This is a genomic window from Pseudarthrobacter kochi (genome assembly GCF_055412805.1).
The window spans coordinates 1-56,941 of the sequence record NZ_JBVAYV010000021.1 but is presented as its reverse complement, the minus strand read 5'-3'; the positions used below and the strand labels follow the sequence as shown (position 1 = coordinate 56,941).

Below are 56,941 nucleotides of genomic sequence, written 5' to 3'. Positions count from 1 at the left end.
TGCAGCATCGGCTTGCTCGCCACCTGGGCGTAGGTGACCGCGACGCCGATGAACCCGCGGCCGTGCTGGCCGTCGGCGTTCTTGAAGTTCGGGTCGATGGCGATGCCCACCCTTGCGGCGGCGTCGGCCCACTGCCGTTTCAGGTGGTCTGTGGGCGCCACGATGGTGACGCGGTTGACGACGTTGGCCTCGATCAGCATCGATGCCACCCGCAGCGCGAAGGTGGTCTTGCCGGCCCCGGGCGTTGCAACCGCAAGGAAGTCCTTGGGATGGGTGGCGAAGTAGCTGTCGAGGGCCTCTTGCTGCCAGGCACGGAGCCTCGGCGCGGTGCCCCAGGCCGCCCGCTCGGGATACGCGGGGGGCAGCACGGGTCCGCCAAAGAGTGTCTCTGTCACTTAGGTGCCCTCCATTCCGCGCACTGCTGCCGCTGCCGGAGAAACCCAATTAAGCACAAAAACACCAATCTTTTCGGATGAACCGTAAGCAATCACCGGCCTGCATGGACCGGGCATCATTCCCCGGGAGGACAGGGCGCCCCGGCGCACGGCGGCGCGCCTTGGCGCGGGACACGCGCAGTTGCTGCGCCCCCGCAGTGCGTAGCCGCGCTACTTGTCGCCGGAACCCTTGCCGCCGTCGCCGCCAGGACGGAGGCCTTCGTAGACCTCTTTGCATTCGGGGCAGACGGGGAACTTCTTCGGATCGCGGCCCGGTGTCCAGACCTTGCCGCACAGCGCGATGACGGGTTCGCCGGAGAGCGCGGATTCCATGATCTTTTCCTTGCGCACATAGTGCGAGAAGCGTTCCCGGTCACCGGGTTCCACTTCCTGGCGCAGTTCCTCGCGCTCGATCGTGGCCGTCGACGTCCCGGCTCCGGAGAGCTCGCGCATCGGGTCGTTTTCGAGAGGATCGGTCATGCTGTTCATGAGACCCATCTTAGCCGCTGGATCAGCCACTATTGCGACGGGACGGGGACGGGACGGCGGCGGCATGGTGCCGGGACGGCGGGAACGGGCCGCTACAGACCCTGCCACGACGGCTTGTTCTCATAGCTGTGGCGGTAGTAGTCGGCAAGCCGCAGTGACGACGCCGCCGCCTCGTCGACCAGGATCGTGGCGTGCGGATGCAGCTGCAGGACGGACGCCGCACAGATGGCTGCGACAGGCCCTTCCACGAGGTCGCGGACCGCCTGGGCCTTCTGCGCGCCGGTGGCAATGAGAATCACATGACGGGCCTCCAGGATGGTGCCGAGTCCCTGGGTGACGACGTGGTGTGGAACCTGGGACAGGCTCCCGAAGAACCGCGCATTGTCCCGGCGTGTCTGCTCGATCAGGGTTTTGATCCGGGTCCGCGACGCCAGGGATGAACCTGGCTCGTTGAACGCAATATGGCCGTCCGTGCCGACGCCGAGCAGCTGCAGGTCCACTCCCCCGGCCGCCCGCATGGCGTCCTCGAAGGCCCGGCAGGCGGCGGGGATATCCGCCGCCGCGCCGTCAGGGCCGTGGACGTTCGAAGGGGCGATGTTCACCCGCTCGGTGAATTCACGCCTGATCACCTCACGGTAGGACTGCGGATGGCCGGGCGTGAGCCCCACGTACTCGTCGAGGGCGAAGGCGTGCGCCAGGCTGAAGTCCAGGCCGTCCCGTTCGTGCCGCAGGGCGAGTTCGTCGTAGACGGGCAGCGGTGAGGAACCGGTTGCCAGGCCCAGCACGGCGTCAGGCTTGCGCCGGAGCAGCGCCTCGATCGCATCCGCCGCGAGGGCCGCGATCGGCTTGCTGCCGGACAGAATGACGACTTCCATGGCCTGCCTTTGCGGTTGCCTGGGCGGGTGCCTTGATTTTGCCGCACCCGCTGTCGGTTGTGCCTAGTCGCAGGGTATCGCAGTCCCGGCCGCGGCGCGCGCGTCAGCGGTTGACGGCCAGCTGTGCCAACAGTTCCGGACCCCGGGCGTCGAGCCATTTCCCACCCAGCCGGACCCCCGCGGCGAACAGAGCCAGCCCCAGGACCGGGCCCAGGAGCAGGTTGATCCAGCCGAAGATGGACGAGCCGGTGACGGATTGTGCCACCATAAGGGCTGCTTCGGGGAGCATAAGCAGGAGGAGCACCCCCATGCCACCGAACTGCACCGCCATCGTCTGCGCGACATTGCCCGGCGGCTTCTTGAACGGGCTGTCCCCGGGGAGCGGCACCGCGACGGTGTAGCGTGCCGACACCACGGAGGAGAGCCCCATCCCGCTGAACAGGACACCGAGTGAGAGTCCGAGCACGCCGGGCAGGAGCGTCCAGTCCGCTCCGAACAGGAACGGCAGGACGCTGAGCGCCAGCACCAGCGGCAGGGCGAAGACCAGGCACGCCACGGCACGGCCGAGCCGGTCGTGGACCCCCCGCACTCCCGTCGAGAGGTGAAGTGCGAAGGCGGTGTTGTCATAGGAGACATCGGTTGAGATCGACCAGGCGAGCAGGAACGCGGTCAGCGGGCCGACAAAGAGGAGCACTCCGTAGGAGCCCGTCTGGGTGGCCTGGAACAGCATCAGCACCGGAACCAGCGGGACGACGACGAGGGCGCCGGCATACCGCGGGTCCCGGAGCCAGTAGCTCAGTGACCGCGCAGCCACCGCGCCGGTGGGGGTTGCCGGGAACAGCGCGAAGAAGCCGAGTCCTCCGGCGCGTTTTTTGGAGGTGCCGGCGTACGGCGGCGTCACGAGCGCACGCTGCAGCAGGAGCTTCCAGCACAGCGCGAGCCCGGCGAGCGTGGCAAGCGCGATCAGGAACTTGAGCGCCGCGGCGCCGTAGCTCCCTGCGGCCAGTTCGCCGCCGAGGGACCACGCGGCCCCGGCCGGGGTCCATGACAGCGTTCCGGCAAGTCCGGTCAGGAAGTTCCCGGAGCCCGCAATCCCCTCAGCGACACTGGCCACGATCGGGCCCATCAGCACGAGCGGAATCAGGAAGACAACCGCGCTGGCATCCTTGAAACGGCGGGAACTCGCCAGGCCTGCCGTGGCGGTGGTGACCACTTTTGACAGCACGATGCAGCTCAGCACACCGAGGACCGCACCGATGAGGGCACCTGCCGCGCCGGGGACGCTCCGGGACCAGGTCCCGACCGTGCCAAGGGCCACCAGCGCGGTCGCCGTGCCCGGGATGCCGATCAGCCCGCCGAGGGCCAGCCCGGCCAGCAGCTGCGGCATCGGCACGGCGAAGGTGGTGAACCGTGCCGGGTCGAGGGTCATGTCGGCGGCTGAAGCGGCGACCGGGATGACGGCCCACCCCAGCAGCGCCGCGGCACCGCCCAGCACCACGACGGTTTGTGCCAGGCCGGCGTCCGCCCCGCGGAGGAACAGCAGTCCCGTGATGCCAAGCGCCACGAGTCCGAGCGCATAGAGGGTGCCGATGCCAAGGCCCACCAGCTGCCAGGGGCTGCGCCGGACGCTGTTGCGCAGCAGGGTCAGCTTGAGCCTTAGAAGGTGCGCAACCATTCCAGCCCCTCCGTGTGGTTACGGCCGCCGACCAGCTGGACGAAGCGGTCTTCGAGGGACTCGCCCGCGCGGACCGCGTCCACCGTCCCGGCCGCGAGGACACGACCGGCGGCGACGACGGCGACGTGGTCGCACATCCGCTGGACCAGGTCCATCACGTGGCTGGAGACAATGACGGTGCCGCCGGACGCCACGTACCGGTCCAGGATGTCGCGGATGTTGGCAGCGGAGACGGGGTCCACGGACTCAAACGGCTCATCGAGGACCAGCAGGCGGGGTGCGTGGATCAGCGCGGAAGCGAGGGCTATCTTCTTGGTCATGCCGGCGGAGTAGTCCACCACGAGCGTTCCGGCGTCGGGGGTCAGGTCAAGGACGGCGAGCAGTTCCCTGACGCGTTCAGCCACGATGTCCTTCTCCATACCGCGCAGCAGCCCGGCGTAGCTGACCAGCTGCTCTCCGGTCAGCCGGTCAAAGAGCCGGACACCGTCCGGGAGGATGCCCATCAGCTTCTTGGCCTCCAGCGGGTGCTTCCAGACATCCACTCCGTGCACCAGCGCGGTGCCGAACTCGGGCCGCAGCAGTCCTGTGGCCATCGAGAGGGTGGTGGTCTTGCCGGCGCCGTTGGGTCCGACGATCCCGTAGAAGGAACCGGCCGGGACGTCCAGGCTGATACCGTCGACGGCGATCTTGTCGCCGAAGCGCTTGGCGAGACCGCGCAGCGACAACGCGGGAACAGGCGCCCCCGGCTGGCTTTCAGGGGCATGCGGGTGCGGTTGCTGAAAAGTCATGTCGTTAGACTAACCGCCCGGGGCGCGGAAGGGATCGTCCGCAAGGCGTAACCTCCGCAGGCAGGGAACCTCCCGTTAGAAGGAGTGGCGGGGAATGGCCCGTTCGTACTGCGGCGGCCATGCCAGTTCCTCGCCAAGTTCGAACGCTGCCCGCAGCCACCAGTGCGGATCGCGCAGGGCGGCACGGGCGATGAAGACACCGTCAGCCTGGCCGGTCGCAACAGCGTGCTCGGCCTGGCCGGCGGAGGTCAGCAGCCCCACGGTGCCGGTCCTGACCCCGGTTTCCCGGCGGATCCGCGCGGCAAAGCCGGTCTGGTAGCCCGGTCCCACGGGGATCTGCTGGTAGTCGACGGCGCCGCCGCTGGAAACGTCCACGAGGTCCACGCCGCGTTCCGAGGCTGCCCTGGCCATCCGTACCGACGCTTCGACGTCGATGCCGCCCTCGGCCCAGTCAGAGGCGGAGATCCGGAGCAGCAGCGGCATGGAGTCGGGAATGACGTTTCGCACGGCGTCGACCACGGCGAGGGTCAGCCGGTTCCGCCCGGCCTCGTCGCCGCCCCAGCCGTCCGTGCGGTCGTTGACCAGCGGGCTCTGGAACTGGTGCAGGAGGTAGCCGTGGGCGCCATGGATCTCGATCGTGTCGAAGCCGGCTCGGACGGCCCGGACCGCAGCGCCGGCGAAATCGGCGATCACGCCGTCGATCTCCTGCTCCGTCATTACCGAGGGGGCCTCGTAGCCGTCAAAGGCTTCGGTGCCGGGACCAACGGTGGGCCAGCCGCCGTCGTCGGCAGCCACGGTGCCCTTCTTGCCGGAGAACGGCCAGTAGGAGGATGCCTTCCGGCCGGCGTGCGCGAGCTGGGTGCCGATCTTGGTGTCGGCGGTGCCGTGCCGGTGCACGAAGGAGGTGATCCGTTCCCACGCTGCCGCCTGGTCGTCGTTGTAGAGTCCGGCGTCGCGGGGGCTGATCCGTCCGGCGGCGTTCACGGCGGCCGCCTCGGTGAGGATCAGGGCCGCCCCGCCGGTGGCGAAGGAGCCCAGATGCATCAGGTGCCAGTCGTTGGGGACGCCTTCCCCGGTTTCCGGCCCGCAGCTGTACTGGCACATGGGCGACACCCAGCCGCGGTGCCGCAGGTGCAGGGAGCGCAGTTCCAGCGGCGTGAAGAGGGCGGAACCCATCAGAAGAGCACCCGTGCAAGGTTCTGCCGCGCTTTTGCGACGCGGTCATCGCCGGTGCCCACGACGTCGAACAGTTCCAGCAGCCTGACCCGTGCCGTTTCCCGCTCCGGGCCGAAGTTCCTGCCGATGAACGCGACGATCCGCCCGAGGCCGTCCTCGACGTGTCCGCCGGCGACGTCCACGTCGGCCACGCCGAGCTGGGCCGCAAGGTTGTCCGGCTCGGTGGCGGCTTTCTGGCGCAGCGCTTCCGTGTCCGCGGCGGAGAGCGGCTGGAGCCGGTCCATCAGTTCCACCTGCGCGAGCCCGGCCTTGGCTTCGGCGTCAGCGGGCATCTCCAGGAGGGCCTCTCGGTAGGCGTCCGCGGCGGCGGCGTAGTCTCCGGCCTCGATCGCGTCATACGCCTTCTGGTGCAGGGGCGGCAGCGGCGGGGCCTCGGGCCCGGCGGCGCCGGGTCCGCCCGCGCCGATCCGTCCGGTCACGCCATTGGCGGCGGCGACTTTGAGAAGTTCATCCAGCAGGCTGCGGACCTGCGGTTCCTCGGCACCGCCCTGGAAGAGGGGCACCGGCTGGCCCTTGACGAGCGCCACCGCGGTGGGCACGGCCTGGACCTGGAACGCCTGGGCCAGCTGTGGGAACACTTCAACGTCCGCGGCACCGAGAACCAGTTGGCCTGCATAACTGTCAACGATCCGCTCGAGCACGTCCACCAGTTCGGCGGAGCCGGGCGAATAGGCCGCCCAGAGCGCAACGACGACCGGGACCTGGGCCGACAGTTCCACGAGTTCCTGGAAATTGGCTTCGGTGATGTCCACACGTAGCGGACGGCCGGCCGGCTCTGCATCGCCGTTGCCCGCGGCAGGCGCCCCGGGCACAACGGGTGCGCCGGCGGCGGCAGGCGGCGCAGGACGCTGTTTCAGGGAGGACAGGTCGACGGCGCCCCGCAGGTTGAGCGGGTTGGCGGCAGCTGGCGGGACCGGGCGGGAAGCTGGCGAAGTCATGGTTCCACTCTAGCCACATCAGCCCGGGCCGGTGCCACTTGAAGGGGCCGTGCGACAGAACAGACCCGGCCTTGCGGCCAGGTCTCTTCTGTCGGTACTGATTCTCTGCACCGTCTCTGTCAGTGCTTAGTGCGCCGGGCCTATTTGAAGCTGGCTCCCACAAGGCCGCGGGTGGCGGCCACGAGTTTCATCGGGTCCTGGGACCCTGCCGGCGGGATGTAGACGGCCACGGACTCGGCGAAGTTCAGCACCATGCCGGTGCTGGTCTCCTTGCCGCCGGCGAGGGCGGCTGCGTCATCGCCGATCGTCAGCTTGTCGCCGGACGCCTTCGGGGTGCCATCGAAGCCGAAGTTCAGGCGGCCCAGTGCCAGCGCCCCGCCGTCGGCGGTCCGGAACACGACAACGCTTTCCGGGACCAGCTTGTGGGTGAAGGAGAAGGTGCCGTTGACGCCGGAGTTCACCACATCGGCCTGGTAGGCCAGCGTGTCCGCAATGTACGGGGAGGATGCGCCCTCGGCGAGCTTGTCCTTGAACGCGGAATCTGCGGAGTTCAGCCGGTCGCCCAGCCCGCCCAGCGCTTCCTCGCCGCTGTAGAGCAGCCCCGACTTGTCAGCGGGTGCCAGCGTCCCGGTGCCGCCGCGCGCGATCCCCGGGAAGGTGGTTCCCGGCTGGAGCGGCGTGGTGAGGACCAGCTTGTAGTTCTCCCGCGGGGAGGCCTGGGTCAGGGTGAGCAGTTGCGGAACAACGTTTCCCTCGCCCTGGGTGACGGCCATGACGGTGCGCGGCCAGTTGCGCTTGTCGGTGACGACGGTGGTGAGGAGCTTGGTGGCACGGACCGGCATCCGGGCCTCGTACGAGCCGACCTGGGAACGGATCTTGTAGTTCTGCGTGCGGACCTCGAGTTCGGGCCCTGCCACGCGCGGCTCCAGCTTGCTGGCGTCCTTGGCGGCGTCGCCGGCGTCGACCGCGCTGGCAACCTGCTCGAGGATGCGGCGGAACTGGGCGTCGACCATGACCGGAGAATCCGGAGCCGGCGCCGCGGCCGCAGATGATGTTCCCGGCGACGGGGCCGGCGTCTGGCTGGCCTGGGCCGCCACGCCGCTGCCGGCGACGGCGGTGGCGGTCAGCACGGCCACGACCACGCCGGAGCGCCGGAGCCGCTGCGTCACGGTCGCCGGTGTGGCGGTGAGCTGCCCGGGGGTGCCCTTCGGGTCAGCGGCCTTGGGGTCAGCAACCTTCGAACCTGTGCCCTTCGGGTCACCCGCGGGCGAACCAACCACCGGAACAGCTTCCGTGGATCCGGTGGAGTTCCGGGCTTCGCTGCGTGCCGCAGCCTTGGCCTGCGCACGGCGGGCGAACATGCTGCCGCCACTGCCGGAACCGCCGCTGCCCGAACCGCTCGTACCCGAACCGCCGCGGGTGGCCGCTTGGGGCTTGAGCACCAGAAGCGCGGCGCCGGCCAGGATCATCAGGCCGCCGAGAACCATCAAGGGAATGGCCCACGGAGTGGACGTGTCGTTCGGGAAGGTCATGGTGATCGAGCCCGGGGCGGGCTTGGTGCCGTCCGCTGCAAGCAGCAGGGACCAGTCGCCGTCCGCCGGCGGGGTCCAGTTGTACTTCAGCTCGCCGCTGGCGTTCTCCGTGCTTACCCACAGGTCCGAGCCGGCCGGCGAGGGCGCGGTGGCTTCCCCGTCGGCATGCGTCAACTGCAGGGCCTTGCCGTCCCCGGAGACACCGGAGACGGTGTTGTGCGCGGTATTGCCGACCCAGGCCTCGACGTCGTCCGGGCGGCCGGCGGCCAGCATGAAGCTGCCTTCGCCCTTGACGTTGATCGTCACCGTGCCGTTGTGCAGCGTGCGGAGCTTCGCGTCAAAAACGGTCAGCGGCGCGGCAGTGCCGGCAGGTGCGGTGGCGGTCACGGTCTCGGCCGGAGCCCAGAATGTCTTCTGGCCGATGCCGGCCAGCAGTGTCAGGAGGCCCAGCAGCACTAATGCAACTGCAGTCTTGAAACGCAAAATATTACCTATCATCAGCGGACACTTAGCTTCAATAGTAACCGTTTTGTTACCACGGAGTCAGATCGGACTGTTTTTCAACCGCTCCGCCGGCACCCGCGGCAGCCGCCTGGGCGCGCTAAAACAAGCCTGCTGATAGTGTTTGGCGTGATCATCACATGGGGGCCGCCACCGCGACTCCGCCGGGGTAATACAGAGGATAAAGGGCTTTCAACGCAGTGACTGGACACACGGACTCGTCCCCCTCAGGACCGGAAGAAAAGCAGGAATCCGGCAGCACGGTGGGAAGTCCGCAAGAGCACGCTTCCCCGCGCCGCGTAGCCCTTGCCGGGGTACTGAACTCGATGGCGCACCGCCTGCGCCAGCCCCTCCCGGGGGCCCAGCCGCGGCTCCGCTTCGAGATGCCTCCGGAGCAGGAAGAGGACGGGACGGCGCCCGGGACCGAGGAGGGCACCCGGTTCGGCAATCCCGGCCCGCGGATGTCCTCCCAGCACCCGCTCTACGTGGGATTCATGGGGACCGTCGGCGTCGGTGTGGCACTGCTCGTGTACTGGATCGGCTCCAACACGACGCAACTTCTGCTCTGGATCGTGGCGGCGCTCTTCATTGCCCTGGGCCTGGACCCGGTGGTGCGCTGGCTCGAGGCGAAAAGGGTCCCCCGCGCCGCGGGAATTGTGATCGCCGTTGCCACCCTGGGCCTGGCCATTGCCGCCTTCTTCGCCACGCTGATCCCGACAATCGTCCAGCAGGTCACCCAGATCGTCGAGGAGGCGCCCCGCTGGGTCGCGGACTTCATCAATTCCGATTTCTTCCGCAGCATTGACAACCAGTACGGGGTGCGCGAACGCATCACCCAGGAGCTGGAGAAGTTCGTCAACAACCCGGAGGCGATGGGCGGGATCTTCGGCGGCGTCGTCGGGTTCGGCTCCACTGTGGCGAACGGCTTGTTCGGCGCGCTCATCGTGCTGGTGCTGAGCCTCTACTTCCTGGCCGCCCTGCCGGCCATGAAGAAGTGGGGCTACCGGCTTGCTCCGCGGTCCCGCCGGGCCAGGGTCGAGGCCCTGTCCGAGGAAATTACCGGTTCGGTGGGCAACTACGTGATCGGCCAGGCCGTCGTCGCCCTGGTGAACGCCACCTTTGCGTTCATTGTGATGTCGATCGTGGGCGTCCCGTTCGCCGTCCTGCTGGCGTTCGTGGTGGCCCTGCTGGCCTTCATTCCCCTGGTCGGCGGGCTGATTGCCGGGGTCATCGTCACGCTGATTGCCCTCACGGCGGGCTGGCAGACTGCCGTGGTCTACGCCATCTGCTACTTCGCCTACCTGCAGTTCGAGGCCTACTTCATCTCCCCGCGCATCATGCAGAAGGCCGTCGCTGTGCCCGGCGCCGTCGCGGTCATCTCGGTGATCGCCGGCGGCAGCCTGCTCGGCGTCCTCGGCGCACTGATCGCCATCCCCACCGCCGCGGCCATCATGCTCCTGGTCAAGGAGATCTTCATCGTCCGCCAGGATAAGCACTAAACAGGAACCGGCGCGCTCTCAGGCGTATGCCGTGGCCACCGGACCGGCCCACTCCTGGGGCAGTTCAGAACGCCCTGCGCCGGATCTGCCCGGCAGGCCGCCGGGCAGGACCTCGTCAACAATCTCGTTGAGCACCCGGCCGGCGTACTTCTCCCCCACCCACAGGTGCTTGGCTCCGTCCACGCCCACAACGCGGGCCTGAGGCACCACCGCAAAGCGCTCCGCGGCCTCGGCCGGCTGGAGGTAATCGTCAAGATCGGGAACGAGGACCTTGAGCGGTTTGCCGGACGCCGCCCATTCCTTGAGGTCCACCCCGGTGGCCCGGTGCAGCGGCGGCGAGAGCAGGATGGCGCCCTCCACCTCGGAAGCCACCGGTTCCGACGCGCCGTACATCAGCGCGAGCTCGGTGCCGAAGGACCAGCCCACGAGCCAGCGGTTCGGCAGGCCACGGTCCACGGCGAACTTAACGGCAGCCTCAACGTCCAGGCGTTCGCCGATTCCCTCCTCGAAGGCTCCCTCGCTGGTTCCGCGCGGCGAGCCGGTGCCCCTGGTGTTGAACCGGAGCACCGCGATTCCGGCCAGTGCGGGCAGCCGGTAGGAGGCTTTCCGGTAGACGTGCGAGTCCATGAACCCGCCGTGGGTCGGCAGGGGATGGAGGGTGATCAGGGTCGCCTTGATCCCGCCGGACTCCGGGAGCGCCAGCTCGCCGACGAGCCGGTGTCCGTCACTCGTGCGGAGCTCCACGTTCTCCCGGCGTGCCGGGAGAACGGTGGAGGCGCGGATCGCGGTCGGGGCGGAAGGCTGGCTGAAGACGTACGACGCCGGGTCAAAACTCATGCGTCCAGCTTAGCGAAGGCAGCCGGCGGAGCGGTCAGCGATACCGGTAGCTGCGTGAGGTCCAGCAGTTGCTGTGCCAGTGCCGCCGCTCCGCGAGCCCTGCGGCCGCCCCGAAGAGGTGGTCCTCGGACCACACCACGAGGTGCGCCACGCCAGGCACCACCGCCGTCGAGCAGCCCGGACAGATGTAGGTCTTCTCCGCGCGGCTGGCGGTGACGGGCCGGACGGTCCACTCTCCGTCCGGCGCACTCTCCCGTCGCGCATAGCCGGAGCGCGCGCGCTCCAGGTCCAGTTCGGGCACGGCACCGCCCTTTGCTCCCGGCTTGGCTGCCTTGCCTGAGGCTGCCCGTCCTGAGGTGGCTCGGCGGGGGCGGTTGGAACGCGGCATGGTTCCATTCTGCCCCAGTCCGGGTGTCCCCTGTCCCAGCAGGCGGTAGTGTTGACCGGGTGCGTTTAGTCATAGCCCGTTGCTCCGTTGATTATGTCGGCCGGCTCAAAGCCCATCTCCCGCTCGCCACCCGGCTCCTGCTGGTCAAGGCCGACGGTTCCGTTTTGGTCCATTCGGACGGCGGATCCTACAAGCCGTTGAACTGGATGAGCCCGCCGGCGTCCCTGCGGGTTTCGACCCCGGACGAGGTCGATGTCGAAATCGGCGTGGTCGAGCAGTGGACCGTCCAGTCCGCCAAGACCGATGACCGGCTGATCATTAACATCCATGAGCAACTGCACGATACCTCCCACGAGCTCGGCCAGGACCCCGGACTGATCAAGGACGGTGTGGAGGCTGACCTGCAGCGGCTGCTGGCCGACCAGATCGATCTCCTGGGCGCCGGGTTTTCCCTCATCCGCCGCGAGTACTTCACGGCCATCGGCCCGGTGGACATTCTGGCCAGGGACGCCAAGGGCGGCACCGTGGCCATCGAGCTCAAGCGCCGCGGTGACATCGACGGCGTGGAGCAGCTAACCCGCTACCTCGAGCTGCTCAACCGCGACCCGCTGCTGGCTCCGGTCCGGGGGATCTTCGCCGCCCAGCAGATCAAGCCGCAGGCCAGGGTCCTGGCCAAAGACCGTGGCATCGACTGCGTCACCCTCGACTACGACGCCATGCGGGGCGTCGACGACGTCGAATCCCGGCTCTTCTAAGCCGCCCCGCTCCCGCCGTGGTGCCTCCGCGGACTGCCGGGAATGAGCCCCTGCCCGCGTTCATCGATTCTTTGTACAAAATTTATGCCAATTGTGCGCCGGGCCCGTTGACCTGACGCAACTGGCATGAAATTCTTATAAAAGTCTTTGTGTAGGTGTTTTTTCATGCTCGCAAGACATGTTGCGAGCGTGAAGCGCCTGCCGCCGAAGCCCGGTAATTCCGGTCCCACAGCCAAGGTTCTTCTCGCGGAGTGACCAAGTCCGGCACGAAGTGTGCCGGACTTAACCAATATCCATAATGAGGAGATATACATGGCACAGGGAACCGTCAAGTGGTTCAACGCTGAAAAGGGCTTCGGCTTCATCACCCCGGATGACTCCGATGGCGATGTCTTCGTTCACTACTCGGAGATCCAGACCGGTGGCTTCAAGACCCTCGACGAGAACGCTCGCGTTCAGTTCGAAATCGGCCAGGGCGCCAAGGGCCCCCAGGCTACCGGCGTGACGCTGGTCTAGTCCCCCGCAGCGGAACTGCCTGCGGCAGTCTCCGCGCAGAAATGATCCCCGGCTTCCGAGCCGGGGATCATTTTTTTGAATTGTTGGCCGGTAGGCCTGTTGGCCGGGCCGCCCGGCATGGGCGGCGCGCCGCCGAGCGGCCGCTGTCCCTGCACAGCGGGAGTCCCGGGCATTCCTTCCGGTTCATCTGACCTGAACTCCGGACGGCGCCGTTGGCCGTCCGGGGCGCCTTTGAACACGTTTTCCGGCACTGAGGCCCGGTGTTTGCGGCGTGTCCGTGTCGAAGTGCCCCCGGACCGCCTACGACGGGCGAAACCCGGGGGCGCGCCCGGCACTCCGGGGATTTTCACACGTTTTGTCCTCTGACCCGGCGTCACCGCACGAGGCTCCTGAGCAGCCGCGCACTTTGCCGCACGGACAAGCCGGGCAGGTAGGCCTGGCTAAGCGCCCGGCCCATGGCGGGCAGCTGCAGGGGATCCTGGTAATAGAGGTAGAGGGTCCGGTAGTCCGGCTTGAAGCGGGATTTGAAGGTAGCCAGCGAACGGAAGCCATACACGGGCTCGAGCGCTTTCCCGACGACGTCGAGGATCCTTGCCAGCGACTCGGATCCGGCCTCGTCGCCGGCCACATCCGCCACCGTCGCCGTGTCCTTCGCCAGCGGCGATCCGGACAGGGAGATGACCTCCACCGAGCTGCGGAGCTCCTGCACCGCGGAAGCGATCAGGAATTCCATGACGCCGGGGAAGGCGTCCCCGCGCCTGCGCATGAAGTCCAGCGTCCAGCTCACCAGGCGCCCGTCCGTGTAGACAGGCAGCCAGCTGGTGACGCCCTGGACCTTCCCCTCGGCGTCCACGGCGAGGCAACAAAGCACCTCCTCGTCATCAAGCTCATCGATGCCCCCGAGGGTGAAGCCCATCTCCGGAATGGACTTCTGGGCGGCCCACTCCTCCGAGACCTCGCTCAGCTGGGCCCGCACGGCCGGCGCGAAGTCGCCGTAGCGGCCCCACACCGCGTGCACCCCTGATTTCGCGGCCCGGTTCAGGGCGGTACGGACGTTCTGCCAGTCCTTGCCCTTGAACTCGAGAGAACGCACGGCCAACCGGGTTTCCTGTGCCACCGCCACCCGCCGGAAACCTCGGTCCTTCAGCAGCGGCCACAGCTCGTCCGTGCAGGAATAGAAGCCGGGAATGAGGGCATGCTCGGCGCAGTAACGGATGAAGCCCGCTGCGGTCTCCTCGTGGAAAGCCGCGGGGCCGAAGGGGCCGGCCATCGTCAGCGCGACATTGCCGTGCTGCTGGTAGGCCACGCCCCCGCGGCCCTCCGGCGCGAACCAGTGCCTGTTGGGCTCCCACAGCGCCATCCAGGACAGGGAGTCCCCGCCCTGGCGGATCAGGCTGCGGGCGACGTCTCGGTCCCCCGCCCCGGCGTCGGTGCGGTGCAACCGGCGCTGCAGGACGAGCCAGACGGCGGCCAGCGCGACCGCCCAGAAGACAATCCCGGAGGTGGCGAAGAGGAAGGCTTCCACGGGGTCGCGGCCCTGGAAGATGCGGCTGTAGATTCCGGGGATGGGAAGCGGCAGGTACTGGCGGGAGAGTTCGGCGGCCAGGCCCAGCAGGCCGCCGTCGCGGTCCATGCCGCCGGCGGCCAGCCAGACTCCGGTGTAGCAGGAAGCCAGCACGAGCCAGGTGCCGCCGACAACCACCGCGAGGGCCCCGCGTGCCCGGGGACTCGTTTCGACGCGGAACTGGCGGCGGTTTGCCGCGAGCAGGACGACGAGCACGAGCGGAACAACCACGAGGGGCAGTACGTGGACAAATCCCGACCCCATCACACCGGTGCGCGGCCGGCCCGTGTACTGCGGAATCCGGGCGAACAGGGACAGATAGACGGCCGCCATGGCCGTCACGCCGAGCTGGAGGATGATCGCGATCCGCAGGGCCAGCCGGCGGCCGTGGCGCATGCCGTCGGCGCAGATGAGCAGCAGTACTACAGGTACCACCGCCAGTGCGAGGCCCAGCGGCCCCGCAAAGCCGGGCCGGCCTGCCTCGAGGCAGGTGACGTCGATGGTGCCGCCGCAGTATTGTTCCAGCTGGTTCAGCGTGGGCAAGGGATTCAGGACGACGTCGCGCAGCAGCGCCAGCGGCCCGGTGGGGGTCCGGACGGTGGCAGTCAGGATGGGTCCCACCGCGAAGATCGCCACGGTGAGGGCGAGCAGGTTGCGGGTTTCGTGTCCGGTGGAGCGGTGGCGGTGCAGGGTTCCCTTCTCGCCCTGGATCCACCAGCCCGCCGCCAGTCCCGCCAGTGCACCGGAGAACCCGACGACGGTCTCCGCATGCCCCACGTACAGCACAAGCATGAGGGAAATGGAGACCACGGCGGTCCGCAGCCGCCGTTGCCACAGCGTGGGCAGCAACGCGCTGGACGCCAGTGAGACTGCCAGGACGGCCGCGTACGGGCCCATGAGCCGGGCATTCACCATCCGGCCGAGCCATCCGTCGTCGGCATAGCGGGCGAGTTGCGTCAGCAGCAGGAACAGCGTTACCGCGGCGAACTGGGCGGCGAAATAGAACACCGCCGTGCGTCTGGTACCCAGCTGCCGCTCGGCGAGGCCCAGCAGGAACAGGATCATCAGTGCGGCGGAGGCGTACGCCAGCAGGTTGGTGGCGAAGAACATCGAGCTGAACATCGACCACCAGTGGCCGGCCCGCAGCCCCGGGGCACTGACGGAGGCCACATCCAGCAGCGCTTCAGGCGGCCCGGCGAGGAAGCTTCCGGTGGCCGCGCCGGTGATGAGGAAGGCTGCGAGGACGGTGAGGGTGAAGGGTATGGCCCGCAGGTGGCCCAGCGACTGCCGCAGGCCCTGGCGGCCGAGGTCCAGGAGGGATGCGACGCCGGACCCCCGCCGCTGTGCCGTTTCCGCCTGGCTCACTGGGTGATCCCCCAGCGGGACGCCAGGAAGTCGAGGCCGCCGGGAAGCCCTTTCGACCCGGTCTCCCAGGAGTGCCCGGCGCCCGGGATCCGGCGGGTCTCCACGGTGAACCCGGCGGTGCGCGCGGCCCCGGACAGGAGGTCCATGTAGCCGATGAATTCGGGGTCCCGCTCGCCGGCACCAAAGTAGATGGCGTGCCCGTCAAAGCGGTGGTCCTGCATGAGCCGCAGCGGAGTCTGGCGGTCAAAGGCTTCGGTGTCACCGCCAAAGGAGGCGGCAATGGTCTTGTCCCGCTCCTTGGCGAGGGCGGGTTCCTTCTCGCTCGAGAAGGCCAGGGCAGAGCTGTAGACGTCCGGATGACGGGTCACCATCTGCATCGCACAGGTAGCACCGAAGGAGAATCCGCCGGCCGCCCGCTGCCTGGGGTCGGGGTCCACGTCCAGTGTCTGGTTGATCCAGGCCGGCACGTCCACGGCCAGGAATGTGTCGGCCCGGGCGATCCTGCTGTCCATGCAGAGGGTGTTGCCCGCGGCAGAACCGTTGGGGTCCACAACGACCACCACCGGAGCCACGCCGTGGTGCGCTGCCGCGTACCGGTCCATCCGGCTGCGCAGTGCACCCCCGGTGAGCCAGTCCGCGGGGGCGCCTGGCTGGCCGGCGAAGAGGACCAGGACCGGCAGGGCCGGCCGGGGCGTGGCCCGGTACGCCGGCGGCAGATAGATGTAGGCCTCGCGGCTCTGGAAGCCCGAGGCGGTGCCGGGGATTCCGGCGCGCCGCAGCACGCCGCCGTCGGGCATTTCCGCGGGCGGGTTCCACTCGGACAGGCGGAGGCCTGCTGCAGCCCCAGGGACCCGCTTCAGCCCGTCTTCCAGCGGCTTGATCCGCGCCACGGCGGTTCCGGTCAGGTCGCTCACCGTGTGGTTGAGGCCAAAGTAGCCGTTGATCTGGACGGCGGAGAGCAGGACGACACCGAGGAGGGCGGCCGTGGACGCAGCCGTCATGCGCACGGGGTGCCGGCCGCCCTCCTGCCCGGCGGGCAGGGATCCAGGCGTGCGGTGGGCGGCGGGCCGCCAGGCCCTCCACAGAAGCAGGATCCACAGCAGCAGCGCCGTGACCGCGGGCAGGGACCATGCCAGGATCTCGGCCGGAAGTTCACCGGGGAAGACCGAGAAAACGTAAATCATCAGCCAGTGGACAACGGCAAGCAGCGCGGCGGCACCCAGGAGGCAGGCGGCGAAGGGAAGCAGGACGGCCAGCCAGCGTGGGGCGGTGGTGCGGCGGGCGCGGTGCCATCCGCCCTGCCAGAGGAAGTAGGCCACACCGGCAGCGCCGGCAGCCCAGGAAAACCAGAGCACCGGCCCATCGACAAGCCGGAGGTCTTCGACGAAGTCCACCGGGGCTAGCGCCAGGTGCCGACGCCGATGACCGGCCCGGCCTCCAGCCAGGAGGAAAGTCCGGTATAGGCGTCGAACCTCATAGCGAGCAGGACGTCCTGCCCCTCGTACCGGAGCTCGACGATCACGGCCTCGGGCTGGACTTTGACGAGCTCGGATTCAGTGGGTTTGCGCCGGCCGATCAGCTCAAGCGAACTGCGGCGGAAGGTGTGCTTCGGCCGCATGCTCAGCGAGGCAAGGCGGAACCACTCGAGGTCGTTGTCCTGATAACGACAAACCCCCATCTGCCAGCTGTTTCCAGCCGTGCAAATGGAGGCGTCCACCGTGCCCAGGGCGCGCCGCAGATTGAAGCGGCGCACCCCGGAAAGGCACAGTGCAAATACCAGCAACGCAAAGACCGTTGCCAGGACGATGAACGGAAAAACTGTATCGTTCATCAAGGTCGTGCTAGCGGATCCCCGCAGTAGCCGCGTCGCCCATTTGGGCGTTGTCAGCAACAATGACGACCCGGTTGTTGTCGACGGAGAAGAACCCGCCGTCGACGACTACTGCAATACGGTCCCCGGAGACCGGCTGGATGGCCAGCTCACCTTCGGCCAGAATCGCCAGCAGGGGCGAGTGGCCGGGCAGGATTCCGATTTCACCATCGCTGGTGCGGGCCTTGACCATCGTGGCCGCTCCGGACCACACGAAGTGGTCCGCTGCGACAATCTCAACCTCAAGCTCAGCCATATTACTTGGTCTGTTCCTGGATCTTGGCCCACTGGCGCTCGACGTCATCCAGGCCGCCGACGTTGAAGAACGCCTGCTCTGCAATGTGGTCCAGCTCGCCGTCGCAGATCGCGGTGAAGCCTTCAATGGTGTCCTTGATGGAGACCGTTGAGCCTTCGACGCCGGTGAACTGCTTGGCGGTGTAGGTGTTCTGCGAGAGGAACTGCTGGATACGGCGTGCACGCGACACGACGATCTTGTCCTCTTCAGAGAGCTCGTCAACGCCAAGGATGGCGATGATGTCCTGGAGTTCCTTGTTCTTCTGCAGGATCTGCTTGACGCGGACGGCCGTGTTGTAGTGGGCCAGACCGATGTACTGCGGATCCAGGATGCGGGACGTCGACGTCAGCGGGTCAACGGCCGGGTACAGACCACGGGAAGCGATTTCACGGGAAAGTTCCGTGGTCGCGTCGAGGTGTGCGAAGGTCGTGGCCGGGGCCGGGTCGGTGTAGTCATCTGCGGGAACGTAGATGGCCTGCATCGAGGTGATCGAGTGGCCCTTGGTGGACGTGATGCGCTCCTGGAGGAGGCCCATCTCGTCTGCCAGGTTGGGCTGGTAGCCCACGGCCGACGGCATGCGGCCGAGGAGGGTGGAAACCTCGGAGCCTGCCTGGGTGAAGCGGAAGATGTTGTCGATGAAGAGCAGCACGTCCTGGTTCTGCACATCGCGGAAGTACTCCGCCATTGTGAGCGCAGACAGGGCGACCCTCAACCGCGTTCCCGGCGGCTCATCCATCTGGCCGAAGACAAGGGCGGTGTCCTTGAGGACGCCGGCCTCTTCCATTTCAACCCAGAGGTCGTTGCCTTCACGGGTACGCTCGCCGACACCGGCGAACACCGAGGTGCCACCGAAGTTGCGGGCAACACGGGTGATCATTTCCTGGATCAGCACGGTCTTGCCGACGCCGGCACCACCGAACAGGCCGATCTTGCCACCCTTGATGTACGGGGTGAGAAGGTCGATGACCTTGATGCCGGTTTCCATCATCTCGGTGGAACCCTCAAGCGTCGCGAAGGCGGGAGCCTTGCGGTGGATGGGCCAGCGCTCGGTGATCTCGAGTTCCGACTCAGCCACGTCCAGCGGCTGTCCGAGGACGTTGAAGATGTGTCCCTTGACGACGTCGCCGACAGGAACGGAGATGGGGGCACCCGAGTCCACCACAGCGGTACCGCGGACAAGTCCGTCGGTCGCCTGCAGGGAGATGGCGCGAATGACGTTGTCGCCGAGGTGCAGGGCAACCTCGAACGTGATCGTCTTGGTCTCACCGTTGAGAGTAATCTCGGTGGTGAGTGCGTTGTAAATCGAGGGGATTGCGTCAGCCGGGAATTCGACGTCGACAACCGGGCCAATAACACGTGCAATACGGCCGGTAGCACCGGTCGTCGCGGCTACGTGTTCGGTAGCAGTGGCAGTCATCTCTCTCACTTCACTCAGTAGATGGCGTTGGGGTTAAGTTTACTTTGGTGCAGGTACAGCTGGATCCAAGCCCGGGAGGCTAGGACGCGTTCAACGCGTCGGCACCGGCCACGATTTCGGAAAGCTCCTGCGTAATTTCAGCCTGGCGGGCAGTGTTGCGCAGACGCGTGAACTTCTTGATGAGATCCGTGGCATTGTCGCCGGCGGACTTCATTGCCCGCTGGCGGGCAGCAAGCTCCGAAGCTGCTGCCTGCAGCATCGCGGCGAAGATACGTGATTCGATGTAGCGCGGCAGCAGAGCGTCGAGAACCTGCTCCGTTTCCGGCTCGAATTCGTAGAGCGGCAGGAGGTCCGATTCGGACGCCGCCTGCTCTTCGACAACCTCAAGCGGGAGAAGACGGACAACCGTCGGCTCCTGCGTGACCATGGACTTGAAGCGGGTGTAGACGACGTGGATTTCGTCGACGCCTCCCTCTGCGTAGTCCGTCGCAAAGTCAGCCAGCAATGCCTCGCCGATTTCCTGTGCCGTGGCAAACTCCGGCGCATCCGTGCCGCCGGTCCAGACACGCCCGTAAGGACGGTTCCGGAAGTCGAAGTATGCCTGCGCCTTGCGGCCGACCAGGTACATCTTGACTTCCTTGCCCTCCTCGACGAGCAGCTCGTTGAGGCCTTCCGCCTGCTTGAGCACGCTCGCGGAGTACGAACCTGCAAGGCCACGGTCCGAGGTGATAACCAGGACGGCGGCCCGGCGGATCTGCTCCGGCTCGGTGGTCAGCGGGTGGTCGATTTCGCTCTGGCTTGCGACAGCAGAAACGGCACGCGTGATGGCGTTTGCGTAAGGCAGTGAAGCTGCTACGCGTGCTCGGGCCTTGCCGATGCGCGAGGTAGCGATCAGTTCCATCGCCTTGAAGATCTTGCGCATCGACGTCGTCGAGCTGATCTTCTGGCGGTAGACCCGGATCTGGGCTCCCATACTTATCCTTTCCTAAGATCCCGATGGCCGGGACTGCCGGAACCCGGTGGGGTTTCGGCAGTCCCTGCCAGCGAAACTAGCGCTTCTGCTTGACGATTTTTTCCTGGTCGACCTGTGCCTCGTCGATGGGGGCGTGTTCTTCGTGCCCCGCACCAACCAGGAGGTTGTCTCCCTCGCCGAAGAAGCCCTTCTTGAAGTCCACGATCGCGGTCTTCAGTGCTTCTGCAGTGTCATCGCTCATGACGTTGGTCTGGGCCAGCGTCGTCAGGATGGAGGACTTGTGCTTGAGGTGGTCCAGGAACTCGGTCTCGAAGCGGCTGATGTCCTCAACCGGAACGTCGTCGAGGTACCCGTTGGTGCCGGCCCAGATGGAGACGACCTGGTTCTCAACCGGGAAGGGTGAGTACTGGCCCTGCTTGAGCAGTTCCATCAGGCGCGCACCACGGGTCAGCTGCTGCCGCGATGCGGCGTCGAGGTCCGACGCGAACATTGCGAACGCCTGCATGTCGCGGTACTGGGCCAGTTCCAGCTTCAAGGTACCGGAGACCTTCTTCATGGACTTGACCTGGGCGGCGCCGCCAACGCGGGAAACGGAGACACCCACATCGACAGCCGGACGCTGGTTGGCGTTGAAGAGATCCGACTGCAGGAAGATCTGGCCATCGGTAATGGAGATCACGTTGGTCGGGATGTAGGCGGAGACGTCGTTTGCCTTGGTCTCGATGAGCGGCAGGCCGGTCATCGAACCTGCACCGAGCTCGTCGGAGAGCTTGGCACAACGCTCCAGCAGGCGGGAGTGCAAGTAGAAGACGTCGCCCGGGTAGGCTTCGCGTCCCGGCGGGCGGCGGAGCAGCAGTGACACTGCACGGTAGGCCTCGGCCTGCTTGGAGAGGTCGTCAAACACGATGAGGACGTGCTTGCCGCCGTACATCCAGTGCTGGCCGATCGCCGAACCGGCGTACGGTGCCAGGTACTTGAAGCCTGCGGGGTCGGACGCGGGGGAAGCCACGATGGTCGTGTACTCCAGTGCGCCGTTGTCCTCAAGGGTCTGGCGGACAGCCGCGATCGTCGAAGCCTTCTGGCCGATGGCCACATAGATGCAGCGCACCTGCTTGTTGACATCGCCGGAAGCCCAGTTGGCCTTCTGGTTGATGATCGTGTCGATCGCGATTGCCGACTTGCCGGTCTGGCGGTCACCAATGATCAGCTGACGCTGGCCGCGGCCGATCGGGATCATGGCGTCGATAGCCTTGAGGCCGGTCTGCATCGGTTCGTGGACCGACTTGCGCTGGGTCACGCCGGGCGCCTGGAGTTCCAGTGCACGGGTGGTCTCGGCTTTGATCTCGCCGAGGTCATCAATGGGCTCGCCCAGCGGGTCGACAACGCGGCCGAGGAAGGCGTCGCCCACAGGTACGGACAGAACCTGTCCGGTGCGGTGCACTTCCTGGCCTTCTTCGATTCCGGTGAAGTCACCGAGGATGATGACGCCGATTTCGCGGACGTCGAGGTTCTGGGCGAGGCCCAGCGTGCCGTCTTCGAAGCGAAGCAGCTCGTTCGCCATGACCGAGGGAAGGCCCTCAACACGGGCGATGCCGTCACCTGCGGTTGTTACACGGCCGACCTCTACGCGCTCTGCGTTTCCGGGTTCGTAGGACGCCGCGAACTCGTTCAACGCAATACGGACGTCGTCGGCGTTGATGGTCAATTCGGCCATCTGCAGTCCCTGCTCTCCTGTTTTCGTGATCATCGTTGCTCACGATGACCGGGGTTTCGTTTCGTTTAGTTGTGCTGGTCCGGCTGGTTAGGCAAGCTGGCGGTGAAGCTGGCCCAGGCGGGCGAGGACCGAAGCGTCTACCACTTCGTCACCGACCTGGATCCGGATGCCACCGATCAGTTCCGGGTCAACGTTCGTGTTGATCTTGAGCTCGCGTCCGTAGAGGGCATTCAGCCCCGTCTGCAGGCGGCTGGTCTGCGTCTCCGTCAGGGGACGGGTGACGCTGACCGTTGCAATCCAGCGCTGCTGGCGCTTGGCTGCAAGCTCCGCGAAACGACGGACGAGCTTGGTCACCTTGAGGCCGCGGGGCTGCGAAACTGCCTGTCCGATAAGGACCTTCGCTTCCTCGCTGGCACTGGGTACCAGCTTTTCGGCGAGGACAACCTTTGCGGCCTGGCTCGCCTGCGGCTCGGACACAGCACGCTGTACCTCGTGGTTGGAATCGACAGCCTGGTTGAAGGAGAACAGATCGTTCTCCAGCTCTTCCAGCCCGCTGATACCTGAGGCAGAGACGGCAGACTTGTTCTCAGCAACGGCAATTACCACCGAAGCGGCAAGAGTCTCGAGTGCATCGCCGATATCCCGGGCGGACGCCCAGCGCGAGCTGGCCAGTCCGCTCGTGATTTCCACAGCGTCCGCGGAGACTTTCCCGCCGAAGAGCTGCTTGATAAGCGCCGACTTCTCGTCACCGCTGCGGGACGGGTCAGTCAGGGCGCGGCGCAAGCCAGCCGAGCTGTCCACCGTTCCCAGGATTCCGAAGAGTTCCTTAGCCAACTGCAGCGAGGCGAAAGGAAGCTTGGCTTCCAGCGCCCCCAAGGCCGCGGTGAGCGATTCGCTCGATACACCTGCCATTACTTAGCTGCACCTGCGTTCTGGTTCTCCAGATCTGCCAGGAAGCGGTCAACCACACGGGCCGAGCGCGCGTCGTCCTCGAGGGACTCGCCAACGATGCGGCCTGCCAGCGTAGTGGCCAGCGTGCCAACCTCCGCGCGGAGCGACACAACGGCCGCCTGGCGCTCGGACTGGATGGCCGCGTGAGCCTGCGCCGTGATGCGGGCAGACTCTGCAGCTGCCTTCTCCTTCAGGTCCGCAAGGATCTGGGCGCCTTCGGCACGTGCTTCCTCGCGGATGCGGTTGGCCTCGGCACGGGCATCAGTGAGCTGCTGCTTGTATTCTTCGAGTGCAGCGGAAGCCTCTGCCTGGGCCTTTTCGGCTTTGGCAATGCCGCCCTCAATGGCCTCGGCACGCTCTGCGAAGGTCTTCTCGAACATCGGGACAACGTACTTGACCACGATGTACATGAGGACAGCAAAGCCGGCGATGACGACGCCCATTTCCCAGGGATTGGGAACCAAAGGCGACTGGCCTTCAACGGCGGCTGAGATGATCAGCTGATTCATAATTCACCCGTCCTTTTCTACTCGGTTCTGGATGTTCGCTGAGTTCTAAGAACGACTAGAGAACGAACGCGAAGACCAGGCCGAGGATGGCGAGAGCTTCAGTCAGCGCGAGGCCGAGGAATGCGATCGGCTGGAGCACACGCTGTGCTTCCGGCTGGCGTGCGACGCCGTTGATGTAAGCGGCGAAGACGAGACCAACACCGATACCACCGCCGATTGCGGACAGACCGTAACCTACGAGGTTGAGATTGCCGTTCATATTTCTTCCTTTCAAGATGCCGTCTGTGCGGCAGGTTGTTTGGGTTGCTTCATCCCACGAGGGGAAGTTTGTGGGTGCCTAGTGGCTGTCCGCGTGAAGTGCGCCTTCGATGTAGATGGCGGTCAGCAGGGTAAACACATAGGCCTGCAGGACCATGATCAGCGCTTCCAGCATGTACATGGCAATGGCGCCGCCAAGGACAAGGATCGACGTGCCCTTCAGCAGGAGGTTCTCCTGCGTGACCAGGTACTCAATGCCGGAACCGGCGATCATCACGATCAGGTGGCCGGCCAGCATGGTCGCGAACAGACGGAGGCTGTGCGTGACCGGGCGGACCAGGAAGTTGGAAATGATCTCGATCGGAATCACAATCGGAAGAATGTAGCCCGGGACTCCGGTGGGCACGGTGGCCAGCTTGAAGTACTTCAGGCCGTTCTTCTTGACGCCGATGACGATCCAGGTGACGTACACGATCGCGGCCATCACGTAGGCGCCGCCGACATGCGAGAAGGTGGGGAGCTGGATCACCGGAATGGCGCCGTAGATGTTGTTCACCAGGATGAAGAAGAACAGGCTAAACAGCAGCGGGACGTACTTCATGAAGTCTTTGCCGCCGATGATGTCCTTGGCGATGCCGTTGCGGACGAAGCCGTATGCGGCTTCACCTGCAAACTGCAGCCTGCCGGGGACGAGCTGACCCTTGCGGGCAGCCATCAGAAAGAATGTGGCGATAATAACGACCGAAAGGATAACCAGCAGCATCTGCTTGGAGAATCCTTCGGCCGCCCCCCACGGCAGGATTGCCGGCAGGTGCATTTCTTCAATTCCAGGAGGCGTAAAAGGTCCTGAATCTTGGGCCGGGAGCGCAAGCGCGATCAACGCGTTTCCTCTCTGCAGTGTCCATCATTGGGCGTTGGTCGGGGAAAGTCGACGTTGTTGTCCGGCTTTCCCCCTGTGAAATTATTTGGCATTACTGATCCTCGTCCTTGGACGGGCCACGTGCAGCAGTGTCCCCGCCAGCCGAATTACCCGAACTGGTGAGGCCGTGCATATGAGAAAGATAGAACCCTCCCGCGGCTCCAAGCAGGGCGCCTGCGAGCACAATCCAGCGGGTTCCCCACAGATTATCCAGACCCCACCCTATCAAACTCCAGACCATGATTCCGCCAACAATGTAGCTGAAGACGGCGATCCCGGCGTTGTATCCGCCGTCGCGTCCGTTGTCCGAAACACCGGGGGCACCGGCGGTTCTTTTAGGGGTAACGGGCTTGTCCGTGTGGCGCTCTTTGCGGCTAAACATCGGTGCCGCCTTCCGGGGTCTCGGGGTCGTTGTAGATCTGCAGCCGCGCGGTGCTGAAACCGTAGATCTCGGCCGCCTGCCAGAGGACCACAGTCACGACGGCGCCTGCCAGGAACCAGCCCCGGGACAGCCAGTCAGGGGTACCGATGGCGAAAAGCACCACGGCAAATCCGACCACCTTGATGAAGTAGGTTGCGGCGAAGAGACCGATGGCGCCCGACGGGTTGTTACGTCCCGCGAAGTGGCCGATCACCAGGCTGATGGCGAAGAAGGCCACAACAAGGGCGCCGCCGAAGATCCAGGAGAGAGCAGCGGCCGTACCGGAAATGAGCAGAGCCACCAGGGCTACCAGCAGCAGCGCGCCGCCGCTGACGGCCGAACATATCCCCAGTAAGCGCAGCCACAGGGACTTTGTGGGACCGGAGACACCAACGGGTCCGTTGCCGGACAGGGGCCCGGAATCGGCGTTGGAGGTCATGGGATCCCAATCGTCGTGGGTGCGGGTGCTGGTCAGAAGTCGCGGCGTCAACCCGCACCTGAATTCTACACGAGATAGAACACGGCGCTGGCCGGTTGCGCGCCTGGGTGCCGGTGTGCAGCCTAGGATACGGGCGCCCGGGTGACTTTGTGACGCCGCCGGAAGTGCCGGATCAGGTCCGGGGACGCCAGGTAGAGCGCCAGCACGCCGAGGCTTCCGGCGACGCAGAGCACCACAGTGGGCAGGGCTGCCGTGGCGGCGATGAATCCAAGAACGATCACGGCTGCCGTGCACGCTGCGACGGTGCCGGCCGACTGCAGGTGCGAGAAGCCGACGTCGGTCAGCCGCTGGTAGACGTGCTCGCGGTGGGAGGCGTACCAGCGTTCGCCCGCGTTGATCCTGCGCAGCAGGGTATAGCCGGTGTCGGCAACGTAGACCAGGATCGGTGAGAGGACGTATTCAACATAGACACCGCTCAGGAACCCTGCCACCGCGAGGGCCGCCACCGAGGCGCCGAGCAGGTAGCTGCCGACGTCGCCCAGGAAAACGGAGCCCCTGGACAGGTTCCACGGCAGGAAGCCCAGAAAGGCCATGGCCAGCACGGCACCTCCCGCAGTGAGCCACGGCTGGTCGGCCAGCACTCCGGCGACCGCGTACGCGGCACCCGCGAGGACTCCGTGGAAACTGGAAATACCGTTGACGCCGTCCATGAAGTTGGCAATGTTGATGTTGGCCGCAATCGCCAGCGCGGCAAGCGGCAGCCACCAGAAGGACTGGCCGGTGAGGACGATCAGCGCCGCGGAACCGGCGGCACCGATCCCCAGCTGCGCGGCGGCGCGGCCACGGATGGACAGACCCCGGAGATCTTCGATCCAGCCGACGGCCGCGCTCGCGACGATGACCGCAAGGACCACGGCGAAGACTGACCGGTCCACCGTCACCGCCCCCAGGAGGACGGCGGCCACGTATCCGACGGCGGTGGCAACCGACACGGCCACCCCCATGCCGCGAATGGTGGTCCGGCCGTGGGAGGACCTGGCCGACGGAACATCGACCACACCCATCTTGACCAGCCACGGCTTGACGGCAAAGGGAAGCAGGACGCTCGCGAGCAGGGTGACGCCGGCAGTGAGGAGGACGGGCATCATGACGCTGCCCTGATGCTCTCGCCCGGTTCATCGGCTTCGTCGTCGGGGATGGACGCGATATCGATCCCCTGTTCGGCCTCGCAGCGGGCCAGCCAGACATCGAGGTTCAGCCCGGCCGGGTCCTGTTCGTGGGCCCGCGTGTGCGAAATTTTGGGGTGGAGGGGCCGTTCGTCGAGCTCACCGGTTCCGACGAGCTCCTCGTGGAGCTTCTCGCCGGGCCGCAGCCCGGTGTAGACGATCTCGACCTTCTTGCCGGACATCGCGATCATACGCTGGGCGACGTCAAGGATCTTGACCGGCTCCCCCATGTCCAGGATCATGACTTCGCCGCCGCGGCCGATCGCGCCGGCCTGGATGACCAGCTGGCACGCCTCCGGGATCGTCATGAAGAACCGCGTGACCTCGGGGTCGGTGACCGTGACCGGACCGCCAACCCGGATCTGTTCCGTGAAGAGCGGCAGCATCGACCCGCGGCTGCCCATCACGTTGCCGAACCGGACGGAGACGAATTTCCGGCCGGTGTGGACTGCCATCCAGGCGGCGAGCTTTTCGGCGACGCGCTTGGAGTGGCCCAGCGCCGTCGTCGGGTTTGCTGCCTTGTCTGTGGAGATGTTCACGAAATGTGAAACGCCCGTGCGCTCGGCGGCACGCAGTACGTTGAGGGTGCCCAGGACGTTCGTCTTCCAGGCTTCGATCGGATACTGCTGCAGCAGCGGCGCGTGTTTGAGGGCTGCCGCGTGGAACACCACCTCAGGTCGGCGGTCCGCGAAGATCTCCTGGAGAGCTGCTGCGTCGCGGATGCTGGCCAGCACGGTGTCGCGCCCCGCGAGTAGCCCCCGGCCGGTGATGGAGATCTGGGTGTGCTGGAGGCCGGTCTCGTCATGGTCGAGCATGATCAGTTCCGCGGGAGAGAACTGGACGATCTGCCGGCACAGCTCCGAACCGATGGAGCCGCCAGCCCCTGTGACCAGGACGCGCTTGCCCTTGATGTAGCCGGCAATCTCATCGACCTTGATGTCGACCGGGCGCCGGCCGATCAGGTCCTCGACCGCCACATCGCGGAAATCGGAGAAGCCCTGGGGCGCGCCGCCGCCGAGCATGTCCCGCAGCGGGGGCAGGACCAGCACCCTGACATTCATCCCGGCGACGGCGTCGGAAATCCGCCGGACCACGGAAGCCTCGACACTGGCGAAGGCCAGCACCAGCACCGTGGCGCGGGTACGCCGGATGATGGCCGGCAGGTCGTCGCCCCGGCCAAGGACCTGGACCCCGGTGAGCCGCAGGTGCTTCTTGGTCGGATCGTCGTCGATCAGCCCAACCGGGAAATACGGCGAGTCTGCGTCCTGCAGCATGCGCGTCAGCAGGGAGTTGCCGAGGAAGCCGGCGCCGTAGATCAGGGTGTTCTGGGCGCCGTCGCCGGGACGGTTCTTGCCCTCGACATAGAGCCTTTTGGCGTACCGGGCAGCTCCCATAAAGAGGCAGGCGAACGGGAAGGCGATGAGTCCGACGCTGCGGCCGATCCCGATGGCCTCATAGAGCACCAGCAGGCTCACCGTGATGGAGGCGGCCGCAATCACGGTGACGATGACGAGGGCCTTGGCCTCCTGGAAGCTGCCGAAGGGATACCTGCCGCGGTACAGTCCCAGTCCATAGCCGGCCACGGCCTGCACCACGATGGCAATGGCCATGATGACCATGGCGCTGACAAGCTGTTCTTCCCGGATGCCCATTTCGTAGCGCAGCAGCAGGGCCAGGACGATCGCCACGACCCACGACATCGAGTCGAGGATGAGCTGGATCCAGATCCAGATCGGAGGCTTCTTCTCGTCCAGTGCGCCAGGTTCGTGCGCTTCAGATTTCGTAGTCAACAGAGATTGCAACCGACTTCCACTACCACGGCGGCCATGCGCCTGTTTCAAAAATTGCCAGCCGTACAACGGCCGGACAGTACCCGGGTCTCCCTCGATACTAATCGCTACCGCGCGGGAAACCGGGGTCCTTACGGGTCCCGGGGGGCTGGTTCACCCGGATTCCTAACTGATTCAGCCCTGTTCCGGGGCCGCCGCAGCGGGCACCGGCGGCATCGGTTCCCAGCTGCGGTCGGCGAGGATTCCGCGCGATTCGCGCCATCCCTGCCACAAGGCACCGGCCCCTTTGATGCTGCGTTCAACCAGCACCAGGCGCACGATTTCCTTCAAATATGTCAGCGCGGTCCCGGCACCGAATCCGAGCCGGTTAAACTTGCCATGGACACGCAGGTACTGCGCCACATGGCCCCGGTTCCGCATCACGTAGCGGCGGCTCAGGTCGGAAGAATCGTTGAGGTGGCGCACGCCGAGGTCCACCTGGCGCTGGGCCCGGACCTTCTTGATGACAAAGGCGTTCACGTAAACCACCGGCGTCTGCTGCGCCGCCAGCCACCCGTAGATGAGGTCATCCCAGGTGATGAAGAACCGGGGGTCCGGCAACCCGATGTCCCGGGCCAGCGATGCCTTGATCAGCATCCCCTCGAAATTTCCCACGTTGGTGGGAAAAACGTCGGACGTGCGGAAGACATCGCCAGCAACAGGCAGGAAAACGCCGAGTGCCTCGACAAAATGGTGCTGCCAGAAGAACGGCTTGCCGGCGGCGTCGTAGCGGCGGCCGATCATGCACGAGTAGTCGGGCGTGAACTTCTCCAGCGCCTCGACCGCCCCCGGGAGCACCTCGACGTCGTCGTCCATCAGCCACAGCCACTCGGCGCCGGCACCGAGGGCAAGCTCGACGCCGCGGGAGAAGCCGCCGGCGCCGCCGATATTAGAGGACAGCCGTTCGTACTGGATCGGCGGCCCGCCCGCAGCCATGGCGCGGGAGACAACCTCGGCGGTGTGGTCGCTGCTGGCGTTGTCCACCACGACGATCCGGTCCGGCCTCGTGGTCAGGCGGCTGAAGGATTCGAGCAGGTTCTGCAGGAAATCGGCACGGTTGTAGGTGACGACGACGGCAAACAGGTTCTTCACGCCGGCCTAGCTGTTGGCGGACATCAGTTGGGCGGGCGAGCCGAAGCCCTTTCCGCGGAAACCCGTGGAGTAGGCGCGGAACCAGTGCGCGAGGCCCTTGAGGTCGCCGGTCTTCAGGAAGTAGTACGGGAAGCCGACAATGTCCGCGCCGAACCAGCGCAGGTTCCGGTACTTGCGGGTGAGGTAGCCGCGGTTGCGGAAGTAGCAGTACCGTTTGAAGTCGCCCTCGGGAATGACGGGGGTGATGAAGCCGCCGAAGACCGGCTTCATTTCGGTCCAGGTGGCGGGGTGCCGGACCGCGACCGTGGCCAGGGTGCCGTACTTGAGGCCGGCCTTCTTGACCCGCGACAGGAAGTCGACTTCATCGCCGCGGATGAAGAACTTCACGTCGGGGATGCCGATCTTGTAGAAGACCTCCGTGCGGATCAGTGCGCCGTTGAAGAAGTGCACCATGTCCGGAAGGTAGCCCATCGGCGCCAGCCGGGAGCGGTCATTGGTCAACAGTCCGTTGATCCGGAAGTTGAACGAGAGCCGGTTGGGGTCTGCCGTGGCGGCAACCAGCGGGCTGACGATGTCCAGCTGGTGCTCCTCGGCGGTCTTGAGCAGCTTGGCGAGGCAGCTCGCGTCCTCGGGGTGGCCGTCGTCGTCCATCATCCAGATCCACTCCGCGCCGCTGGCCATCGCAGCCAGGATCGCGTAGGCGAATCCCCCGGCGCCGCCGAGGTTCGCCTCCGAGCGCAGGTAGTTGATGTTGTCCCCGCCGGCGTTGACCACCGCGGTCGCCGGGACGGTACCCGAGTCCACGAGTGCGATTGAATGGATCGGGGCAGTCTGTCCGGCCAGCCCCTTGAGGAGGAGGGTGAGTTCCTCATGGCGGTCAAAGGTTACTGCCGCGACGGCGACTTTGGGCTGCATGTCAGTTCCTCGGGGAATCATCGGGGGCGGCTGCGCTGCTCTCAGGGCTGGTGCCTGTTGGGGTGTCGGCAGTTTGTTCAGGGGTTTGCGGGGTTTCGACGGCGGCCGGTTCCTCGCCGACGCCGAGCACATCCGGGACGACCTCACGGAGCCGCTCCAGGCTGATGGCGCCCTGGCGGACCACCCGCAGCGGCACGGCGGTGGCATCAACGATGGTGGACGGCAGCGCTTCGGCGCCCTCGGACGGACGGAGCCCGCCTTCGAGGTAGACCTCCACGGACTCGGCAAGCTGGGCTTCGGCCTCGGCGGCGGTCTGCGCGGCCGCCTGCCCCGTGCGGTTCGCCGAGGACACGGCCAGCGGCCCGGTCAGCGTCAGCAGGTCCTGGGCGACGTCGTCGGCCGGGATCCGCAGGGCGACGGTGCCCTTGGTGTCGCCGAGATCCCAGTCCAGGGACGGCTGGGCGTGCAGGATAAGGGTGAGTCCGCCGGGCCAGAATGCCTCGGCCAGGCGCCTGGCCTCGGCCGGAACATCCGTGGCCAGTCCGTCCAGGGCATTGAGCCTGGGGATGAGCACGGGCGGCGGCATCTTGCGGCTGCGGCCCTTCGAGGCCAGCAACAAGGTCACGGCGAGGGGGGAGAACGCATCGGCGGCGATCCCGTAGACGGTGTCCGTCGGGAAGACCACACACTTGTGCTCCCGGATGGCCCGCTGGGCGTGTTCAAGTCCTGCAGCGCGTTGCCCGGCTGCCGTGCAATCGTAGCTAGTCGTCACTGGCCTATTCTTTCATCACAGAGAGTGTTGCCCGGTTACCGTCAGGCAGCCGGGTCGGCGAGGACGGCGCTGGTGGCCCGGTCCCTGCCGTTAAGGTCACGATGGGTGGCCACCCCGGTCCAGAGCCCGGAGCGCTCCAGCATTGATGCGATCCAGCCGGCCTGGACTTCGGCGTGTTCCATTACGAAGTAGCCGCCGGGGACCAGCAGCCTGGCGGCGGAGGCCGCCGCCGCCGTCGGCAGCTCCATGCCGTCCGCTCCCCCGCCGTACAGCGCCTCGGGAGGATCGTGCAGGGCCACTTCGGGTTCGTTGGGGACAGCTTCGGCGGGGATGTACGGCGGGTTGGAGACGACGACGTCGAAGGTGCCATTGTGTTCGGGCAGCGCGTCGCGGAGATCACCCCGGATGAGGTGGACGCCAAGGGAAGCCAAGTTCTTCGCCGCCCAGGCATGGGCGAATTCGCTGTACTCCACCGCATGGACTTCCGCGCCGGGGACCTCGTGCGCGATCGAGCCCGCGATGGCGCCGGAACCGGTGCCAAGGTCCACGACTTTGGGGCGCGCCAGGCCCTGCAGGCGCTTCCGGTCGCCAAGCCAGTCAATCACCAGCTGCACCACGGATTCGGTTTCCGGGCGGGGAATGAACACCCCCGGCCCGACCGCCAGTTCCAGGTAACGGAAGTGCGCGACACCGGTGATGTGCTGCAGCGGAATACGCTGGGCACGCTCGGCGATGAGCTCCTCGTAGCCGTCCGGTGCTGGGGTGTCCCCCAGCATCAGGGCGCGGAGCCGGCCGAGCCCGACGCCGAGCAGGTGCTCCGCGAGGAGTTCAGCGTCGGCCCTCGGGCTCGGGACGCCCGCCGCGGCCAGGACGGCAGTTGCCTCGCGGACCGCGTCCGCGAGGCTCAGCGAAGTTCGTTCTGTCATCAAAGCGCGGTCCGGACTAGTCGCCGATAGCGTCGAGGCGGGCCTGTTCGTCCATCTCGATGGCCGACTGGATGACCGGCTCCAGGTCGCCGTTCATGACCTGGTCCAGGTTGTAGGCCTTGTAGCCGGTGCGGTGGTCCGCGATCCGGTTTTCCGGGTAGTTGTAGGTCCGGATGCGCTCCGAGCGGTCCATGGTGCGGATCTGCGACTTGCGCTGGGCGGAGTTCTCGGCGTCGATCTGTTCCTGCTGGTGCGCCAGGATGCGGGCGCGCAGGACGCGCATGCCCGCCTCACGGTTCTGCAGCTGCGACTTCTCGTTCTGCATGGCCACCACGATGCCGGTGGGAAGGTGGGTGATCCGGACGGCGGAGTCGGTGGTGTTCACGGACTGGCCGCCGGGGCCGGAGGAACGGTAGACGTCGATCTTGAGATCGTTCTGGCTGATTTCGAGTTCTTCGGGCTCGTCCACTTCCGGAAGCACCAGCACGCCGGCAGCCGAGGTGTGGATGCGGCCCTGGGATTCCGTCACGGGTACGCGCTGCACGCGGTGCACGCCGCCCTCGAACTTGAGCCGCGCGTAGACGCCCTCGGCCGGATCGTTCGAGTTGCCCTTGATGGCAACCTGGACGTCCTTGTAGCCGCCGAGGTCCGATTCATTGGCGGAAATCATCTCGGTCTTCCAGCCGCGGGATTCCGCGTACCGGGTGTACATCCGCAGCAGGTCCGCCGCGAACAGGGCAGCCTCGTCGCCGCCTTCACCACCCTTGACCTCGAGGATCACGTTGCGGGCGTCGTCCGGGTCCCGCGGGATCAGGAGACGGCGAAGCTTGGCCGCAGCCGTCTCCAGCGCAGCCTCCAGCACAGGCACCTCCGCAGCAAACTCCGGGTCCTCGTCCGCCATTTCCTTGGCCGCGGCAAGGTCATCCTGGATGCCGTGCCAGGCATGGTAAGCCTCGACAATGCCGTTCAGCTGGGCAGACCGCCGCCCCAGCTTCCGGGCAAGCTTCTGGTCAGCATAAACAGCAGGATCCCCTAGCTGCGCCTGGATGGCATCATGCTCATCCAACAGGCCCTGTACGGACTCAAACATTTTCACAAACCTCTTTCGACTTGGAACCAAGTCTAGTTACGACATCAAAACTGGACCGCGGCTGGCGACTTAACGACGAAGCCGCACGGATTTTCCGCCCCGGGAGTCGCTTCGGGCCTGCCGGAGCCGGGTGGCGTGCGATCGGAGATCGCGAGCCACCCGGCGGAGGGGCGGGGGCGGAAAATCCGTGCGGCGTTAGCGCGCGGGACCGCCAGAATCTAGCGGTTGGAGCAGCTACTTGTCGTTATCGGACTTCGCACCAAGCGTCGTCTTCTGCACCTGCATGAGGAACTCGACGTTGCTCTGGGTCTCCCGGATCTTGTTGGTCAGCAGTTCAAGGCTCTGCTGCGTTTCGAGTCCGGAAAGGACACGGCGCAGCTTCCACATGATCTTGACTTCCTCGGGGGACAGCAGGTTTTCCTCACGGCGGGTACCGGACGCGTTGACGTCCACGGCCGGGAAGATACGCTTGTCCGCGAGCTGGCGGGACAGGCGCAATTCCATGTTGCCGGTGCCCTTGAACTCTTCGAAGATGACCTCGTCCATCTTGGAGCCGGTCTCGACGAGAGCGGTGGCCAGGATGGTGAGCGAGCCACCGTTTTCGATGTTGCGGGCTGCACCGAAGAAGCGCTTCGGCGGGTACAGCGCAGCGGAGTCGACGCCACCGGAGAGGATACGGCCGGAAGCCGGGGCTGCCAGGTTGTAGGCACGGCCCAGGCGGGTCATCGAGTCAAGGAGGACCACAACGTCCATGCCCATTTCCACGAGGCGCTTGGCACGCTCGATGGAGAGTTCGGCCACGGTGGTGTGGTCATCGGCGGGACGGTCGAAGGTGGAGGCAATGACCTCGCCCTTGACGGTGCGCTGCATGTCCGTGACTTCTTCGGGGCGTTCGTCAACAAGCACCATCATGAGGTGGACCTCAGGATTGTTGGTGGTGATGGCGTTGGCGATGGACTGCAGGATGAGCGTCTTGCCGGCCTTCGGCGGCGAAACGATCAGGCCGCGCTGGCCCTTGCCGATCGGGGCGACCAGGTCGATGACGCGGGGGCCGATCTTCTTGGGGTCCGTCTCGAGGCGCAGGCGCTCGGAGGGGTACAGCGGAACGAGCTTCGCGAATTCAACGCGGTCCTTGAGTTCCTCGGGGGTCTTGCCGTTGACCGAGGTGACGCGGACCAGGGCGTTGAACTTCTGGCGGGCGGTCTGCTGCTGCTGATTTCCCTGCTGGGCCTCGCCTTCACGCGGTGCACGGATGGCACCGACGACGGCGTCGCCCTTGCGCAGGTTGTACTTCTTGACCTGGGCGAGGGACACGTACACGTCGTTCGGGCCCGGCAGGTAACCGGAGGTGCGGATAAACGCGTAGTTCTCCAGCACGTCCAGGATGCCGGCGACGGGCAGCAGGACGTCGTCCTCGGTGACCTCGACGTCGTCGACGTCCGGTCCCTGGGCGCGTCCACGACGGCGGTCGTTGCGGTCGCGGAAGCGGTCGTTGCGCGCGCTGTCGCGGCTGTCCTGCCCGCCGGAGCGGTCCGGACGGTCATTGCGGTCGTTGCGGTCGCGCCGGTTCCGGCGGTTCCGGCGGCTGCCGCCGTCGCTGTCGTCAGCGTCGCGGGTGTTGTCGCGGGTGTCGCGGCTTCCCGCGGCCTCGTCGCGGCCGCCACGGGTGCGGGTGTTCTCACGGCGCTGGCCGTCTTCGCTGCCCTGCTCGGCCTGGCGCTGATCGCCGCGCTGCTCCGAACGCTGTTCGGGCTGGCGCTGCTCGGCCGGGGCCTCGACGGCGGGTGCAGCCTGGGCTGCGCCCTGGGCAGTGCCTTGACCTGTGGCCTGAGCTGTGGCCTGTTCGGCTGCTTCACCGCGGCGGCGGTTGCGGGTGCGGGGCTGGCGGGTGCGTTCGCCGCCTTCAGCCGAAGCGGCAGAAACTGCCTCGGCGGGAGCGGACTGGGCAGTGCCGGACTCGGCGGAAGCTGCCGGGGCCTCTACTGCCGGAGCGGCTGCGGCCGGCGCCTCGGCGGCGGGGGTCGTGATGACACCGTCGCTGCCCGCGCGGCGGCTGCGGCCACGTCCACGGGCACGCGGGTTTTCCTGGGCCGGAGCCTCGGACTCGGTGGCGGCAGCAGCCGGTGCAACAGCCGGAGCCGCGGACTGGGAGACGGTGCCGTTGTCGGTCGCCTTCTCAGCAGCGCGGGCCGGAGCCTTGCTCACGGGAGTACCGGCGCGGTGGGCGGAAATGGCAGAGACAAGGTCGCCCTTCCGCATCCGGGAACCGCCGGAAATCCCCAGCTGGCTGGCAAGAGCCTGGAGCTGGGCGAGCTTGAGGCCGGCAAGGCCACTGCTCTTGGCGGGTGCTGCCGTTGACGATCCGGCAGCAGAAGATGATGTTTCCACAGCTGAAGACAGCTCAGTGGTTTCGGTCACGAAGGATCCTTCCCCCTCGACGGCGTCCAGGCTAGGAGCTGGACGCGATGATTTGATCTGGGCTGCAGTTCAGAGATGCAGCCGGGATTTCGGCCTTGCCGGATGGATATTGGCCGGCACGGCCGGATAATGCAACGCCTGGCGCGTTCCGGACAAAGAAGGAACGGCGGGCTGACTTTTCAGGGGTGCAGAGATTTTTTTCTGCGAATTCCTGCGTCAGACCGAAAGCAGGTGGCACCGGAAAATATTGCGCAGTGAAAGATGAGAGAGAGGCAACTAGGCCAACATCGCGGTCTTTTGAACGGTAAATGAAATACCGCCTGCGTGGTTACCGCCGGTGCACTTCCACTTTAGCACCTTCAACGTCCACAGCCAGCTTCATCACACGCCAGCCCACGTCCGGCGTGTTGCCGGACGTGAAGGCGCCGATGAACTCCGCGGCGGCTTCCGCCTGGGCCTCTCCGTTGGCCAGGACAAGCACGGTGGGGCCGGCCCCTGAGACGACGGCGGCGAAGCCTGCCCGTCGCAGGGCCGAGATCAGGTCCGCGCTGGGCCGCATCGCATCCGCGCGGTAGCTCTGGTGCAGGTAGTCCTCGGTGCCGGCGAGCAGGAGTTCCGGCTTCTGCGTGAGCGCAAGGATCAGCAGGGCCGCACGTCCCGAGTTCATGGCCGCGGCGTGGTGGCCCACCGAGGCGGGCAGCAGCGCACGTGCGGCTTGGGTGGACAGTTCAAAGTCCGGCACGGCGACCACGGGAATGACCGTGGAGGCGACAGTCGCGCACGTGCTGCTGTACTGGTCACTGTCCTGCCAGGACAAGGCCAGTCCGCCGAAAATAGCCGGTGCGACGTTGTCCGGGTGGCCTTCCATCTCGCTTGTGAGCTGCAGGACCCAGTCCTTGCCCCGGCGCGACGCTACGGGGACCAGGGCATTGGCGGCGGTTACCGCGGCAACGACGGCGCAGGCCGAGGAGCCGAGCCCGCGGCCGTGCGGATTGACATTGTCTGCCGTGATCCTCAGGCCGTCGTGCCGGAAGCCCAGGCGGTGCAGCGCCTCCGTGATGGCCTTGACCACCAGGTGGCTGGCATCGCGGGGAAGGGATTCCGCACCTTCCCCGCTGAGTTCGAATTCCAGCTCGCCGCTGTCCAGGGTTTCCACCGTCAGGGTGTCGAACAGCGTCAGCGCCAGGCCGAGGCTGTCGTAGCCGGGGCCAAGGTTCGCGCTCGTCGCCGGCACGCGGACCGTCACGAGCTGACCGGCCGGAACCGCCGGCGTGTCGGCGGCGGACTCGGCCGGGACGGTGAGGGTGGTTTCCACGGTTACTTTTCTTCCAGTCCCAGGGCCGTCGCCACGGTCACCACGTCATTGGAGACCTTGACGGGCTGCACTTCGCTGCCGTCCTCGGTGCGGAGTGCCCACTGCGGATCCTTGAGGCCGTGGCCGGTGACCGTGATGACGATCGTCTTGCCGGCCGGAACTTCGCCGGCCGCATGCTTCTTGATCAGGCCGGCCACGCCGGCGGCGGAGCCCGGTTCGACGAAGACGCCTTCACGGGCGGACAGCCAGCGGTGGGCGGACAGGATTTCCTCATCAGTGACGGCTTCGATCACGCCGCCGGACTCGTCGCGGGCTGCGATGGCGGAGTCCCACGATGCGGGGTTGCCGATCCGGATGGCGGTCGCGATCGTGTCGGGCTCCGTGATGGGGTGGCCCGCGACGAACGGTGCCGCACCGGCGGCCTGGAAGCCCCACATGACCGGGGTCCTGGTGGACACTGCGGGCAGTGTGCCGGCGGTGGCGGACTCGAAGGGCGCGCAGTATTCCTTGTAGCCCTTCCAGTACGCGGTGATGTTGCCCGCGTTGCCAACCGGGAGCACATGGAAGTCCGGGGCGTCGCCGAGCCAGTCGACCACTTCGAACGCTCCGGTCTTCTGGCCCTCGATCCGGGCCGGGTTGACGGAGTTGACCAGGAACACCGGGTAGGACTCCCCCAGCTTGCGGGCGATGTCGAGGCAGTCGTCGAAGTTGCCGTCGACCTGCAGCAGGGTGGCGCCGTGCGCGATCGCCTGGCTCAGCTTGCCCATCGAGATCTTTCCTTCGGGCACCAGCACCACGCATTTCAGGCCGGCTGCAGTGGCATATGCGGCAGCGGAGGCGGAGGTGTTGCCCGTGGAGGCGCACACTACGGCCTTGGCGCCGGCGGCGACTGCGGCCGTCATGGCCATGGTCATGCCGCGGTCTTTGAAGGAGCCGGTCGGGTTCATGCCCTCGACCTTGAGGTAGACATCACTGCCGGTGAGCGCGGACAGCTGCTGCGCGTAAACGAGCGGGGTGCCGCCCTCCCCCAGGGTGATGACCTTTGTTGCCTCGGTGACGGGCAGACGTTCAGCGTATTCGCGGATGACGCCGCGCCATTGGTGAGCCACTTAGACTCCTTCTACCCGGAGTACGGATGTAACGGAATTGATGACGTCCAGGCCCTTGACGGCCTCGACGGTGGCTGCCAGTGCAGCCTCGCTTGCGCGGTGGGTGACAATCCGGAGTTCCGCCGATTCGACGTTGGAATCAGCATCGCGGTGGATGGTCTGCCGCATGATTTCAATGGAGACGCCGTGCTCGGCGAAGAGCCGGGCGATCTTGGCGAGCACACCGGGCTGGTCCGCGACGTCGAGTCCAATGTAGTAGCTGGTGACCGCGGCAGTGATGGGAAGTGCGGACACCTGGCCTGTCGTGGTCTCAGCGCGGCCCGGGCCGCCCAGGACGATGCTGCGGGCAGCGGAGATGAGGTCGCCCATCACGGCGGACGCGGTCGGTTTGCCGCCGGCGCCCTGGCCATAGAACATCAGCTCGCCGGCGTTTTCCGCCTCGATGAAGACGGCGTTGAACGCGCCGCGCACGGCAGCCAGCGGGTGTTCGCGCGGCAGCAGGGTCGGGTGCACGCGGACGGAGACTCCGGTGCCGGCGTCGCCTTCCGTGCCTGTTCCCGTGCCTGTGGCCCCCAGCTTTTCGGCGATTGCCAGCAGCTTGATGACGAAGCCTGCGTCCTTCGCTGCGGCGATGTCCGCGGCAGTGACGGCGCTGATGCCTTCGCAGTACACATCGTCCAGGGAGAAACGGGTGTGGAAGGACAGGGAGGCAAGGATCGCGGCCTTGGACGCGGCGTCGTAACCCTCGACGTCGGCGGTGGGGTCGGCTTCCGCGTAGCCAAGGCGCTGGGCCTCGGCCAGGGCGTCGGCGAACTGCGCCCCGGTGGAATCCATCTGGTCCAGGATGAAGTTGGTGGTGCCGTTGACGATGCCGAGCACCCGGGTGATCCGGTCCCCGGAGAGACTGTCCCGGATGGGCCGCAGGATGGGGATCGCGCCGGCGACGGCGGCCTCGTAGGACAGCTGGACGCCGGCCTTGTCCGCTTCCTCGTGCAGGGTCGGGCCGTCTTTGGCGACGAGCGCCTTGTTGCCGGTGACCACGCAGGCGCCGTTGCGGATGGCGGTCAGGATCAGGGTCCGGGCGGGTTCGATGCCGCCCATCAGCTCGATCACCAGGTCCGCGTCCTTGACCAGGGTCTCGGCGTCGGTGGTGAACAGCGCGCGCGGCAGTTCGACCTCCCGGGGGGCGTCGAGGTTGCGCACGGCGATGCCGACCAGCTCCAGGTGGGCGCCGGCACGCGATGCCAGCATGTCGGCGTCGTCAAGGAGAATCCGCGCAACCTGGGCCCCGACGTTGCCACAGCCCAGCAGGGCTACTTTCAGGGTTCGCAATTCGGTCATTCAGACTCCCATGTCGCGGTTGAGCAGATCTTCTTCGGTTTCCCCGCGGACAATCAGCCGGGCAGATCCATCGCGCACAGCGACAACGCCCGGCCGGGCCAGATAGTTGTAGTTGCTTGACAGGGCCCAGCAGTAGGCGCCGGTCCCCGGTACAGCGAGCAGATCACCGGCTGCCACGTCCTCGGGCAGATATACATCTCTAACAACTATGTCGCCGCTCTCGCAATGTTTGCCCACTACTCGGGACAGCTGCGGGGCCGCGGCCGACGCCCGTGAGGCCAGAATTGCCGAGTAATCCGCGTCGTACAGCACCGGACGGGGGTTATCGCTCATCCCGCCGTCCACTGACACATACCGGCGCGGGTACGTAACGTTTTTGCCGGCTCCGCCTGCTTCGCCGGCGCCCGGAGCATCGACCCGGACCGTCTTCAACGTGCCCACCTCGTAGAGCGTGAAGGTGGTGCTGCCGACGATCGCCCGGCCCGGTTCGATCGAAATCCGCGGGGCGGAAATGCCCAGCTCCGCGCATTTCGTGCGGACGACGGCGGCCATCGCCTGGGCGATTTCGGCGGCCGGCCGCGGGGTGTCCACGGGCGTGTAGGCGATGCCGTAGCCACCGCCGAGGTCCAGTTCGGGGAGCACAATCGAGTACTTGGCCTGCATCGCGGCGAGGAAGTCCAGCAGCTTCTCTGCGGCAAGGGCGAAGCCGTCCGGCTCGAAGATCTGCGAACCGATGTGGCAGTGCAGGCCCAGCAGTTCAATGCCGGGGTAGGCAGACGCCGCGGCCACGGCCTCCTCGGCCGCTGACAGCCCGGCCTGCTCGGTGGAGTCCCCGGCCATGGAGAGGCCGAACTTCTGGTCCTCGTGGGCGGTGGCGATGAATTCATGGGTGTGGGCGTGCACGCCCGGGGTCAGCCGCAGCATGACCTTGGCGGTTTCGCCGCGGTTTTCGGCGATCCTGGCGACGCGTTCGAGCTCGGCAATGCTGTCCACCACGATCCGGCCGAGTTTCATGTCCATCGCGCGGTGGATCTCGGCGTCAGACTTGTTGTTGCCGTGGAGCGCGACGTCGGCGCCGGGAATGCCGGCGCGGGCCGCAACGGCGAGTTCCCCGCCGGAGGCCGTGTCCAGCCGCAGCCCCTCTTCCTCCACCCAGCGGACCACTGCGGTGCACAGGAAGGATTTGCCGGCGTAGTAGACATCCACTCCCCCGCAGATGTCGGCGAACGCGTCATTGAAGGCATCGGTGAAGGCCCGGGCCCGGGCGCGGAAGTCGTTCTCGCTCAGCACAAACAGGGGCGTGCCGTACTGGCGCTGGAGTTCGCTGACTGCCAGCCCGTCGATGGTGAGTTCGCCGGCGTCGTTCCGGGCGACACCGCCGGCCCACATCGGTTCGTGCAGGGCGTTGAGGTCAGCGGGCACGGCAAGCCATTCCGGCGCCAGCGGGGAGGGCGCACCGGCAGTGGTGGACGGGTTTGTGGTCATGGCGGTTACATCCGTTCCGGCGCCGAGACGCCCAGCAGTTCCAGTCCGTTGGCCAGCACCTGGCTTGTGGCGTCGTTGAGCCACAGCCGGGTGCGGTTGAGATCGGTGATCGGCTCGTCGCCCTGCGGCGCCACCCGGCAGGCGTCGTACCAGCGGTGGTAGGCGCCGGCGATGACCTCGAGGTGGCGGGCCACCCGGTGCGGCTCGCGCAGTTCAGCCGCCCGGGCCACAATCGACGGGTAGCTGCCGAGGTGGGAGAGCAGTTCGTTCTCGGTCGCATGCTCCAGCAGGGATGCCTCGAAGCAGTCTTTCCCGTCCACACGGCGCTCCACCCCGGCGGCAACAGCGTTGCGCGCCGTGCCGCGGGACCGGGCGTGCGCGTACTGGACGTAGAACACCGGGTTCTCGTTGCTGTGCTTCTTCAGCAGTTCCGGGTCCAGGGTCAGCGGCGAATCGGCCGGGAAGCGCGCCAGCGAGTAGCGGACCGCGTCCTTGCCCAGCCAGGAGATGAGGTCCTTGAGCTCAATGATGTTGCCGGCGCGCTTGGACAGCTTGGCGCCGTTGACGGAGACCAGCTGGCCGATCAGGACCTCGATGTTGACCTCGGGATCATCCCCGGCGGCGGCGGCAATGGCCTTGAGCCGGTTGATGTAGCCGTGGTGGTCGGCCCCGAGCAGGTAGATCTTTTCGGTGTAGCCTCGGTCCTTCTTGGACAGGTAGTAGGCGGCGTCGGCAGCGAAGTAGGTCGGCTCGCCGTTCGCCCGGATCATCACGCGGTCCTTGTCGTCACCGAAGTCGGTGGTGCGCAGCCAGACCGCGCCGCCGTCGTCGTACACGTGGCCCTGTTCCCGGAGCCGCGCGACGGCGTCCTCGATCGCGCCGGCGTCGTGGAGTTCCTGCTCGGAGAAGTAGACATCGAATGCGACGCCGAACTCTGCCAGGGTGCGTTTGATGTCGTGCAGCTGTGCCTTGTATGCCGCTCCGCGGATCACCGGCAGCGCGGCGGCATCGGTCAGCTCGCGGATGTCCGGGTGCTGGGTCAGCACCTCGTGGCCGAGATCCGCGATGTACTCGCCGGGGTAACCGCCCTCGGGAACCCCGCGGCCGTGCAACCGGGAGAGCACGGAGTTGGCGAAGACGTTCATCTGCGAGCCTGCGTCATTGATGTAGTACTCGGCCGTGACGTGGGCACCTGAAGCCCGGAGGACGCGGGCGATCGCGTCGCCCAGGGCGGCCCAGCGGGTGTGGCCGATGTGCAGCGGGCCGGTGGGGTTGGCCGAGACGAATTCCATGTTGACCGTGTGGCCTGCGAGCGCCGTGTTGGTGCCGTAGTCCGGGCCCGCCTCGACGATGGCTTTGGCCAGGGCGCCCGCGGCGGCGGCGTCAACGGTGATGTTCAGGAACCCCGGTCCGGCGATGTCGACGGCGGACACCCCGTCGATGGACTTCAGCCGGGCACTCAGGACGGAGGCAAACTCCCGCGGGTTGGTGCCGGCGGTCTTGGCCAGCTGAAGGGCAATGTTGGTGGCCCAGTCGCCGTGGTCCCGGTTCTTCGGCCGCTCAACGCGCACCTCATCCGGGACATCGGATGCGGAAAGCCCGATTTCACCGGCGGCGACGGCGTCCTTCAGGCAGGCGGATATGGCGAGGGAGAGTTCTTCTGGGGTCACAGTTCCAGCCTACCGGGGGGCCCGCGGTGTGGCGGAATTTGGCGTCCGTCATGACAGCCGGGTCACAGGATGAACCACTACGCTGATTTCAACGTCGTCATTGGAGTGGCTGCTCCGGACCCCGCCCGCGGGTCACAGCCGCCAGTCGCTCCCCCTCCGACCGCCGCTACAGAAACGAGCCGCTGCATGAACTCCACTTTCAGAAAAGGCGTCGTCGCCGGCATCGCCGGACTCTCCCTGGCCGGGTCCGCGGCCGGTTGCGCGCCCGGGCAGGCCGCAGGCACCCAGGCAACCGGGGGGGCACCCTCAGCTGCCGCGGGCACCGCCGCTTACAAAGACGGCACCTTCAGCGCGGACGGCAACTATGTCTCGCCGAACGGCACTGAGACGGTGGGCGTGACCCTGACACTTGCCGGTGGCGCAGTGTCCGATGTCCAGATCACCCAGCACCCGTCCAACCCCAACACCAGGAAGTTCCAGGGTGAATTCGCCGGCGGCATCAAGTCCCAGATCGTGGGCAAGAGGCTCGACGAGATCAAGGTCTCCAAAGTGGCCGGATCCTCGCTGACCAGCGGCGGCTTCAACCAGGCTGTCGACAAGATCAAGTCCGACGCCAAGTCATGAACGCCAAGTCGTGAACAGCCAGTCGTGACCAGACAGTCGTGAACAGCCAGTAGCCGGCAGGAGGAAACGTGGCGCATCCGGGCTGGACGGACTTCAGCTTCGACGGGATCGGTACCCGCTGGGAGGTCTCCACACCGTCCCCGCTCCCCGGCGCGCTCCGGCGCCGGCTGCTCGATACCGTGGCGGACTACGACGCCGCCTGGTCCCGGTTCCGGCCCGACTCCCTGATCGCCGGCGCGGCACGACGGCCGGGCCGCTACGTCCTGCCGTCCGAGGCAGCTGCCCTGGGGCCGCTCTACGAAACCCTGTACCGGCTCAGCGGCGGGGCCATGACCCCGCTGATCGGCGGCAGCCTGGAACAGCTCGGGTACGACGCCCACTACTCGCTGCATCCGGCCGGCCCGCCGCTGCCCGCGCCGCCCTGGGACGAGGTGCTCGACTGGCAGGGCACCGTGCTGACCACCCACGCCCCTGTGGTGATCGACGTCGGGGCGGCCGGCAAGGGGCAGCTGGCGGACCTGTTGTCCGCCGAGTTGTGTGGTGCGGGCGTCGGAGAGCACTTCATCGACGCGGGCGGCGATTTGCTCAATACCGGATCCGCACCGGTCGACGTCGGCCTGGAGCATCCCTATGATCCGGACCGGGCCATTGGAATCGTCAAACTGGGGACCGGCGCCCTCTGCGCGTCCGCCGCCAACCGGCGCGCCTGGTGCGACGGGCTGCACCACGTGCTGGACGGCACCACCGGGGCGCCGGTGCGCACCGTCGTCGCCAGCTGGGCGATGGCGGCGAGCGCCATGGTGGCCGATGCCCTGGCGACTGCCCTGTTTTTCGTCGAGGGGCCCCGTTTGCAGGCGGAATTCGACGTTTCCTGGCTGACTGTCCACTCGGACGGCCACGCGGAGTACTCGGCCGATTTTGAAGGGGTGCTGTTTTCATGACCGCCACAATCTCCTCTCCCCTCAGTTCGCGGCTGGACACGGCGCTGGGACGGTTCACGATGTACCGGCTGATCCTCTGGGTCCTGGCGGTGCTGGCCGGCTTCAGCCTGCTGCTGGAGGTGCTCGGCTGGCTGACGTTCGGACTCCCCGGGATGATCGCCCATCTGGTGCTCTGCCTGGGCCTGACCTACGCGTCCAACCGGGCGCTCGCCGCGGTGTTCCACGTCCGCCCGCACTCTGAATCGTCACTGATCACGGGCCTGCTGCTTTATTTCCTCTTCTGGCCGACGCAGTTCCCGGCGGGGCTGCAGTACCTGGACCTGGCCGGCGTTGCCCTCGCCTGCGTGCTCGCGTCGGCGTCGAAATACGCGCTTGCCTGGCGAGGCCGCCACCTCTTCAATCCGGCGGCGGCCGGGGCGTTCCTCACCGGGCTGACCGGACTCAACATCGCCACCTGGTGGGCCGCCACCCCGGCAATGCTCTGGCTGGTGCTGCCCGGGGTCCTGCTGGTGCTCTACCGGGTGCGGAAGCTGCTGATGGCATCGGTGTTCACGGTGGTGGCGGTGTCCATTGTGGCCGTGGAACTGCTGCGCACCGGGATGGGGCCGGGCGAGGCGCTGTGGCAGACCCTGGCCCAGCGCCCGGTGCTGTTCTTCGTCGGCTTTATGCTCACCGAGCCGCTCACCCTGCCGCCGCGCCGGTGGCAGCAGCTGACGCTGGCCGCCGTCGTCGGATTGCTGTTCGCCGTCCCTTACAACCTGGGCTTCGTGGCCAATTCCCCCGAACTGGCGCTGCTGGTGGGAAACGCGCTCGCCTTCACCGCGGGCCAGCGCGGCCGCGTCCTGCTTCACTTCCGGGGCTCCCGTCCGTTGACGCCGACGACGACGGAATTCAGCTTCCAGCCCGAACGCCCACTGAACTTCATCCCGGGGCAGTACCTCGAGCTGAACCTGCCGCACGCGAAGGCCGACCACACAGGCCGGCGGCGGGTGTTCAGCCTGACCAGCCCGCAGGACTCCCCCGAACTCAGGATCGGCGTGGGCACGGCGGAGCCGCTGTCCACGGCAAAACAGTCACTCCTTGCCCTGGTCCCCGGCGACGAGCTGACGGCCACCACCGTGGGGGGCGATTTTGTCCTGCCACGGGCTCCGGGCGTGCCCGTGCTGCTCATTGCGGCCGGGATCGGCATTACCCCGTATGTGGCCCAGCTGTCCGGCGGTTCTGCCGGGGAGCGGGACGTGGTCCTGCTGTACCTCGCCAGGAATGCCGCCGAACTCGCCTACGCCGGGGAGCTCGAACGCACCGGGGCCCGGGTCATCGCCCGGCTTGCCGACGGCTCCGCGCCGCCGGCGTTTATGCAGGATGCGGGCTCCGTCCGGATCGATGGCACCTCGCTGAAGGACCTCGTTCCCGACGTCGCGGACCGGGAGGTCTATGTGTCGGGCTCCCCGGCGAGTGTCCGTTCCCTCCGCGCCGCCGCCCGCCGGGCCGGGGCGCGCCGGATCCATGTGGACTCCTTCTCCGGGTATTGAGCGCGCCGATTTTCCCTTGGAGCCCCCCTTCCTGCTAAGCTCTAGGACGTCCCGCCGGTAACGGCAGGATCCCTGACTGCCCTCGTAGCTCAGGGGATAGAGCGTCTGCCTCCGGAGCAGAAGGTCGTTGGTTCGATTCCAATCGAGGGCACACAGACAAGAACCCCTAGGATCCACTGGATTCTGGGGGTTCTTTCGTGTTGGCTGACAGGGTGCAGGTTCACAGGCCGCGCGGCGGCCCTACGAATGGGGGCAGCGGATGGACTTCGGTGCAGCGCTGCTGTTTCCGTTCCAGTGGCTGGTTTCGGCCATCATGGTGGGACTCCACGACGCCCTGAGCACCACCGGCCTGCCGCCGGCCGGCGGCTGGACCTGGACGCTGTCCATCATCGGCCTGGTGCTGGTCATCCGCGCCGCCTTGATTCCCGTCTCCCTGAAGCAGATCAAGGCACAGCGCCGCATGCGGCAGCTGCAGCCGGACCTGAAGAAGCTGCAGGAAAAGTACAACGGCAAGACCGACCCGCTGTCCCGGCAGGCCATGGCGCAGGAACAGATGGCCCTGTACAGGAAGCACGGCACCAACCCGTTCTCGGCGTGTCTTCCCCTGTTGGTCCAGGTGCCGTTCTTCTTCGCGCTCTTCACCGTGTTGTCAGGCATCCCGACGGCGGCTGCCAAAGGCCAGGGCATCGGCGCCATGAGCCACGAGCAAGCGGTGCAGTTCGACGAGTCCAGCATCTTCGGTGTCCCGCTGTCCGCGTCCGCGCTCCATGGCACGGCTGGGGACGGCAATGTGGTCGGGGCGTGGATCCTCTCGATCGTGATGATCCTGGCCATGACGTCGGCACAGTTCATTACCCAGAAGCACATCATGGCCAGGAACATGACCGCGGACGCCGCAGCAGGCCCGTTCATCCGGCAGCAGAAAGCGGTGCTCCACGCCTTGCCGATCGTCTTCGGCGCGGGTGGCATCATCTTCCCCATCGGTGCCCTGATCTACTGGACCACTACGAATTTATGGACCATGGTGCAACAATTCGTCCTTGACCCGCGGTCTCCCCGGGTGGCCGGCTAGGTTTCAGTCCCCCGGCGGCCGGCCTGGGATGCGCGCCGCCCGAAGAAGGAGGCCCGGCACCCTGCCAATTGTCGGTGCACGCTCGTAGGCTGTCTGCATCGGCAGCGGGGTTCCGGCGGGGTGGTTGGATTGGGTGGTTGGACTGGGTGCCGGCCGCCGCACCACCACGGGATCCCGCCGAAGCACAAAGGGGTCTCACATGTACTGCTCCATCATCCCTCCGTACCTGCTCCGCCGCCTGGCAGCCCAGCGCGAACCGGAGTTCTCGGCAACCGCGCGTGCGGCGAAGGAAGCCCTGCTGCACGTCCCGAGTTTCCAGGCATCCCGCGCGGTTCCGGGGCCGGGCAGCCATCCGGGCATGCGGGAGCTCAAGCCGTCCCCGCCGGAACGGACGGTCTACGACGCCAAGTTCGCCGAGCAGCTCCCCGGCCGCGTGGTCCGCAAGGAGGGGGAGCCGCCCACCGGCGACCCCGCCGCCGATGAGGCCTATGACGGGCTGGGACACACCCACCGCCTCTACGCCGAGGCCTTCGGCCGGAACTCGATCGACGGCAACGGCCTCCATCTCGATGCCACGGTGCACTACGGCCGCCTGTACGACAACGCGTTCTGGGATGGCCAGCAAATGGTCTTCGGCGACGGCGACGGCCAGGTCTTCCAGCGGTTTACGAAGTCGCTGAGCGTGATCGGCCACGAGCTCGCCCACGGCGTCACCCAGTATTCCGCCGGGCTGGTCTACCGCAACCAGGCCGGCGCGTTGAACGAATCAATGTCCGACGTCTTCGGCGCCCTGGTTGAACAGTTTGTCCGGAAGCAGTCGACGGCGGAGGCGAGCTGGCTGATCGGCGAAGGCCTCTTCACCGACAGGGTCCAGGGGTCCGCCCTGCGGTCCATGAAGGCTCCGGGGACGGCGTACGACGACGACGTGCTCGGCAAGGACCCGCAGCCGGCCTCCATGGACGGCTATGTGCATACGAGCGCTGACAACGGCGGCGTTCACATCAACTCCGGGATCCCCAACCGGGCGTTCTGCCTGGTTGCCACCACCCTCGGAGGAAATGCCTGGGACGCTCCGGGACGGATTTGGTACGAGACGCTGACGGGCGGCACCCTGGCCCCGAGCGCCACGTTTGGAGCGTTCGCCAAGGCAACTGCCGCCTCTGCCACCGAGCTCTTCGGGGCGGAATCCACAGAGCATGACGCCGTGCGGTCGGCGTGGGAAACTGTGAAGGTAAAGTTCCCGGGAGCGAGGCGTTAGGCCACGTTCCAGCAGATCCGAGTCCGATCAAGATCCGAGTCCGATGAAGATAACTGTCCAGCGCAGCGGCGGCGTGGCCGGAATAAAGCGGACCTGGACCGTCAGGCCCGAGCCGCCTGAGGACACCGACCGGTGGCAACTGCTCATCGAAGCGTGCCCGTGGGACGCCGTCGCCGGGGTCAGCGGGACAACCGGCCAGCCAGACCGGTTCATGTACAGCATCCGGGCTGATCAACGCCGGGCGGTCCTGCCGGAGCGTGAGCTGACGGGTCCGTGGCGGGACCTCGTCGAATGCGCCCGCGCCGCGGCCGAGGACACGGCCGAGGACACGGCGGCGTCGGATCCTGGCTAGCCTCAGGCCACATCCCCTACACCGCGGCGGCCAGGTGTCCGCGGAACGTCCGGCGGTAGGACTGCGGGCTCGTGTCCAGCACCTTGGCGAAGTGGTGCCGCAGCAGCACCGAGTGGCCAAACCCGGATTCGCGCGCGATTTCGTCGATATTGAGGTCCGTGGTCTCGAGCAGCTCCTGTGCCCGCAGCACCCGCTGGGAGTTGAGCCAGGCCGCCGGGGTCGCCCCTGTCTCGGAGCGGAAGCGCCGGGCAAACGTCCGGGGCGACATGTGGACGCGCGCGGCGAGTTCATTGACCGAATGGTCCTCCCCCAGATGCCGCACCATCCACTGCAGCAGTTCCTCCATCGGCTCTGAGCCGCAGGCCGGGATCGGCCGGTCGATGAACTGGGCCTGGCCGCCGTCGCGGTGCGGCGGAACCACCATGTCACGGGCGATGGCTGCCGCAACGGTGGCGCCGAATTCCACCCGGACCAGGTGCAGGCACGCGTCGATGCCCGCGGCCGTCCCGGCGCTCGTGATGATCCGGCCGTCCTCGACGTAGAGGACGTTTTCATCCACCAGGGCAGCGGGGTACCGGCTGGCGAGCTCCTGGGAGTAATGCCAGTGGGTGGTGCAGCGGCGGCCGTCCAGCAGCCCGGCCCGGGCCAGCGCGAAGGCTCCGGAGCAGATGGACATGACCCACGCCCCGCGGGCGTGCGCGGCGCGCAGTGCCTCGAGGACGGATTCGGGAACATCCTCGTCCCGGCCATAGGGGGCCATGATGACCAGGTCCGCATCCGCTGCGGCGTCAAGTCCGAGCCCCACATGCATGGACAGCCCGGACTTCATCGGGACATCCCCCGGCGCCGGGGTGCAGACCCGGAAGTCGAAGGCGGGCACGCCGGTCCCCCGGTCCGACCGGTCCACGCCAAAGACCTCAAACGCGGTCCCGAACTCGAAGATTGCGAAGTTGGGGACCACGATCATTGCCACTGATTTGATCATGCATTTATTCTGGCAGACACTGTGGCAGAAAATATAGCTTTTTGGGCATTTCTGCCACTTCTTTTCGTCCTGGCACCGGAGAACCATGGAGGTATGGAACTCCTCGGAATCGCCCTCATTGTCCTCATCGTCGTCGGCCTCGCCGCCACCGCCGCCGCCCTCCGCAAGGACGGGCTGGGCCACAACCCGCCGGTCCGCTCGGAAAACTATTGGTCAGCCCTGGACCTGCCCAGCACCAACTACACCTTCCGGATCTTCTGAACCCCTGGCAGCGGTCACGCTGCACACCCCCGAACCACCGCCCACTGCCCGGCCCCGCAAGGGACCGGGCACTTACTTGTCCCGGAACCGCCGCAGGAACACTTCCCAGTAGACTGGGTGCAGCCATGACACTGCATATCTCCTACCCCGCCGAGCTGCCGGTCTCCGAGCGCCGCGAGGACCTGATGGCCGCCATCGCGGCCAACCAGGTGACCATCATCGCCGGCGAGACCGGTTCCGGTAAGACGACCCAGATTCCGAAGATGTGCCTGGAGCTTGGCCTCGGCGAGAACGGACTCATCGGCCACACGCAGCCGCGCCGGCTGGCCGCCCGTACGGTCGCCGAGCGCATCGCGGAAGAGCTCGGCGTCGAGATCGGCCAGGAAGTCGGCTTCCAGGTCCGCTTCACCGGCGAGGTCGGCCGCAACACCAAGGTCAAGCTCATGACCGACGGCATCCTGCTGGCCGAGATCCGGCGCGACAAGCTGCTGCGCAAGTACAACGCGATCATCATCGACGAGGCACACGAGCGCAGCCTCAACATCGACTTCATTCTCGGCTACCTCAAACGGATCCTGCCGCAGCGGCCGGACCTGAAGATCATCATCACCTCGGCCACCATCGATCCGCAGCGATTCGCCAAGCACTTCGGCAGCGAGGAGGAGCCGTCGCCGATCATCGAGGTCTCCGGCCGCACCTATCCGGTCGAGATCCGCTACCGGCCGCTGTCCCAGCCGGCCGGCGGCCCCGGCGCCGCAGGTGACGACGCCGTCGACGCCTCCGACGACGAGCTGGAAGAGGACCGCGATCCGCTGGACGCCGTCTGCGACGCCGTCGACGAACTCGCGCAGGAGGCGCCCGGCGACATCCTGATCTTCTTCTCCGGCGAGCGCGAAATCCGTGACGCCGCCGAGGCCCTCAACGGCAGGATCCAGTCCAACCGGAAGCTGGCCGGCACCGAGGTGCTCCCGCTCTTCGCCCGGCTGAGCCTGCAGGAACAGCACAAGGTCTTCCATCCCGGCAGCAAGCGCAGGATCGTGCTCGCCACCAATGTCGCCGAGACCTCCCTGACGGTCCCCGGCATCAAGTACGTCATCGACACCGGCACCGCCCGCATCTCCCGCTACTCGCACCGGACCAAGGTCCAGCGCCTGCCGATCGAGCGGGTGTCCCAGGCCTCCGCCAACCAGCGCTCCGGCCGCTGCGGCCGTGTCTCGGACGGCATCGCCATCCGGCTGTACTCGGAGGTGGACTTCGAGTCCCGGCCGCCGTTCACCGATCCCGAAATCCTGCGCACCAACCTTGCCGCGGTCATCCTGCAGATGACCGCGATGGGCGTGGCCCGCGGCCCGAAGGATGTCGAAAACTTCCCGTTTGTGGAGCCGCCGGACTCGCGCGCCATCAACGACGGCGTCACCCTCCTTCGCGAACTGGGTGCCCTGAGCGCCGCGCGTCCGCAGGAAGAGACGGGCGACGGCGACGGCCGCCCAGGCCGCCCGCCCGCCAGCGGACGAAACGGCGGTGCGACCGGCAGAAACGGCGGCCTGACCGCCGTCGGGCAGCAGCTTGCCCAGCTGCCGGTGGACCCGAGACTGGGCCGGATGATCGTCGAGTCCGGCAGGCGCGGCTGCGTCCGCGAGGTCATGATCCTGGCGGCCGCCTTGACGATCCAGGACCCGCGCGAGCGTCCCCAAGGGGACGGCTCAGGCAAACAGCAGCTCGCCGCGGAGAAACACGCGCGCTTCCGGGACGAGAACTCGGACTTCACCGGGTTCCTGAATCTCTGGAACTATCTCCAGGAGAAGCAGCAGGAGCTTTCCTCCACGGCGTTCCGCCGGCTCTGCCGTGCCGAGTTCATCAACTACCTGCGCGTCCGCGAGTGGCAGGACCTCTTTGCCCAGCTGCGCCAGCTCGCCCGGCCGCTCGGCATCAGCCTGGACAACAAGCGGCTCGCTGATCCGGTCGGCAACCACGAGGGCATCCATATCAGCCTGCTCTCGGGCCTGCTGAGCCATGTCGGCATCCTCGATGAGCGCAAGCGCGAGTACGCCGGTGCCCGCGGCAGCCGCTTCGCGATCTTCCCGGGCTCGGCCCTGTTCAAGAAGTCCCCGACCTTCGTCATGGCCGCTGAGCTTGTGGAGACGAGCCGGCTCTGGGCGCGGGTGGCCGCGAAGTTCGATCCCCTCTGGGTCGAGCAGGTGGCGCCGGACCTGGTCAAGCGCAGCTACAGCGAACCCCACTGGTCCAAGAAGATGGGCTCGGTGATGGCCCATGAGAAGGTCACGCTGTACGGCGTGCCCATCATCCCGAGCCGCCGGATCAACTACGGCAAGGTGGACCCCGAGCTCTGCCGGGAGCTGTTCATCCGGCATGCCCTGGTCGAGGGTGACTGGCAGACCCACCACAAGTTCTTCCACCGCAACCGGGCCCTGCTCCACGAAGTTGAGGAGCTGGAGGCGCGGATGCGGCGCCGGGACATCCTGGTCGACGACGAGACCCTCTTCGAGTTCTACGACGCCCGGATCGGCAAGGACGTTGTGTCCGAGCGCCACTTTGACAAGTGGTGGAAGGACGCGCGGCAGCAGGATCCGGCGCTGCTCGATTTCGACCAGGCGCTGCTGATCAGTGAAGACGCCGACGCCCTGGATGACTCGGCCTACCCGAAGACCCTGCTGCACAAGGGCTTTGAGCTGCCGCTGAGCTACGAGTTCCACCCCGTCGCCCCCGGGTCGCCGCCCAACCCGTCCGACGGCGTCACCGCCGAGGTGCCCGTGCTGTTCCTGAACCAGCTCGACGACGCGGCGTTCCGCTGGCTCATTCCGGGCCAGCGCGTGGAGCTGGTCACCGCCCTCATCAAGTCGCTGCCCAAGCAGGTGCGCAAGAACTTCGTGCCGGCACCGGACGTCGCCCGGCAGGCCGTCGCAGCCCTCGAAGCGGACTTTGATCCGGCCGCCGACGAGCTGGAGGCCTCCCTCGAACTGGTCCTGCGCCGGATCCGCGGCCAGGTCATCCCGCCGCATTCCTGGAACTGGGATGCCGTTCCGCCGCACCTGCGGGTCAGCTTCCGCGTCGTGGATTCCCAGGCGAAGGTGCTGGACGAAAGCAAGGACCTCGGCGTCCTGCAGGAACGGCTGGCACCGGCCACCCGCCGGGCAATCGCCGAGTCGCTGGGCGCCACGCCCGCGACCACGGCGCCGTCGTCGAACGGCCGGGCCAACGGCACAGCGAACGGCACGGCGAACGGCACGGCGAACGGCAAGGCCGCCCAGGCGGCCGGCGCGGCCTCAGGAACCGCGGCGTCCGGTGTTTCCGCAGCCTCGACCGGTTTCGCCGAGAAGACGGGGCTGACTTTCTGGTCCTTCGGAACAGTGCAGCGCCAGGTCCAGGGCACGGTCAAGGGGCATACCGTCACCGGCTACCCCGCGCTCGTGGACGAGGGAAAGTCCGTGGCCCTGCGGCTCTTCCAGACCAGCTCCGAACAGGAACAGGCCATGCGCGGCGGCGTCATCCGCCTGCTCGCCCTGAAGGTGCCGCCGCCGGACCGCTACGTCCTGGAGCACCTGAACAACACCGAGAAGCTGACGTTCAGCCAGAACCCGCACGGCTCCGTCACGGCACTGATTGCGGACTGCTCCCTCGCCGCCATCGACAAGCTCACCCCTGCCGAGCTGCCGTGGGACGAGGCGACCTTCAACGCACTGTATGAGAAGGTCCGTGCGGAGCTCATCGACACGGTCTTCACGGTCACCGCCGTCGTGGAGCGCATCCTGGCCAGCACCCGCCGGATCGAGAAGGCGCTCAAGGGCACCACCAGCCTGGCCCTGATCAGCGCCCTCAACGACATCAAGAGCCAGCTGGAGCAGCTGGTGTTCCCCGGTTTTGTGGCACGCACGGGCTACAGCCAGCTCAGCCAGCTGCCGCGCTACCTCGCGGCGATCGAGAAGCGCCTGGAGAAACTTCCTACCAACGTCCAGCGGGACGCCCAGAACATGGCGGCGGTCCAGGCACTGGAGGACGATTACGACGACGCCGCGTCGGCCCTGCTCCCGGGCCGGCGGGCGGGAGCGGAGTTAACCCAGGTCCGCTGGATGATCGAGGAGCTCCGGGTAAGCCTCTTCGCCGTCGAGCTGGGGACCGCCTATTCGGTCTCCGAGAAGCGGATCCGCGCAGTCCTTAACAAGGCGCTGGCGCCGGCCTGACGCCCCATGCGGGGAGCCGGGCGAGCGCCAGCGTATGGGCGGGTGTTGCCTCAGGTGGCCGGAACGTGGGCCGCGTGGCCGGCTTTCCGGAGCCCCTCGCGGAGCTTCTCGGCGTTGGCGTCCAGCCGGGCGGGATCGGGGTTCTGGTCCACCGAGCCGAAGTCGAAGTCCGCCATCGTGTTGGATGGCCACACGTGGACGTGCAGGTGGTTGATCTCGTAGCCGGCCACAATGAGTCCGGCGCGTGCCGCGTCGAACACCTCGACCTGGACGGCGCCGATCTTCTGGGCCACCTGCATCACGCGGGCGAGTACTTCGGGAGGCGCGTCAGTCCAGCGGTCCACTTCCTCGGTCGGCACCACCAGGGTGTGGCCGTCGGCGAGCGGGCCCACCGTCAGGAACGCCACGACGTCGTCCTCGCGCCAGACGAAGCGGCCGGGGATCTCGCCGTTGATGATCCTGGTGAAGAGAGTGCTCATGCGTCTGCCCTTTCCGAGGGTGTTCCGAGGGTACTGGTGTCCAGGACAAAACGGTACTTCACGTCGCCGGCCACCATGCGGTCGTAGGCCTCGTTGAGCTGGTCGGCACGGACCACCTCAACGTCGGAGGTGACGCCGTGCCCGGCGCAGAAGTCCAGCATCTCCTGCGTCTCGGCAATGCCGCCGATCAGCGAGCCGGCGTACGCGATCCGGCGCCGGATCAGGGCACCGGGATTCACGGGCGGCATGTCCTCCGAGGGCAGCCCGAGCTGGAAGAGTGCCCCGTTCACGCGCAGGGTACGGAAGTACGGGTTGAGGTCGTGGGGCGCGGCGACGGTGTCGATGATGACGTCGATGCTGCGGTTGGCGGCGTCCATTGCGGCCTCGTCGCGGGACAGGATGACCTCGTCCGCGCCGAGTTCGCGGGCGGCGGCGACCTTGGACTCCGACGTCGTGAAGACCTTCACTTCGGCACCCATGGCCTTGGCCAGTTTCACTGCCATGTGGCCGAGGCCGCCCAGACCGACGACGCCGACGACGTCCCCCTCTTCGACGTCGAAGTGGCGCAGCGGCGAGTAGGTTGTGATCCCGGCGCACAGCAACGGGGCGGCAGCGGCCGGGTCGAGGCTCTCCGGGACGTGCAGCACGTAGCGGCGGTCCACGACGATCGAGGTGGCATAGCCGCCCTGGGTGATGGCGTCCCCGTTGCGGTGGTCCTTCGAGCCGTAGGTGCCGGTCATGCCGTTTTCGCAGTACTGCTCGAGGCCGTCGAGGCAGCTCTCGCATTCACGGCAGGAATCGACCAGGCAGCCGACGCCGACCAGCTCTCCCGGGCTGAAATCGTCGACGGCGGACCCGACGCGGCTCACCCGGCCCACGATTTCGTGGCCGGGGACCAGCGGGTAGTTCCGGGTTCCCCATTCGCCCCGGGTGGCATGGACGTCCGAGTGGCAGAGTCCGCAGAATTCGATGGCGATTTCGACGTCGTCCTCCTTCGGCGCGCGGCGTGCGACCGTCAGGGGAACGAGGCCGCTGTCGCTGGCAGTCGCGCCATAGGCGGCGGCGAGGCGCGGCCCCGGCGTCGTGGTGTCCGGGGTGGTCTCCGCAGTCAGATCGGGAAGGGGCTTGGCAAGGGGCGGCGGTACGGGGCGTCCGGGAGTCATGGTTCGACGCTACCCCCGGGACCGTCCGCCATGCCACTTGGGGCCCGCTAACCCATCAGCTGAGCGCAAGGAGAAGGTAAAGGGCTGCGAGGACCAGCGCGACAGGGGTCATGATGAGGCGTTCCGGTCTGCTGCGGGAGATCCCGTTCATCACCACGCCCAGCGCGAAGTACGCCGTCAGCACCCATGCAAAGACCGCGGTGACGGTGTCGCTGACCACCGGCGGGGCGACGGCGGCCCTGGCCAGCGCCGCATAGGCAAAGAGGGCGTAGAGGGCAATGGACACGGCGCTGCCGATCCTGAGCCTGGCGGGGAGGACATCGTGTTGTCCGCCCCACGCCATTCTCCCGAGCGGCGCCCCGACGATGAGAGCGCCCTGAAAGATCCCCAGACCGGCCAGAACGGCACAGGCGATAAGCGCGGCAAGCTGATCCAGCGGCATCACGACATCATCCCCGGATCAGGTACGGGCTGATCACGGTTTGGGCGGGCCTGCTCGTCCGGCTTGAGCACGCGCAGGGCGTTTTCGATGATCTGGTCGAGCTGTGGAACCAAAGCTTCTTCGTCTACGCCCGCATCGACCCCATCCTGATGGGATTCGAGACCCTGCCAGGCGCGTTCCAGCAGGGCCGCCCCCTTCTCGGACAACGAGATTGTGTTCGCGCGCGCGTCGTCCGGGTGCGGTCCCGACGTGACCAGGCCATCGTTGAGGAGCCGTGTGAGCCGCTGGGTGATTGATGCCCGTGACACGTCAAGCGCGTCCGCAATTTGTCGTTGAGTCTGCTGGCCCAGTGTGCCGACGGTGAGCAGCACCAGAAAGCCTGAATAGCGGATTCCGTGATGTTCCTGAAGATAGCGGTCTGCAACCCGGTCGACCAGCGCAGTGGCACGGTGCAGCTTGAAGGCTGCGCTTTCGACGATGTCACGCTGCTCGAAGTCTTTCATATCGTTAAGTAGTTAACTAAATAGCATTGTTGTCAAGGGGCATCGCGGCAAGGGACCACAACCTCGGAGCCCGGGACGTGCCGGGTGGCCCCATTTCGCACGACTGTAAGACGGGCCTCATTACTGTCGCAGGTGCCCGATAGTGTTTTTCCATGGACGGCAATCAGGGAGTCACTCCCGAACCGGGAAGCTCCCCCATGGCATCCGATGCGCTGGGACGCCTCCGGCGGGCCATAAATGTCAGAGCACGCAGGGACACTAGATTCATGGACAGCGTGCAGGAGCCCGGCATGGCTCCAGAATTGGCGGAAAGCGTGACGGTCGCGGAGGTGGCCCGGCTCCTGGCCGGCCTCCCGGCCCCGGACAGCCCCGCCGCGCTCCTCGAGGAAACGCGCGAGCTGGAGGACCTCAAGTCCGCCCTGGCCGCCCGCCAGGCCCGCCTGTCCGTCGCGTTCGACCTGTCCCAGCGCCGTGACCAGGCCGACGCCGGGATGCCGGCGGCGGAACTCGGCGCCGGGGTCGGCGCGCAGATCGCCCTCGCCCGGCGCGAATCCCCCGCCCGCGGGAACCGGCTCCTGGGTCTGGCCAAGGCTCTGGTCACGGAGATGCCCCACACCCTGGCGGCCCTGGAGGCCGGGAAGCTCAACGAATGGCGCGCCACCCTCTTGGTCCGGGAAACGGCCTGCCTGTCCGCGGAGGACCGCTGCGCCGTCGACGCCGAACTCGCCCCCGACACCGGAACCTTCGACGGCGCCGGGGACCGGAAGATCATCGCCGCGGCCCG

Annotated in this window: 52 protein-coding genes, 1 tRNA gene and 1 pseudogene (1 of these 54 cut by a window edge); 13 read left to right on the top strand and 41 right to left on the bottom strand. The window is 66.8% G+C overall.

Features of this window, described 5'->3' with window-relative positions:
- From ACZY0Y_RS11845 to ACZY0Y_RS11810, 8 genes are all read right to left on the bottom strand, one after another.
- Positions 1-395 carry the 5' end (the start) of a DEAD/DEAH box helicase gene (locus ACZY0Y_RS11845; RefSeq protein ID WP_463880147.1) on the bottom strand. It extends 1,408 nt beyond the left edge of the window, so only the first 395 of its 1,803 coding nucleotides appear in the window; it begins with the start codon at positions 393-395; the stop codon falls past the left edge of the window.
- Between the two features lie 210 nt (positions 396-605).
- Positions 606-914 (bottom strand): DUF3039 domain-containing protein, encoded by a 309-nt coding sequence (locus ACZY0Y_RS11840; protein WP_443094306.1) that lies wholly within the window; start codon positions 912-914, stop codon positions 606-608.
- Between the two features lie 101 nt (positions 915-1,015).
- A complete protein-coding gene (nagB, locus tag ACZY0Y_RS11835; RefSeq protein WP_463958159.1) occupies positions 1,016-1,798 on the bottom strand; it encodes a glucosamine-6-phosphate deaminase in 783 nt (260 codons plus the stop codon).
- 103 nt (positions 1,799-1,901) lie between these two features.
- Positions 1,902-3,473: a transporter gene (locus ACZY0Y_RS11830; protein WP_463958157.1), complete on the bottom strand. Its 1,572-nt coding sequence runs from the start codon at positions 3,471-3,473 to the stop codon at positions 1,902-1,904.
- Positions 3,455-4,261, bottom strand: coding sequence for an ABC transporter ATP-binding protein (locus ACZY0Y_RS11825; RefSeq protein WP_463880138.1), 807 nt, complete (start codon positions 4,259-4,261; stop codon positions 3,455-3,457). The genes ACZY0Y_RS11830 and ACZY0Y_RS11825 overlap by 19 nt, the downstream gene beginning before the upstream one ends.
- Positions 4,262-4,336: 75 nt before the next feature.
- A complete protein-coding gene (locus tag ACZY0Y_RS11820) occupies positions 4,337-5,437 on the bottom strand; it encodes an NADH:flavin oxidoreductase/NADH oxidase (protein ID WP_463958155.1) in 1,101 nt (366 codons plus the stop codon).
- Entirely contained in the window at positions 5,437-6,435 is a 999-nt protein-coding gene (locus ACZY0Y_RS11815) for a tetratricopeptide repeat protein (protein ID WP_463958153.1), read from the bottom strand. Before ACZY0Y_RS11815 ends, ACZY0Y_RS11820 begins: the two co-directional genes overlap by 1 nt.
- A gap of 140 nt (positions 6,436-6,575) precedes the next feature.
- Positions 6,576-8,465 (bottom strand): hypothetical protein, encoded by a 1,890-nt coding sequence (locus tag ACZY0Y_RS11810; RefSeq protein WP_463958151.1) that lies wholly within the window; start codon positions 8,463-8,465, stop codon positions 6,576-6,578.
- 329 nt (positions 8,466-8,794) lie between these two features.
- Here ACZY0Y_RS11810 and ACZY0Y_RS11805 point away from each other — a divergent pair, with 329 nt between their 5' ends.
- On the top strand, positions 8,795-9,967 hold the full coding sequence (locus tag ACZY0Y_RS11805) for an AI-2E family transporter (protein ID WP_463880287.1): 1,173 nt from the start codon (positions 8,795-8,797) through the stop codon (positions 9,965-9,967).
- An 18-nt stretch (positions 9,968-9,985) separates the two neighbouring features.
- Here ACZY0Y_RS11805 and ACZY0Y_RS11800 read toward each other — a convergent pair whose 3' ends face one another.
- Positions 9,986-10,804 (bottom strand): alpha/beta hydrolase, encoded by an 819-nt coding sequence (locus tag ACZY0Y_RS11800; protein WP_463958150.1) that lies wholly within the window; start codon positions 10,802-10,804, stop codon positions 9,986-9,988.
- 34 nt (positions 10,805-10,838) lie between these two features.
- Positions 10,839-11,192, bottom strand: a complete 354-nt coding sequence (locus ACZY0Y_RS11795) for an Rv1322 family protein (protein ID WP_463880125.1) — start codon at positions 11,190-11,192, stop codon at positions 10,839-10,841.
- Positions 11,193-11,251: 59 nt separating this feature from the next.
- Here ACZY0Y_RS11795 and nucS point away from each other — a divergent pair, with 59 nt between their 5' ends.
- Together nucS and ACZY0Y_RS11785 are read left to right on the top strand one after the other, a co-directional pair.
- Positions 11,252-11,947 carry an endonuclease NucS gene (gene nucS / locus ACZY0Y_RS11790; RefSeq protein WP_463880123.1) on the top strand — a complete coding sequence of 232 codons (696 nt, stop codon included), beginning with the start codon at positions 11,252-11,254 and terminating at the stop codon, positions 11,945-11,947.
- A 312-nt stretch (positions 11,948-12,259) separates the two neighbouring features.
- On the top strand, positions 12,260-12,463 hold the full coding sequence (locus ACZY0Y_RS11785) for a cold-shock protein (RefSeq protein WP_024365900.1): 204 nt from the start codon (positions 12,260-12,262) through the stop codon (positions 12,461-12,463).
- Positions 12,464-12,836: 373 nt separating this feature from the next.
- On the opposite strand, the gene ACZY0Y_RS11780 is transcribed toward ACZY0Y_RS11785, so the two are convergent.
- The 26 genes from ACZY0Y_RS11780 to argS all read right to left on the bottom strand — a co-directional run bounded on the left by ACZY0Y_RS11780 (position 12,837) and on the right by argS (position 42,346).
- Positions 12,837-15,392 carry a phosphatidylglycerol lysyltransferase domain-containing protein gene (locus tag ACZY0Y_RS11780; RefSeq protein WP_463958148.1) on the bottom strand — a complete coding sequence of 852 codons (2,556 nt, stop codon included), beginning with the start codon at positions 15,390-15,392 and terminating at the stop codon, positions 12,837-12,839.
- Complete coding sequence (locus ACZY0Y_RS11775) at positions 15,389-16,786, bottom strand: alpha/beta hydrolase (protein ID WP_463958146.1); 1,398 nt, start codon at positions 16,784-16,786, stop codon at positions 15,389-15,391. The genes ACZY0Y_RS11780 and ACZY0Y_RS11775 overlap by 4 nt, the downstream gene beginning before the upstream one ends.
- Positions 16,787-16,791: 5 nt before the next feature.
- Positions 16,792-17,223 carry a DUF2550 domain-containing protein gene (locus ACZY0Y_RS11770; protein ID WP_463880117.1) on the bottom strand — a complete coding sequence of 144 codons (432 nt, stop codon included), beginning with the start codon at positions 17,221-17,223 and terminating at the stop codon, positions 16,792-16,794.
- A 10-nt stretch (positions 17,224-17,233) separates the two neighbouring features.
- Positions 17,234-17,518 (bottom strand): F0F1 ATP synthase subunit epsilon, encoded by a 285-nt coding sequence (locus ACZY0Y_RS11765; protein ID WP_024366377.1) that lies wholly within the window; start codon positions 17,516-17,518, stop codon positions 17,234-17,236.
- Position 17,519: 1 nt separating this feature from the next.
- The gene (gene atpD / locus ACZY0Y_RS11760; RefSeq protein ID WP_463958144.1) at positions 17,520-18,974 is read right to left on the bottom strand and encodes a F0F1 ATP synthase subunit beta; all 1,455 of its coding nucleotides are present in this window, start codon (positions 18,972-18,974) and stop codon (positions 17,520-17,522) included.
- A gap of 79 nt (positions 18,975-19,053) precedes the next feature.
- The gene (locus tag ACZY0Y_RS11755; protein ID WP_160664853.1) at positions 19,054-19,947 is read right to left on the bottom strand and encodes a F0F1 ATP synthase subunit gamma; all 894 of its coding nucleotides are present in this window, start codon (positions 19,945-19,947) and stop codon (positions 19,054-19,056) included.
- A 76-nt stretch (positions 19,948-20,023) separates the two neighbouring features.
- Positions 20,024-21,661 carry a F0F1 ATP synthase subunit alpha gene (atpA, locus tag ACZY0Y_RS11750; RefSeq protein WP_463880285.1) on the bottom strand — a complete coding sequence of 546 codons (1,638 nt, stop codon included), beginning with the start codon at positions 21,659-21,661 and terminating at the stop codon, positions 20,024-20,026.
- A gap of 87 nt (positions 21,662-21,748) precedes the next feature.
- Entirely contained in the window at positions 21,749-22,573 is an 825-nt protein-coding gene (locus ACZY0Y_RS11745) for a F0F1 ATP synthase subunit delta (protein WP_463880113.1), read from the bottom strand.
- Entirely contained in the window at positions 22,573-23,121 is a 549-nt protein-coding gene (locus ACZY0Y_RS11740; protein WP_463880110.1) for a F0F1 ATP synthase subunit B, read from the bottom strand. The genes ACZY0Y_RS11745 and ACZY0Y_RS11740 overlap by 1 nt, the downstream gene beginning before the upstream one ends.
- A gap of 55 nt (positions 23,122-23,176) precedes the next feature.
- A complete protein-coding gene (atpE, locus tag ACZY0Y_RS11735) occupies positions 23,177-23,380 on the bottom strand; it encodes an ATP synthase F0 subunit C (protein WP_160664848.1) in 204 nt (67 codons plus the stop codon).
- 78 nt (positions 23,381-23,458) lie between these two features.
- Positions 23,459-24,259: a F0F1 ATP synthase subunit A gene (atpB, locus tag ACZY0Y_RS11730; protein ID WP_160664846.1), complete on the bottom strand. Its 801-nt coding sequence runs from the start codon at positions 24,257-24,259 to the stop codon at positions 23,459-23,461.
- Between the two features lie 91 nt (positions 24,260-24,350).
- Positions 24,351-24,680, bottom strand: a complete 330-nt coding sequence (locus tag ACZY0Y_RS11725) for a hypothetical protein (protein ID WP_463880106.1) — start codon at positions 24,678-24,680, stop codon at positions 24,351-24,353.
- Complete coding sequence (locus ACZY0Y_RS11720; protein WP_463880282.1) at positions 24,673-25,158, bottom strand: hypothetical protein; 486 nt, start codon at positions 25,156-25,158, stop codon at positions 24,673-24,675. The genes ACZY0Y_RS11725 and ACZY0Y_RS11720 overlap by 8 nt, the downstream gene beginning before the upstream one ends.
- 122 nt (positions 25,159-25,280) lie before the next feature.
- The gene (locus tag ACZY0Y_RS11715) at positions 25,281-26,306 is read right to left on the bottom strand and encodes an MraY family glycosyltransferase (RefSeq protein WP_463958142.1); all 1,026 of its coding nucleotides are present in this window, start codon (positions 26,304-26,306) and stop codon (positions 25,281-25,283) included.
- Positions 26,303-28,174, bottom strand: coding sequence for a polysaccharide biosynthesis protein (locus tag ACZY0Y_RS11710; RefSeq protein ID WP_463958140.1), 1,872 nt, complete (start codon positions 28,172-28,174; stop codon positions 26,303-26,305). Before ACZY0Y_RS11710 ends, ACZY0Y_RS11715 begins: the two co-directional genes overlap by 4 nt.
- Before the next feature lie 174 nt (positions 28,175-28,348).
- Entirely contained in the window at positions 28,349-29,305 is a 957-nt protein-coding gene (locus ACZY0Y_RS11705) for a glycosyltransferase (protein WP_463958138.1), read from the bottom strand.
- A 6-nt stretch (positions 29,306-29,311) separates the two neighbouring features.
- Positions 29,312-30,220 carry a glycosyltransferase gene (locus ACZY0Y_RS11700; protein WP_463958136.1) on the bottom strand — a complete coding sequence of 303 codons (909 nt, stop codon included), beginning with the start codon at positions 30,218-30,220 and terminating at the stop codon, positions 29,312-29,314.
- A gap of 1 nt (position 30,221) precedes the next feature.
- On the bottom strand, positions 30,222-30,992 hold the full coding sequence (locus ACZY0Y_RS11695; protein ID WP_463880092.1) for an L-threonylcarbamoyladenylate synthase: 771 nt from the start codon (positions 30,990-30,992) through the stop codon (positions 30,222-30,224).
- 41 nt (positions 30,993-31,033) lie between these two features.
- Positions 31,034-31,918: a peptide chain release factor N(5)-glutamine methyltransferase gene (prmC, locus tag ACZY0Y_RS11690; protein WP_463958134.1), complete on the bottom strand. Its 885-nt coding sequence runs from the start codon at positions 31,916-31,918 to the stop codon at positions 31,034-31,036.
- 16 nt (positions 31,919-31,934) lie between these two features.
- Positions 31,935-33,008 carry a peptide chain release factor 1 gene (gene prfA, locus ACZY0Y_RS11685; protein ID WP_160664832.1) on the bottom strand — a complete coding sequence of 358 codons (1,074 nt, stop codon included), beginning with the start codon at positions 33,006-33,008 and terminating at the stop codon, positions 31,935-31,937.
- 234 nt (positions 33,009-33,242) lie between these two features.
- Positions 33,243-35,426, bottom strand: a complete 2,184-nt coding sequence (gene rho / locus ACZY0Y_RS11680; protein ID WP_463958132.1) for a transcription termination factor Rho — start codon at positions 35,424-35,426, stop codon at positions 33,243-33,245.
- Between the two features lie 328 nt (positions 35,427-35,754).
- Positions 35,755-36,741, bottom strand: a complete 987-nt coding sequence (gene thrB, locus ACZY0Y_RS11675; protein ID WP_463958130.1) for a homoserine kinase — start codon at positions 36,739-36,741, stop codon at positions 35,755-35,757.
- Between the two features lie 2 nt (positions 36,742-36,743).
- Complete coding sequence (gene thrC / locus ACZY0Y_RS11670; RefSeq protein WP_463880082.1) at positions 36,744-37,850, bottom strand: threonine synthase; 1,107 nt, start codon at positions 37,848-37,850, stop codon at positions 36,744-36,746.
- Positions 37,851-39,191 (bottom strand): homoserine dehydrogenase, encoded by a 1,341-nt coding sequence (locus ACZY0Y_RS11665; protein ID WP_463958128.1) that lies wholly within the window; start codon positions 39,189-39,191, stop codon positions 37,851-37,853.
- Positions 39,192-40,676, bottom strand: coding sequence for a diaminopimelate decarboxylase (lysA, locus tag ACZY0Y_RS11660; protein ID WP_463958126.1), 1,485 nt, complete (start codon positions 40,674-40,676; stop codon positions 39,192-39,194).
- Positions 40,677-40,681: 5 nt separating this feature from the next.
- Positions 40,682-42,346: an arginine--tRNA ligase gene (gene argS / locus ACZY0Y_RS11655; protein WP_463880075.1), complete on the bottom strand. Its 1,665-nt coding sequence runs from the start codon at positions 42,344-42,346 to the stop codon at positions 40,682-40,684.
- A 186-nt stretch (positions 42,347-42,532) separates the two neighbouring features.
- Here argS and ACZY0Y_RS11650 point away from each other — a divergent pair, with 186 nt between their 5' ends.
- The 7 genes from ACZY0Y_RS11650 (at position 42,533) to ACZY0Y_RS11620 (ending at position 48,125) form a co-directional block, all read left to right on the top strand.
- Positions 42,533-42,970: an FMN-binding protein gene (locus ACZY0Y_RS11650; protein ID WP_463958125.1), complete on the top strand. Its 438-nt coding sequence runs from the start codon at positions 42,533-42,535 to the stop codon at positions 42,968-42,970.
- Positions 42,971-43,038: 68 nt separating this feature from the next.
- The gene (locus ACZY0Y_RS11645; protein WP_463958123.1) at positions 43,039-43,911 is read left to right on the top strand and encodes an FAD:protein FMN transferase; all 873 of its coding nucleotides are present in this window, start codon (positions 43,039-43,041) and stop codon (positions 43,909-43,911) included.
- Positions 43,908-45,443, top strand: a complete 1,536-nt coding sequence (locus tag ACZY0Y_RS11640) for an FAD-dependent oxidoreductase (protein WP_463958121.1) — start codon at positions 43,908-43,910, stop codon at positions 45,441-45,443. The genes ACZY0Y_RS11645 and ACZY0Y_RS11640 overlap by 4 nt, the downstream gene beginning before the upstream one ends.
- 78 nt (positions 45,444-45,521) lie before the next feature.
- Positions 45,522-45,594 (top strand) — tRNA-Arg (locus ACZY0Y_RS11635).
- A gap of 108 nt (positions 45,595-45,702) precedes the next feature.
- Positions 45,703-46,515: a membrane protein insertase YidC gene (yidC, locus tag ACZY0Y_RS11630; RefSeq protein ID WP_463958119.1), complete on the top strand. Its 813-nt coding sequence runs from the start codon at positions 45,703-45,705 to the stop codon at positions 46,513-46,515.
- Positions 46,516-46,714: 199 nt separating this feature from the next.
- A complete protein-coding gene (locus tag ACZY0Y_RS11625) occupies positions 46,715-47,773 on the top strand; it encodes a M4 family metallopeptidase (protein ID WP_463958117.1) in 1,059 nt (352 codons plus the stop codon).
- 43 nt (positions 47,774-47,816) lie between these two features.
- Entirely contained in the window at positions 47,817-48,125 is a 309-nt protein-coding gene (locus tag ACZY0Y_RS11620; protein ID WP_463958116.1) for a protealysin inhibitor emfourin, read from the top strand.
- A 16-nt stretch (positions 48,126-48,141) separates the two neighbouring features.
- On the opposite strand, the gene ACZY0Y_RS11615 is transcribed toward ACZY0Y_RS11620, so the two are convergent.
- Entirely contained in the window at positions 48,142-49,110 is a 969-nt protein-coding gene (locus tag ACZY0Y_RS11615; protein WP_463958114.1) for a GlxA family transcriptional regulator, read from the bottom strand.
- A gap of 93 nt (positions 49,111-49,203) precedes the next feature.
- On the opposite strand from ACZY0Y_RS11615, the gene ACZY0Y_RS11610 reads away from it, so the two are divergent.
- Both ACZY0Y_RS11610 and hrpA read left to right on the top strand, forming a co-directional pair.
- Positions 49,204-49,371 carry a hypothetical protein gene (locus ACZY0Y_RS11610; RefSeq protein WP_192815776.1) on the top strand — a complete coding sequence of 56 codons (168 nt, stop codon included), beginning with the start codon at positions 49,204-49,206 and terminating at the stop codon, positions 49,369-49,371.
- A 125-nt stretch (positions 49,372-49,496) separates the two neighbouring features.
- Positions 49,497-53,570 carry an ATP-dependent RNA helicase HrpA gene (hrpA, locus tag ACZY0Y_RS11605; protein ID WP_463958112.1) on the top strand — a complete coding sequence of 1,358 codons (4,074 nt, stop codon included), beginning with the start codon at positions 49,497-49,499 and terminating at the stop codon, positions 53,568-53,570.
- A 50-nt stretch (positions 53,571-53,620) separates the two neighbouring features.
- Here hrpA and ACZY0Y_RS11600 read toward each other — a convergent pair whose 3' ends face one another.
- The 4 genes from ACZY0Y_RS11600 to ACZY0Y_RS11585 are packed head-to-tail and all read right to left on the bottom strand — an operon-like array spanning position 53,621 to position 56,157.
- Positions 53,621-54,049 (bottom strand): HIT family protein, encoded by a 429-nt coding sequence (locus tag ACZY0Y_RS11600; protein ID WP_160664802.1) that lies wholly within the window; start codon positions 54,047-54,049, stop codon positions 53,621-53,623.
- Positions 54,046-55,212, bottom strand: a complete 1,167-nt coding sequence (locus ACZY0Y_RS11595; RefSeq protein WP_463880051.1) for an NAD(P)-dependent alcohol dehydrogenase — start codon at positions 55,210-55,212, stop codon at positions 54,046-54,048. The genes ACZY0Y_RS11600 and ACZY0Y_RS11595 overlap by 4 nt, the downstream gene beginning before the upstream one ends.
- A gap of 55 nt (positions 55,213-55,267) precedes the next feature.
- On the bottom strand, positions 55,268-55,654 hold the full coding sequence (locus ACZY0Y_RS11590) for a hypothetical protein (RefSeq protein ID WP_463958169.1): 387 nt from the start codon (positions 55,652-55,654) through the stop codon (positions 55,268-55,270).
- A complete protein-coding gene (locus ACZY0Y_RS11585) occupies positions 55,654-56,157 on the bottom strand; it encodes a MarR family winged helix-turn-helix transcriptional regulator (protein WP_463880048.1) in 504 nt (167 codons plus the stop codon). Before ACZY0Y_RS11585 ends, ACZY0Y_RS11590 begins: the two co-directional genes overlap by 1 nt.
- 290 nt (positions 56,158-56,447) lie before the next feature.
- Between ACZY0Y_RS11585 and ACZY0Y_RS11580 the strand changes: the two are divergent.
- Positions 56,448-56,941: pseudogene (locus ACZY0Y_RS11580) on the top strand (HNH endonuclease); the annotation flags it as partial.

Coding starts and splice junctions, on each gene's coding strand:
- ACZY0Y_RS11840 (WP_443094306.1), bottom strand. CDS start 914: ATGACCGATCCTCTCGAAAACGACCCGATGCGCGAGCTCTCCGGAGCC.
- nagB (WP_463958159.1), bottom strand. CDS start 1,798: ATGGAAGTCGTCATTCTGTCCGGCAGCAAGCCGATCGCGGCCCTCGCG.
- ACZY0Y_RS11830 (WP_463958157.1), bottom strand. CDS start 3,473: ATGGTTGCGCACCTTCTAAGGCTCAAGCTGACCCTGCTGCGCAACAGC.
- ACZY0Y_RS11825 (WP_463880138.1), bottom strand. CDS start 4,261: ATGACTTTTCAGCAACCGCACCCGCATGCCCCTGAAAGCCAGCCGGGG.
- ACZY0Y_RS11820 (WP_463958155.1), bottom strand. CDS start 5,437: ATGGGTTCCGCCCTCTTCACGCCGCTGGAACTGCGCTCCCTGCACCTG.
- ACZY0Y_RS11815 (WP_463958153.1), bottom strand. CDS start 6,435: ATGACTTCGCCAGCTTCCCGCCCGGTCCCGCCAGCTGCCGCCAACCCG.
- ACZY0Y_RS11810 (WP_463958151.1), bottom strand. CDS start 8,465: ATGATAGGTAATATTTTGCGTTTCAAGACTGCAGTTGCATTAGTGCTG.
- ACZY0Y_RS11805 (WP_463880287.1), top strand. CDS start 8,795: ATGGCGCACCGCCTGCGCCAGCCCCTCCCGGGGGCCCAGCCGCGGCTC.
- ACZY0Y_RS11800 (WP_463958150.1), bottom strand. CDS start 10,804: ATGAGTTTTGACCCGGCGTCGTACGTCTTCAGCCAGCCTTCCGCCCCG.
- ACZY0Y_RS11795 (WP_463880125.1), bottom strand. CDS start 11,192: ATGCCGCGTTCCAACCGCCCCCGCCGAGCCACCTCAGGACGGGCAGCC.
- ACZY0Y_RS11785 (WP_024365900.1), top strand. CDS start 12,260: ATGGCACAGGGAACCGTCAAGTGGTTCAACGCTGAAAAGGGCTTCGGC.
- ACZY0Y_RS11770 (WP_463880117.1), bottom strand. CDS start 17,223: ATGAACGATACAGTTTTTCCGTTCATCGTCCTGGCAACGGTCTTTGCG.
- ACZY0Y_RS11765 (WP_024366377.1), bottom strand. CDS start 17,518: ATGGCTGAGCTTGAGGTTGAGATTGTCGCAGCGGACCACTTCGTGTGG.
- atpD (WP_463958144.1), bottom strand. CDS start 18,974: ATGACTGCCACTGCTACCGAACACGTAGCCGCGACGACCGGTGCTACC.
- ACZY0Y_RS11755 (WP_160664853.1), bottom strand. CDS start 19,947: ATGGGAGCCCAGATCCGGGTCTACCGCCAGAAGATCAGCTCGACGACG.
- atpA (WP_463880285.1), bottom strand. CDS start 21,661: ATGGCCGAATTGACCATCAACGCCGACGACGTCCGTATTGCGTTGAAC.
- ACZY0Y_RS11745 (WP_463880113.1), bottom strand. CDS start 22,573: ATGGCAGGTGTATCGAGCGAATCGCTCACCGCGGCCTTGGGGGCGCTG.
- ACZY0Y_RS11740 (WP_463880110.1), bottom strand. CDS start 23,121: ATGAATCAGCTGATCATCTCAGCCGCCGTTGAAGGCCAGTCGCCTTTG.
- atpE (WP_160664848.1), bottom strand. CDS start 23,380: ATGAACGGCAATCTCAACCTCGTAGGTTACGGTCTGTCCGCAATCGGC.
- ACZY0Y_RS11725 (WP_463880106.1), bottom strand. CDS start 24,680: ATGTTTAGCCGCAAAGAGCGCCACACGGACAAGCCCGTTACCCCTAAA.
- ACZY0Y_RS11720 (WP_463880282.1), bottom strand. CDS start 25,158: ATGACCTCCAACGCCGATTCCGGGCCCCTGTCCGGCAACGGACCCGTT.
- ACZY0Y_RS11715 (WP_463958142.1), bottom strand. CDS start 26,306: ATGATGCCCGTCCTCCTCACTGCCGGCGTCACCCTGCTCGCGAGCGTC.
- ACZY0Y_RS11700 (WP_463958136.1), bottom strand. CDS start 30,220: ATGCAGCCCAAAGTCGCCGTCGCGGCAGTAACCTTTGACCGCCATGAG.
- prmC (WP_463958134.1), bottom strand. CDS start 31,918: ATGACAGAACGAACTTCGCTGAGCCTCGCGGACGCGGTCCGCGAGGCA.
- prfA (WP_160664832.1), bottom strand. CDS start 33,008: ATGTTTGAGTCCGTACAGGGCCTGTTGGATGAGCATGATGCCATCCAG.
- ACZY0Y_RS11665 (WP_463958128.1), bottom strand. CDS start 39,191: ATGACCGAATTGCGAACCCTGAAAGTAGCCCTGCTGGGCTGTGGCAAC.
- lysA (WP_463958126.1), bottom strand. CDS start 40,676: ATGACCACAAACCCGTCCACCACTGCCGGTGCGCCCTCCCCGCTGGCG.
- ACZY0Y_RS11650 (WP_463958125.1), top strand. CDS start 42,533: ATGAACTCCACTTTCAGAAAAGGCGTCGTCGCCGGCATCGCCGGACTC.
- ACZY0Y_RS11640 (WP_463958121.1), top strand. CDS start 43,908: ATGACCGCCACAATCTCCTCTCCCCTCAGTTCGCGGCTGGACACGGCG.
- yidC (WP_463958119.1), top strand. CDS start 45,703: ATGGACTTCGGTGCAGCGCTGCTGTTTCCGTTCCAGTGGCTGGTTTCG.
- ACZY0Y_RS11625 (WP_463958117.1), top strand. CDS start 46,715: ATGTACTGCTCCATCATCCCTCCGTACCTGCTCCGCCGCCTGGCAGCC.
- ACZY0Y_RS11620 (WP_463958116.1), top strand. CDS start 47,817: ATGAAGATAACTGTCCAGCGCAGCGGCGGCGTGGCCGGAATAAAGCGG.
- ACZY0Y_RS11615 (WP_463958114.1), bottom strand. CDS start 49,110: ATGATCAAATCAGTGGCAATGATCGTGGTCCCCAACTTCGCAATCTTC.
- ACZY0Y_RS11610 (WP_192815776.1), top strand. CDS start 49,204: ATGGAACTCCTCGGAATCGCCCTCATTGTCCTCATCGTCGTCGGCCTC.
- hrpA (WP_463958112.1), top strand. CDS start 49,497: ATGACACTGCATATCTCCTACCCCGCCGAGCTGCCGGTCTCCGAGCGC.
- ACZY0Y_RS11600 (WP_160664802.1), bottom strand. CDS start 54,049: ATGAGCACTCTCTTCACCAGGATCATCAACGGCGAGATCCCCGGCCGC.
- ACZY0Y_RS11595 (WP_463880051.1), bottom strand. CDS start 55,212: ATGACTCCCGGACGCCCCGTACCGCCGCCCCTTGCCAAGCCCCTTCCC.
- ACZY0Y_RS11590 (WP_463958169.1), bottom strand. CDS start 55,654: ATGCCGCTGGATCAGCTTGCCGCGCTTATCGCCTGTGCCGTTCTGGCC.
- ACZY0Y_RS11585 (WP_463880048.1), bottom strand. CDS start 56,157: ATGAAAGACTTCGAGCAGCGTGACATCGTCGAAAGCGCAGCCTTCAAG.